This is a genomic window from Salinibacter ruber DSM 13855 (assembly GCF_000013045.1).
GTDB classification, from domain to species: Bacteria; Bacteroidota; Rhodothermia; order Rhodothermales; family Salinibacteraceae; genus Salinibacter; species Salinibacter ruber.
This window is the reverse complement of sequence record NC_007677.1, coordinates 2009428-2067098: the sequence shown is the minus strand read 5'-3', so window position 1 is coordinate 2067098 and position 57671 is coordinate 2009428. Positions and strand designations below refer to the sequence as shown.

Annotated in this window: 49 protein-coding genes and 1 tRNA gene; 29 read left to right on the top strand and 21 right to left on the bottom strand. The window is 66.6% G+C overall.

Translation table 11 applies throughout. The features are described 5' to 3' along the window. Positions 1-32: 32 nt before the first annotated feature. Together SRU_RS08785 and trpE are read right to left on the bottom strand one after the other, a co-directional pair. Complete coding sequence (locus SRU_RS08785; protein WP_011404408.1) at positions 33-512, bottom strand: hypothetical protein; 480 nt, start codon at positions 510-512, stop codon at positions 33-35. 108 nt (positions 513-620) lie between these two features. Next, positions 621-2129, bottom strand: a complete 1509-nt coding sequence (gene trpE, locus SRU_RS08780; RefSeq protein WP_043552379.1) for an anthranilate synthase component I — start codon at positions 2127-2129, stop codon at positions 621-623. Positions 2130-2489: 360 nt separating this feature from the next. Between trpE and SRU_RS08775 the strand changes: the two genes are divergently transcribed. From SRU_RS08775 to SRU_RS08710, 14 genes are all read left to right on the top strand, one after another. Next, the gene (locus SRU_RS08775) at positions 2490-3728 is read left to right on the top strand and encodes a thioredoxin domain-containing protein (RefSeq protein ID WP_011404406.1); all 1239 of its coding nucleotides are present in this window, start codon (positions 2490-2492) and stop codon (positions 3726-3728) included. Positions 3729-4110: 382 nt separating this feature from the next. Beyond that, complete coding sequence (locus tag SRU_RS08770; RefSeq protein WP_011404405.1) at positions 4111-4956, top strand: YdcF family protein; 846 nt, start codon at positions 4111-4113, stop codon at positions 4954-4956. Between the two features lie 53 nt (positions 4957-5009). After that, positions 5010-6284 (top strand): MgtC/SapB family protein, encoded by a 1275-nt coding sequence (locus tag SRU_RS08765; RefSeq protein ID WP_011404404.1) that lies wholly within the window; start codon positions 5010-5012, stop codon positions 6282-6284. Positions 6285-6357: 73 nt separating this feature from the next. Continuing rightward, on the top strand, positions 6358-6801 hold the full coding sequence (locus tag SRU_RS08760) for a hypothetical protein (protein ID WP_112904123.1): 444 nt from the start codon (positions 6358-6360) through the stop codon (positions 6799-6801). Between the two features lie 216 nt (positions 6802-7017). Then, on the top strand, positions 7018-8619 hold the full coding sequence (locus SRU_RS08755) for a peptide chain release factor 3 (RefSeq protein ID WP_011404403.1): 1602 nt from the start codon (positions 7018-7020) through the stop codon (positions 8617-8619). A gap of 251 nt (positions 8620-8870) precedes the next feature. Continuing rightward, entirely contained in the window at positions 8871-10124 is a 1254-nt protein-coding gene (locus SRU_RS08750) for an inorganic phosphate transporter (protein ID WP_011404402.1), read from the top strand. A gap of 48 nt (positions 10125-10172) precedes the next feature. After that, complete coding sequence (locus SRU_RS08745; protein ID WP_011404401.1) at positions 10173-10775, top strand: hypothetical protein; 603 nt, start codon at positions 10173-10175, stop codon at positions 10773-10775. A gap of 573 nt (positions 10776-11348) precedes the next feature. After that, on the top strand, positions 11349-13061 hold the full coding sequence (locus SRU_RS08740; RefSeq protein WP_164923593.1) for an amidase: 1713 nt from the start codon (positions 11349-11351) through the stop codon (positions 13059-13061). 65 nt (positions 13062-13126) lie between these two features. Continuing rightward, positions 13127-14083, top strand: coding sequence for an ABC transporter substrate-binding protein (locus tag SRU_RS08735; RefSeq protein WP_011404399.1), 957 nt, complete (start codon positions 13127-13129; stop codon positions 14081-14083). Positions 14084-14248: 165 nt separating this feature from the next. Further along, positions 14249-15298, top strand: coding sequence for a tRNA preQ1(34) S-adenosylmethionine ribosyltransferase-isomerase QueA (queA, locus tag SRU_RS08730; protein ID WP_011404398.1), 1050 nt, complete (start codon positions 14249-14251; stop codon positions 15296-15298). A gap of 53 nt (positions 15299-15351) precedes the next feature. Continuing rightward, a complete protein-coding gene (gene ispD / locus SRU_RS08725) occupies positions 15352-16104 on the top strand; it encodes a 2-C-methyl-D-erythritol 4-phosphate cytidylyltransferase (protein ID WP_112904119.1) in 753 nt (250 codons plus the stop codon). 28 nt (positions 16105-16132) lie between these two features. Next, positions 16133-16606: a 2-C-methyl-D-erythritol 2,4-cyclodiphosphate synthase gene (gene ispF / locus SRU_RS08720; RefSeq protein WP_011404396.1), complete on the top strand. Its 474-nt coding sequence runs from the start codon at positions 16133-16135 to the stop codon at positions 16604-16606. Between the two features lie 38 nt (positions 16607-16644). Then, positions 16645-17304 carry a DedA family protein gene (locus SRU_RS08715; RefSeq protein WP_221231474.1) on the top strand — a complete coding sequence of 220 codons (660 nt, stop codon included), beginning with the start codon at positions 16645-16647 and terminating at the stop codon, positions 17302-17304. Positions 17305-17367: 63 nt separating this feature from the next. Next, positions 17368-17440, top strand: a tRNA-Thr gene (locus tag SRU_RS08710). Positions 17441-17531: 91 nt separating this feature from the next. Here SRU_RS08710 and SRU_RS08705 read toward each other — a convergent pair. After that, positions 17532-18590 carry an AI-2E family transporter gene (locus tag SRU_RS08705; RefSeq protein ID WP_011404394.1) on the bottom strand — a complete coding sequence of 353 codons (1059 nt, stop codon included), beginning with the start codon at positions 18588-18590 and terminating at the stop codon, positions 17532-17534. 82 nt (positions 18591-18672) lie between these two features. Between SRU_RS08705 and SRU_RS08700 the strand changes: the two genes are divergently transcribed. Beyond that, complete coding sequence (locus SRU_RS08700; RefSeq protein ID WP_112905228.1) at positions 18673-19218, top strand: gamma carbonic anhydrase family protein; 546 nt, start codon at positions 18673-18675, stop codon at positions 19216-19218. Positions 19219-19320: 102 nt separating this feature from the next. Beyond that, positions 19321-20172 carry an alpha/beta hydrolase gene (locus SRU_RS08695; RefSeq protein ID WP_112904115.1) on the top strand — a complete coding sequence of 284 codons (852 nt, stop codon included), beginning with the start codon at positions 19321-19323 and terminating at the stop codon, positions 20170-20172. A gap of 35 nt (positions 20173-20207) precedes the next feature. On the opposite strand, the gene SRU_RS08690 is transcribed toward SRU_RS08695, so the two are convergent. From SRU_RS08690 to purN, 8 genes are all read right to left on the bottom strand, one after another. Next, a complete protein-coding gene (locus SRU_RS08690) occupies positions 20208-20573 on the bottom strand; it encodes a phosphoribosylaminoimidazole carboxylase (protein WP_011404391.1) in 366 nt (121 codons plus the stop codon). Between the two features lie 21 nt (positions 20574-20594). Continuing rightward, a complete protein-coding gene (gene hslU, locus SRU_RS08685) occupies positions 20595-22040 on the bottom strand; it encodes an ATP-dependent protease ATPase subunit HslU (RefSeq protein WP_011404390.1) in 1446 nt (481 codons plus the stop codon). A gap of 59 nt (positions 22041-22099) precedes the next feature. Beyond that, positions 22100-23209: an NYN domain-containing protein gene (locus SRU_RS08680; protein WP_011404389.1), complete on the bottom strand. Its 1110-nt coding sequence runs from the start codon at positions 23207-23209 to the stop codon at positions 22100-22102. 106 nt (positions 23210-23315) lie between these two features. Continuing rightward, complete coding sequence (hslV, locus tag SRU_RS08675; protein WP_272481475.1) at positions 23316-23897, bottom strand: ATP-dependent protease subunit HslV; 582 nt, start codon at positions 23895-23897, stop codon at positions 23316-23318. 206 nt (positions 23898-24103) lie between these two features. Beyond that, positions 24104-24925 carry a rod shape-determining protein MreC gene (gene mreC, locus SRU_RS08670; protein WP_013062116.1) on the bottom strand — a complete coding sequence of 274 codons (822 nt, stop codon included), beginning with the start codon at positions 24923-24925 and terminating at the stop codon, positions 24104-24106. Positions 24926-24980: 55 nt separating this feature from the next. Continuing rightward, on the bottom strand, positions 24981-25988 hold the full coding sequence (locus SRU_RS08665; protein WP_011404386.1) for a rod shape-determining protein: 1008 nt from the start codon (positions 25986-25988) through the stop codon (positions 24981-24983). Positions 25989-26154: 166 nt separating this feature from the next. Next, complete coding sequence (gene purH / locus SRU_RS08660; protein ID WP_011404385.1) at positions 26155-27741, bottom strand: bifunctional phosphoribosylaminoimidazolecarboxamide formyltransferase/IMP cyclohydrolase; 1587 nt, start codon at positions 27739-27741, stop codon at positions 26155-26157. A gap of 19 nt (positions 27742-27760) precedes the next feature. Then, a complete protein-coding gene (gene purN, locus SRU_RS08655; RefSeq protein WP_011404384.1) occupies positions 27761-28414 on the bottom strand; it encodes a phosphoribosylglycinamide formyltransferase in 654 nt (217 codons plus the stop codon). A 678-nt stretch (positions 28415-29092) separates the two neighbouring features. Here purN and SRU_RS08650 point away from each other — a divergent pair. Further along, entirely contained in the window at positions 29093-31903 is a 2811-nt protein-coding gene (locus SRU_RS08650; protein ID WP_112904113.1) for a PAS domain-containing sensor histidine kinase, read from the top strand. 74 nt (positions 31904-31977) lie between these two features. On the opposite strand, the gene SRU_RS08645 is transcribed toward SRU_RS08650, so the two are convergent. Continuing rightward, on the bottom strand, positions 31978-32655 hold the full coding sequence (locus tag SRU_RS08645) for an HAD family hydrolase (protein ID WP_011404382.1): 678 nt from the start codon (positions 32653-32655) through the stop codon (positions 31978-31980). A 259-nt stretch (positions 32656-32914) separates the two neighbouring features. Here SRU_RS08645 and polA point away from each other — a divergent pair, with 259 nt between their 5' ends. From polA to SRU_RS08630, 3 genes are all read left to right on the top strand, one after another. Then, on the top strand, positions 32915-35695 hold the full coding sequence (gene polA / locus SRU_RS08640; protein WP_011404381.1) for a DNA polymerase I: 2781 nt from the start codon (positions 32915-32917) through the stop codon (positions 35693-35695). 122 nt (positions 35696-35817) lie between these two features. After that, positions 35818-37131, top strand: coding sequence for a M16 family metallopeptidase (locus SRU_RS08635; protein ID WP_051010815.1), 1314 nt, complete (start codon positions 35818-35820; stop codon positions 37129-37131). 82 nt (positions 37132-37213) lie between these two features. Continuing rightward, the gene (locus SRU_RS08630; protein WP_112904111.1) at positions 37214-38533 is read left to right on the top strand and encodes a M16 family metallopeptidase; all 1320 of its coding nucleotides are present in this window, start codon (positions 37214-37216) and stop codon (positions 38531-38533) included. Between the two features lie 11 nt (positions 38534-38544). Here the strand turns inward: SRU_RS08630 and SRU_RS08625 are convergent, their stop codons facing one another. Together SRU_RS08625 and SRU_RS08620 are read right to left on the bottom strand one after the other, a co-directional pair. Further along, complete coding sequence (locus SRU_RS08625; RefSeq protein WP_011404378.1) at positions 38545-39216, bottom strand: PspC domain-containing protein; 672 nt, start codon at positions 39214-39216, stop codon at positions 38545-38547. A 43-nt stretch (positions 39217-39259) separates the two neighbouring features. After that, positions 39260-39838, bottom strand: a complete 579-nt coding sequence (locus SRU_RS08620; RefSeq protein WP_237701689.1) for a 5-formyltetrahydrofolate cyclo-ligase — start codon at positions 39836-39838, stop codon at positions 39260-39262. 360 nt (positions 39839-40198) lie between these two features. Between SRU_RS08620 and ffh the strand changes: the two genes are divergently transcribed. The 8 genes from ffh (at position 40199) to tyrS (ending at position 46903) form a co-directional block, all read left to right on the top strand. Continuing rightward, positions 40199-41584, top strand: a complete 1386-nt coding sequence (gene ffh, locus SRU_RS08615) for a signal recognition particle protein (RefSeq protein WP_011404376.1) — start codon at positions 40199-40201, stop codon at positions 41582-41584. 71 nt (positions 41585-41655) lie between these two features. Then, complete coding sequence (gene rpsP, locus SRU_RS15840) at positions 41656-42273, top strand: 30S ribosomal protein S16 (RefSeq protein WP_011404375.1); 618 nt, start codon at positions 41656-41658, stop codon at positions 42271-42273. A gap of 29 nt (positions 42274-42302) precedes the next feature. After that, positions 42303-42899 (top strand): ribosome maturation factor RimM, encoded by a 597-nt coding sequence (gene rimM, locus SRU_RS08605; RefSeq protein ID WP_011404374.1) that lies wholly within the window; start codon positions 42303-42305, stop codon positions 42897-42899. 45 nt (positions 42900-42944) lie between these two features. Further along, complete coding sequence (trmD, locus tag SRU_RS08600; protein WP_011404373.1) at positions 42945-43670, top strand: tRNA (guanosine(37)-N1)-methyltransferase TrmD; 726 nt, start codon at positions 42945-42947, stop codon at positions 43668-43670. A 61-nt stretch (positions 43671-43731) separates the two neighbouring features. Continuing rightward, positions 43732-44088, top strand: a complete 357-nt coding sequence (gene rplS, locus SRU_RS08595) for a 50S ribosomal protein L19 (protein WP_011404372.1) — start codon at positions 43732-43734, stop codon at positions 44086-44088. A 66-nt stretch (positions 44089-44154) separates the two neighbouring features. After that, complete coding sequence (locus SRU_RS08590) at positions 44155-44970, top strand: MqnA/MqnD/SBP family protein (RefSeq protein WP_011404371.1); 816 nt, start codon at positions 44155-44157, stop codon at positions 44968-44970. Positions 44971-45139: 169 nt separating this feature from the next. After that, the gene (smpB, locus tag SRU_RS08585; protein ID WP_011404370.1) at positions 45140-45604 is read left to right on the top strand and encodes an SsrA-binding protein SmpB; all 465 of its coding nucleotides are present in this window, start codon (positions 45140-45142) and stop codon (positions 45602-45604) included. A gap of 60 nt (positions 45605-45664) precedes the next feature. Next, a complete protein-coding gene (gene tyrS / locus SRU_RS08580; RefSeq protein ID WP_011404369.1) occupies positions 45665-46903 on the top strand; it encodes a tyrosine--tRNA ligase in 1239 nt (412 codons plus the stop codon). A gap of 62 nt (positions 46904-46965) precedes the next feature. On the opposite strand, the gene SRU_RS08575 is transcribed toward tyrS, so the two are convergent. The 7 genes from SRU_RS08575 to SRU_RS08545 all read right to left on the bottom strand — a co-directional run bounded on the left by SRU_RS08575 (position 46966) and on the right by SRU_RS08545 (position 57008). Next, positions 46966-49041: a trypsin-like peptidase domain-containing protein gene (locus SRU_RS08575; RefSeq protein ID WP_112904109.1), complete on the bottom strand. Its 2076-nt coding sequence runs from the start codon at positions 49039-49041 to the stop codon at positions 46966-46968. 29 nt (positions 49042-49070) lie between these two features. After that, positions 49071-49583 carry a 5-(carboxyamino)imidazole ribonucleotide mutase gene (purE, locus tag SRU_RS08570; protein ID WP_011404367.1) on the bottom strand — a complete coding sequence of 171 codons (513 nt, stop codon included), beginning with the start codon at positions 49581-49583 and terminating at the stop codon, positions 49071-49073. 138 nt (positions 49584-49721) lie between these two features. Beyond that, positions 49722-50861 (bottom strand): 5-(carboxyamino)imidazole ribonucleotide synthase, encoded by a 1140-nt coding sequence (locus tag SRU_RS08565; protein ID WP_011404366.1) that lies wholly within the window; start codon positions 50859-50861, stop codon positions 49722-49724. Between the two features lie 72 nt (positions 50862-50933). Beyond that, a complete protein-coding gene (locus SRU_RS08560; protein ID WP_237701688.1) occupies positions 50934-53678 on the bottom strand; it encodes a DNA translocase FtsK 4TM domain-containing protein in 2745 nt (914 codons plus the stop codon). Between the two features lie 175 nt (positions 53679-53853). Next, positions 53854-54591: a 2-phosphosulfolactate phosphatase gene (locus SRU_RS08555; protein ID WP_013062096.1), complete on the bottom strand. Its 738-nt coding sequence runs from the start codon at positions 54589-54591 to the stop codon at positions 53854-53856. Between the two features lie 53 nt (positions 54592-54644). Continuing rightward, positions 54645-55769 carry a glycine cleavage system aminomethyltransferase GcvT gene (gcvT, locus tag SRU_RS08550; RefSeq protein ID WP_011404363.1) on the bottom strand — a complete coding sequence of 375 codons (1125 nt, stop codon included), beginning with the start codon at positions 55767-55769 and terminating at the stop codon, positions 54645-54647. Positions 55770-55895: 126 nt separating this feature from the next. Further along, positions 55896-57008 carry a prephenate dehydrogenase gene (locus SRU_RS08545; protein ID WP_103017275.1) on the bottom strand — a complete coding sequence of 371 codons (1113 nt, stop codon included), beginning with the start codon at positions 57006-57008 and terminating at the stop codon, positions 55896-55898. Between the two features lie 358 nt (positions 57009-57366). On the opposite strand from SRU_RS08545, the gene SRU_RS08540 reads away from it, so the two are divergent. After that, the gene (locus SRU_RS08540; RefSeq protein ID WP_112904105.1) at positions 57367-57666 is read left to right on the top strand and encodes an isoamylase early set domain-containing protein; all 300 of its coding nucleotides are present in this window, start codon (positions 57367-57369) and stop codon (positions 57664-57666) included. Positions 57667-57671: the final 5 nt, after the last annotated feature.

Here is a 57671-nt window from a genome sequence, read left to right as displayed (position 1 = left end):
AGGGCGTGGAGGGACAATGCGTCGGGGGCGTGCTACGCCGCGTCGCCGATGCGTCGTTGGAGGGCGTCGAGGGCGTCGAGGCGGTCCTGGCTGTTGCTCCGGATTGCCTGGAGCACGCCGCGGGTTCGCATCTGGTGCTCGAGGTCGAGCTCCTCCCCGAGGGCGTCGTTGAACGCCGTCTCGAGATCGCGGAGCTCCTCGAAGAGATTGCTCAGCGACCCCTTCAGCGTAAAGTCCTCGGGGGACAGGTCCGTGCCGTTGTACGGCGTGCCGCCGCAGCTCAGAACGGTCTCGGACAGCTTGCCCACGTCGGTACGGGCGGTCTTCTGAAGGCGCTCCAGCACGTCCACGACGCGCTCGTCGTCGCAGTGGCGGATGGCGGCGCCGTAGTGGTGGTTCAGCTCAATGTGCTGCCGGATGAGCGGGTCGATGCGGTCGACCGTCTCGGACCGGCTGAGCGTCTGGCCGGCCCAGCCGCGGTTGAGAAGGGCCTCTTTGATGGGGTTCGGCATAACCGGGAAGAAGGATTGGAAGACAGAGCTTGGTTGGTACCGTCGTCCGGGGGGGAAGTTTGCGGGCGGGGCGGTGCGAGGGGCGACCGGTGGGGCGTGGCCACGCGGTTACAGCAGCCCCTCCGAGGCTACCCGAAGGGCCTGCCGGAGGGCGGCGGCCTTGTCCCGGGTTTCCTCGTACTCGCGGGCAGGGTCGCTGTCCGCGACGATGCCCGCACCGGCCTGCACGTACGCCGTCTCGTCGGCCACGACCATGGTGCGGATGGTGATGCAGGTATCGAGGGTTCCGGAGAAGTCGACGTAGCCGACGGCCCCGGCGTAGACCCCGCGCCGGGAGGGCTCCAGGTCGTCGATGATCTCCATCGCCCGCACCTTGGGCGCGCCACTGACCGTCCCGGCCGGGAAGCAGGCCGCCAGGGCATCCATGGAGCTCTGGTCGGGGGCGAGCGCGCCCTTGACCGACGACACGATGTGCATGACGTGGGAGTACCGTTCGACGTAGGCGTACCGGTCCACCTCCACGGTGGCGTACTGGCAGACGCGGCCCAGGTCGTTGCGGCCCAGGTCGACGAGCATCAAGTGCTCGGCGCGCTCCTTGGTGTCGTCGAGCAGCTCCTCGGCGAGGGCCTCGTCTTCCTCCTCGTCCTCACCCCGCGGCCGCGTGCCTGCGATCGGCAGCACCTCGGCCGTGCCGTCCTCGGCCCGCACCAGCACCTCCGGCGACGAGCCCACGAGCGCGAGGTCGTCGAGGTCGAGGTAAAAGAGGTAGGGCGAGGGGTTGACCTGGCGCAGGGCGCGGTACAGGTTGAAGCGGTCCCCCTCGAAGGCGGTCGCGAAGCGCTGCGACAGGACGACTTGAAAGATGTCGCCCTTCTGGATGTGATCCTTGGCCGTCCGGACGGCGTCCTCGAAGGCAGGCTGCTCGATGTTGGACGTGAGCTCCGCCTGCGTCCACTCGACGGGGGCTGGGGGATCGGAGGAGCGCTTGAGGTCCGCCTCCAGGTCGGCGAGGCGGGCCTGGGCGTGTTCGAACGCGGCGCGCAGGTCGGTCTCCTCGTCGACGAACACGTTTGCCATCAGCACGAGCTGGTGGCGGACGTGGTCGAAGGCGGCGACGGTGTCGTAGAAGCACCACACCGCGTCGGGGAGGCCGAGGTCGTCCGGGGGGGCGTCCGGGAGGTCCTCCACGAGACGCACGGCGTCGTATCCGAGGTAGCCCACGGCCCCGCCCCTCAGCCGGGGCAGGTCCGGCAGTTCGACCTCCTCGTATCGGTCCAGGTACGCATCCAGCACGTCGAAGATGGAGCCGGTGGGGGTGGGCAGGCCGGCCTCCGGCGAGGGCGTGCGGCGCTCGTCCACCTCGACCGTGGCCCCAAACGCCTGGCCCGTTAGAATGCGGTACGGGTCGCGCCCCAGAAAGGAGTAGCGGGCCAACTTTTCCCCCCCTTCCACGCTCTCGAAGAGAAAGCTGAATGGAGAGTCCTCCCGGAGGGCGAGGTACGCCGAGACCGGGGTGAGGAGATCGGCACTCCGACGGGCGTGTACGGGCACCACGAGACGGGACAGGCCGTTGGCCCGGGCAGTCTCGACACGTGTGCGAAAGTCGTCGTAGGTCATGTGTGGAGAAGACAAGGGGCAAAACAAAAACCCGCTACCAATTGGCAGCGGGTCCAGAGCCATTCAGTACGAGGGGCAGTGCACAGCAATCAGGCACGCATAGGGCTCTCGACCCGTAGAGAAGGCCGCCAGAGCCACCAGCCGAAGGATGTGATGCCGCTTTTGTCAATCATACAACTGTAGGGTACCACCCAGAATCATCATTCGCAACGGGAACGGTTTGAAATTCAATTGGAGGATCTGCGGAGGAAGGCGGAGGCCCTGCCCGGCCAGGATCCGTTGCGCGGGGAGGGAGGAACCTGCAGTTGGCTCAGGTTTTGGTTCTACGGAGCCTCAATCCCGACCCCAATCCAAGCGGCCATGCCTCTGGTGCAGACTCTTCGCGAACGGCTGCGGGGATACCGTCCGCGCCTGGAGGCTGTGGTGTTTGGGCTTTCCCTGTTGGGGGTTCTCGACGTCGTGCACCTCTTGATCCAGCAGGCCAGGACCTTCGAGAATGGATGCCTCGGGGGCTCCGCGCTCGGGGGCGGTTCGTCCATCTTCGACTGCGCGGCGGTGACCGCCGGGGCGGGAAGCAAACTCCTGGGGGTGCCCAACACAACTTGGGGGCTCGGGTTTTATGGAATGGTCGGCGTGCTCACCGTCGCCGTCTTCTGGGTGGTGCCGAAGGTGCGAGCGTGGATCCACGGGGCCCGAATCGGTCTGCTCACGGGCGGGATTGCGTACTCGGCGTACCTCACGTATCTCCAGATCGGTCCCCTGGGGACCCTGTGCCTTCTGTGTTTGGGATCGGCCCTGATCACGACCCTCCTGTTTGCAGGACAGGTTGCCCTGCTTGCTTCCTCACCAACATCCCCTCCTGATTCCATGTCGTCTCGACTCGTAAAACGGCAGGTCGCCCTCTTCGTCTACTGCGCCGCCGCCGCGGCCGTCCTCGTCGGGATGGATCTTGTCTACTTCGACGAGACGAGTGCAGCGGCCCCGCAGCCCCGCTCCGCGTCTGAGTCGGCCGCCCCGGCCCAGTGCGAGCTCGACGACTCGAAGACGCCGTTGCAGGACCAGGGGGCCTCACTCGTCGGCTTTCAGGACATCACTGCGGGCAGCAACGAAGCCGGGGTGACGGTCATCGAGTACTTTGATCCAAACTGTCCCCACTGCAAAGACTTTCACCAGGTCATGAAGCAGGTGGTGGAGGCCCACCGCGACGAGGTGCGGTTTGTCTACAAGCCGTTCCCGCTCCGTCGCTCGTCGCTGCCGGAGATCCAGGCCCTGTACGTGGCGGCCCAGTCCGACAAGTTTAACGAGATGCTGGAGGCGCAGTACGCGCGTCAGGGACCAGGCGGCATTGGGATGCAGGACCTCCGGGCCATCGCGGAAGAGATTGACCTCGACCCCAGCGTGCTGAGCGAACGGGTGGAGCAGAACGAATATCGGGATCAGGTCCTTCAGCAGCGAAAGCGGGCCGTGAAGGTTGGGGTTGACAGCACCCCGACGGTGCTGATCAATGGGCACTTCGTAGAGTCTCGCACCCAGAAGTGCCTGAACACCTTCATCGAACAGGCCAAATCCGGAACCCTCGGCGGCACGGCGTCCGGATGAGGGGCCTCACTCGGATGGGGGCGGCCGCGACCGCGACGCCCACACGGACCGCCTCGGGCGTGAGCATTCCCGATGCTCTCGTCGACGCACTCCGGCCCCCACTGTACAGGCCCACTGGTTTGCCGACGACAGCACGTTTCCCAACACGACAGCAGGTTTCCCAACAACGAACCCCTTCCGGCGCCGGTCGTGCGGAAGGGAGTTCGGGACGACGTTGAGCGGGGCCTGGCGCAACAGAATCTACGCGGCGGATGGCCCGCTACTCGACCGTTGGGGCGCCGAGTCATGGGGACATTTCTCCGCGGTCTGCCCGCCCCCACGGCCGGCCCGCGTCCGGTGGACGTAGAGGAACACTGGCCCCTCCCGTAGACGCCACCTCTCCGTGTCGCTCTTCGTCACCAAACTTCTAAGCCTCTTCGTTCACCCCCTGTCCCTCGGCATGCTGCTCGTGGGCACAGGGATCGTGGTGGGGAACTGGTGGAGGCGAAGCGGGATGGCGTTGTTGGTCGGGGGCGTGCTGGTCTTGTGGGTGGCTTCGGCACCGCTCGTGTCGGATTGGTTGCGAGGGCGTCTGGAAGGGCAGCACCCACCGACGCGTGTCGATTCCCTGCCGTCGGCGGAGGCGGCCGTGGTGCTTGGCGGCGGCGTGAGTCCGCCTCGCCCCCCTCGCATCCACCCGGACCTGAATGACGCTGCCGACCGGGTGTGGCACGCGGCGCGCCTCTACCACGCCGGCAAGGTGCCCCTCGTCATCGCCAGTGGGGGCACCCAGCCCTGGAAGCGCCCGGACGCCCGGGAGGCGCCCGCCACGAACGTGCTCCTACAGGATTGGGGGGTTCCGGGTGACGCCATCCTCCTCGAGTCGAAAAGCGCAAACACGTACGAAAACGCCACGCGAACGGCAGAGCTACTGGATCGGCGGGGGCTCAACTGTGTGCTCCTGGTGACCTCCGCCCTGCACATGCCCCGGGCCCTCGCGGTCTTTCGGAGTGCGGGCATAAAGGCCGTGCCGGCGCCGACGGACGTTCAGGTGGGCGACCGAAATTACACCGTGCTCGACGTGCTCCCCGACGCCGGGGCCCTCGCCGGATCCACCGCCGCCATCCGTGAATATGTAGGGTATCTCGTATACGACTGGCGCGGCTGGATCGACGGGCCCGCCGGATCCCCGAACGCGAGAGATGCGACGGCCCGCTGTTCACCCTCTGCCTCGGCCCCCGTCCGTTGATGGCGTGCGGGCGGCCTCCTCGACGATGCCTCCTTCCGACTGGGCACCGCACCATGCCGTCTGACACGCTGACGTTGTTCTACCGCTTTGGGGTGGCCCTCGTCCTTGGGCTCTTCATGGGGCTGCAGCGCGAGTACGCGTACCGCGACCGGGCGGACGGGGAGGGGGAACTGATTGCCGGCGCGCGAACCTTTCCCATCATTGCGCTCCTGGGGGCGGCGTCGGCCCTGAGCGCCACCGAACTCGAGAGTGCGTGGCCGTTCGCAGTAACCGTTATTGCAGTGGGAGTGTTGCTTGCCGTCGGGCATTTCCTGCAGGCCCGAGCGCGGGACACCGGCCTCACCACCGAGATGGCGGCGCTGGTGGTCTTCTTCACCGGGGGGCTCTGCTACTGGGGGGACCTCCGCCTGGCGGCGGCCCTCGGGGTTGGGACGGCGGTGCTCCTGTCGCTGAAGGTGCAAACCCACGCCCTCGCCCGCACGCTCAATCAGGAGGACGTGATCGCGACCCTCAAGTTTGCCGTCATCACGGTTATTGTGCTGCCCCTGCTGCCGCAGCAGGGCTACGGCCCGTCGCCGTTCGACGTGCTGGTCCCGTACAACGTCTGGCTCATGGTCGTGCTGATTTCTGGGATCAGCTTCCTGGGGTACGTGCTCATCAAGGTTGTGGGCCCGCGTCGCGGCGTGGGACTGACCGGGATTCTCGGGGGCCTCGCGTCGAGCACGGCCGTCACGCTGAGCGTCGCGGAGCGGAGCCGAGACTCGGCGGGGCTGGACCGGCCCTTCGCGCTGGCCGTGCTCCTGGCCTGGGCCATCATGTTTGTGCGGGTCATCGTGGAGGTGGCGGTCATCAACCCGCCCCTGCTCCTGACCGTCTGGGCGCCCATTCTGGGGGTTTTCGTCGTGATCCTCGCCTACTGCGGGTACCTGTACGGCGTGCAGCCGGTCGAGAAGCACGACGAACCCCAGACCGTTAAAAATCCGTTTCGCCTCGGTCCGGCAGTCACATTTGGGGTGCTGTACGCTGTCATTCTCGTTGTGTCGAACGGGGCCCAAACCTACTTTGGCGACGCCGGCGTGTACCTGTCGAGTGTCGTGGCGGGGCTGGCGGACGTGGACGCCATCACCCTCTCGATGGCTCGTCTCCACGAAAGTGGGGACGTAGGGGCGGTGCCTGCCACCCGGGCCATCGTGATTGCGGCGGCCGCCAATACGGTGCTCAAGGGCGGCATCGTGGCGCTCACCGGCACGTCGGGCTTGCGGCGGGCGGTGGTGCCGGGCCTCCTCCTCATCGTCGGGGCGTCCGGCGTGGCCCTGCTCTTCATTTGAAGCTGAGAGGAGGCAACGGGACGGTCGGGGCCCGTGCGCAGTGCAACGGCGGTACAACCGGAAGTCATTGGCCATGCAGGTCTCTCATCGCTACATCATCGGGGTGTTGGTTCTGGGGCTCCTGCCCGTGTCGGCGGGGTGGGCGCAGAAGGGGGGCGTGGCCGGCGACACGAGCGCGGCCTGGCACGCAGACGCCTGGACGCCAATCATCGAGAAGAAGGGGCTTCGGATTTCCTACATCTACTATCCGGACGCCAACGACGAGCACGACGGGATCGTGCTGCGTCTCATCAACGAGAACGAGGTGCCCGTGCGGTACGAATTTACGCTCGTCTTTCGGGCGCCCGCGGCGGACACCACGACTGCGGTCCGGGGCCGCCTGAATCCCGGCGCGATGAAGACCGGGGACGCCGCCGGCCTCTTCTGGGTGCCGTTCCGGGAGGACGATCGGAGCCTGGGGGAGATCGGGCTCCGGGGCCTGTCCGTGGCTCAGCTCCGGCCGTCCCCCCCGGACTGATTATCTATACCTGCGAGGCCGGCAGGGTGAATGCTTCTTGGAGACTGTCTCGGGGCCGAAGGCGCCCAAAACCGTCTGATGTCCGCCTCGTAACGGTATGGTGGATGCTTTCCTGTCCGCGATTTACACGTTGTCGTTCTGAAAACCCACCGTTCCCCTGCCGTGAGCACCACCGATGCCCTGTCGCCGGAGGAGGCCACCGCCCCGACGAATGACGTGGATCCAGTCCTCAAGGACGAGATCGAAAAGCGCCGGACGTTCGCCATTATCAGCCACCCGGACGCGGGCAAGACGACCCTCACCGAGAAACTCCTCCTGAAGGGGGGCGCCATCCACGAGGCGGGTGAGATCAAGGCCCGCAAGGCCGACCGCTTTGCGATGAGCGACTGGATGACGATGGAGAAGGAGCGGGGCATCAGCGTCACCTCCTCGGTGATGAAATTCCCCTACCGGGGCTACGAGCTGAATCTGCTCGATACCCCGGGCCACCGCGACTTTTCGGAGGATACATACCGCGTCCTGACTGCGGCCGACAGCGTGATCATGGTGCTCGACAACGCGAGCGGCGTGGAGCAGCAGACGGAGAAGCTGATGGAGGTGTGCCGGATGCAGGACACCCCCATCATCACCTTCGTCAACAAGATGGACCGGCACGGCCTGCCGCCGCTCGACATCCTGGAGGACATCGAGGACACGCTCGATCTGGACACCGTGCCGCTCTCCTGGCCCATCGGGATGGGCAACCGCTTCCGCGGCACCTACAACCTGTACCGGGACGAACTGCACCTCTTCTCCCACGCCGATATGGACGGGGAGCACGAGCGCCTGCCGATTGATGACCTGGACGATCCCCAGCTCGACGAGGTGCTCGGCGATCAGGCCGACGACCTTCGGTTCGACGTGGAGCTGGTCCGCGAGGCGGGCGACGAGCTGGACCTGCAGGCCTACCTCGGCGGCAAACAGACGCCGGTCTTCTTCGGCAGTGCGCTCAGCAACTTTGGGGTGGGCGACATGTTCGACACCTTCGTCGAGATCGCCCCGCCGCCCCAACCCCGTCCCACGGTGACCCGGGACGTCTCGCCCTACGAGGACGACTTCACGGGCGTCGCCTTCAAGATCCAGGCGAACATGGACCCGAAGCACCACGACCGCATGGCGTTTGTGCGCGTCTGCTCCGGGAAATTCGAGAAGGGCATGGAGGTGATCCACCACCGCACCGGGCAGACGATGCGCCTCAATAACGCCACCACGTTCATGGCGCAGGACCGGGAGGGGGTGGACACGGCCTACCCGGGCGACATCATCGGCATCATGAGCCACGGGCGCGTCAAGATTGGGGACAGCTTTTCGACGGCCGAGCCCCTTCACTTTACCGGGGTGCCCAGCTTTGCGCCGGAGCACTTCCGCAAGGTGCGCCTCGACGACCCGTTCCGGTCGAAACACCTAAGCAAGGGCCTGCAGCAGCTGAGCGAGGAGGGCACCATACAGGCGTTCCGTCCGCTCCGCGGCAACGATTACATCCTCGGGGCCGTCGGCGAGCTGCAGTTCGACGTGACCCTGGACCGGCTGGAGGACGAATACAATGTGGACGCCCACCTCACGGGCGTGCGCTATGCTTGCTGCCGCTGGATCGACGGACCGGCGGAGGACCTGGAGGACTTCGAGGCCGAAAACATGGACAGTCTCTTCCGCGACGCCGGCGGGGACCTGGCGTACCTCGCGCTCAGTGACTTTCGGCTGGAGCGCACGATGGAAAATTGGCCCCGCATCAGCTTCAACTCCACGAAGCAGCACACGGCGGAAGAGGAGCGCAGCTAGTCTTATTGGGGACATGCCGGCCCCGGTGGGTCGTCCTCGCGAGTGCCTTGCGTCGTGGCTCGGTGCGCGTGCCCCGGAGACGGCTTCGTCCGGGAAGGGCTTCATCTGGTGGCGACGGCCTGCTGCCCCAGATCCAACGCAGACGGCATTTTACGCCCGCGGAGGGGCTTCGGAAGGGGGATCTTCCCGGAAAACCAGTTTGTTTTAGTACGCCTCTGAGACCCTACAGCACCACGTTCTGACTCTTGACGGTGGGCGATCCGTTTCTCATCGGTGGCGTCATCATTGCGTGCTTCGTCGCGTTCAACATCGGCGGCGCGACGACCGGGCCGGCCTTCGGGCCGGCGGTGGGGGCGAACGTCCTATCGAAGACCACCGCGGGGGCGCTCATGGCGGTGGCCTTCTTCGGCGGGGCCTACACGATTGGGCGTCGCGTCGTGGACACGCTGGGCACGGAGCTGGTCCACGACCCGTCCGTCTTCACGCTCGAAGCCAGCATCATCGTGCTGTTCTTCATTGGCGGGGCGCTGCTCGTGGGCAACCTTTCGGGGGCCCCGGCATCCACGTCGATGACGGCGGTGGGGGCCATCATTGGCCTCGGCCTTGCGAGCGGGGAGCTCAACTTTGCCGTCGTGGGAGAAATTCTCGCCTGGTGGATCCTGTCCCCCATCATTGGCTTTTGGCTCGCCGTCATGGTGGGGCGCTACGGGTACGAGGCGCTCGACCGGCGCGTCGCCATCGAGCAGAGTGACGGCCCGCTGCTGGCGTTCGAGCGTGTAGAGCTGGGGAGGTGGCCTGTGGTCCGTCTCCGCGAGTCCCCCGTCGTGCGGATGGAGCGCATCAGCCCGAAGCTGTGGCCGGCCCTTGGGCCCAACACGTCGTGGCGCGAGGCGGTGGGCACGGCCGTGCTGGTGAGCATCGGGTTTTTGATGGCGTTTAGCTCGGGCACCAGCAACATTGCCAACGCCATCGCGCCGCTGGTGGGAAGCGGCGCCCTGGCCATGAACCCCGGCATCCTCATCGGGTGTGGGGCCGTGGCGGTGGGGGCCCTCACGATTGCCCGCCGGACCATGGAGACGCTCGGCAATGACATCACCGACCTGCCGCTGACGGCCGCGATCGTGGTGGCGCTCCTCAGCTCGCTCATCATCATCGCGCTGTCGGCCCTCGGCATCCCGGCGAGCTTCGTCGTGGTCGCCACCCTCTGCATCATCGGCCTCGGGTGGGGGCGCTCCACCCAGGCCGTATCGGTGGCCGAGGCCGTGCGCGGAGACGTATCCCCCCAGGTGTCGGTGGGGGCCCTGGCGCGCGGGGACGACGCGACGGTCGGGACCGTGCGCTCGCAGTCCGCGCCACAGGGGGCGTCGCGGCGCACCGCCCCGGTCCGGTCGGACCTCTTCGACCCCGGGACGAGCGTGCGGGTCGTGCTGATGCAGAACGTGGTGCCCCTGCTGGCGACGGGCGGGTCGTACCTCACCTTCTGGCTGCTCCCTGTAGGGGGATGAGCCCTCGACGCCTATCCGAAAAATTGCAACCAAACGCGCGAGCATCACATGCAGCTACGTGGGCGCCAAACGCAGTTTTACATTGACCTGATCTACGGCCTCGGGTTTGCCGTGGGGTTCGGCTACCTGCTGTTCGTCGGGATGAATCCGCTGGTGGCGGCCTTCCAGAGCGGCCTCGTGCTGGGCTATTTCCTGCGCGTGTGGGAGAACATGAGCGTCTACGAGCGCATCCTGCACGAGGAGGTGGCGGCCGAGGCCGAAGAGGTGGTGGCCGACGAGATCGAAGACACGATGCCGGGCGAAGTGGAGGAGGCCGTGGCCGAAGAGATCAAGGACACCATGCCGGACGAGGTGGAAGAAGCGGTGGCCGAGAAGGTTGAGGGCGCCGTGGCCGAGGAGGCCGAGGACGCGGTCCCCGAAGAGGTCACCGCGGAGGTTGAGAAGCAGGTGGCCGAAGAGATGACCGATGAAATCAAGCAGCGAGTGGGGGAGGAGATGGAGGAGCGTCTCCAACAAGTGGGGGAGCGCGTGCCCGAGCACGTCAAGCAAAACCGGGGCGACCGAACGTCTGAGCCCGAGAAGGACGACGCGGCCGCAGGGGAGACTTCGTCGGCGCCTGGGCGGGGTGACGGCGCCTCGTCCGGGGCGTAGGGACGGGACGCACCAGGGCGATCTCGTTGCGGGCACCGTCGCGCCAGGCCCAGGGGCTTTTCTTTTTGGGACGTGGGGGCGGTCCCAAATCGACGCAGTGGGCCGGGCCTCTCGTCCAGAACTGAATGGTGGGTGGGACCGGCTGGCTTCCCAGTCCACTGCGCTTGAGGATGCCGTCTGCGGCTCCCCCCGAGGAGAAACGGGGAAAGACGTTCCGCAGGACTGCAGGACGCGCTGACGGGAGGACCAGGACCCTCCGGGGGCCGAGACTGGGGAGGCCGAGCCACGGACGGTGATCGACGAGGCCGGCGGCCGCTTGGACCGATAGGCCCCGTCGCCGTACACCTCAATCCGGATCATGGGCCCGTCACCGGCGCTCGTGCTGTCGTCTGTCTGCTTTCCCGTTTACGTGACGGGTGGATGAGAGAAAAGTGATGAAAGGCTTGTATCTTGTTCCCGCTGCGGATGGAGATTCGACCTGCGGGTGGTTACCGTATGGGTGGCCTGCCCGCTGAGAGGATGGGCTGGTTGGGTGAATCCCGTTCACGATCTGTCATCTGCTTCAGACACGCCATGTCTATCGATCGACGCCAGTTTTTGGACGCCTGCACGGCGGTCGGGCTGAGCGGCCTTTTTCCCGGTGCCCTGTACGCGCAGGTGGCCGAGCAGGAGGACGATGCCCCCATCACGACCGAACACGTGGCGGCCGCGGAATCGATTGCCGGGCTCTCCCTCACCGGCGAGGAGCGGGAGCTGCTGGTTGAGAACCTGAATGAGAACCTCGAGCAGTACGAGGCGATGCGGGCACAGGACCTGCCCAACGCACGAGCCCCGGCGACGACCTTCGACCCGCGCCGCGGCGGGGCGGAACTTCCGGAGGTCCCGCCGTCGGCCGACGGGGCGGAGGTCCCCCTTCCTCCGATCGACCGACCTTCTTCCAATGAGGAGCTGGCCTTCGCCTCCATCTCGGAACTGGCCCACCTGCTCCGTGCCCGCAAGGTGACCAGTGTGGAGCTGACCGAGCTGGCCCTGCAGCGCCTGCGTCGGTACGACGACCGGCTGCACGCGGTCATTTCGTACACCGAAGAGCGGGCCCTGGCGGCGGCCCGCCGGGCCGACGACGAGCTGGACGCGGGCACGTGGCGCGGTCCCCTGCACGGCGTGCCGTACGGGGCCAAGGACCTGCTGGCCGTGCAGGGCACGAAGACAACATGGGGGGCAGAGCCGTACAAGACCCAGACAATCGACGAGACGGCAACTGTCATCGAGCGGCTCGACGACGCCGGGGCCGTCCTCGTGGCCAAGCTGTCGCTGGGCGCCCTGGCCTGGGGGGATGTCTGGTACGACGCCACCACCAAAAACCCCTGGAACCTCGACCAGGGCTCCAGCGGCTCGTCGGCGGGGCCGGCCGCGGCGGTGTCGGCGGGCTGCGTGCCCTTCGCCATTGGGTCCGAGACGCTTGGCTCCATCGTCTCGCCGTCCACCCGATGCGGCGTGACGGGCCACCGCCCAACCTTCGGAGCGGTGGGGCGGGGCGGGGCCATGGCGCTCTCGTGGACCATGGACAAGCTCGGCCCCATCGCCCGTTCGGCGCTCGACTGCGCACACGTCTACGACGCGATCCGCGGGGCCGACCCGAAAGATCCCGCCTCGGTGGACGTGCCGTTTCCGTTCGACGCGGAACGCTCCGCCGTCTCCTTGCGGGTGGGATACCTGCAGGAGGCCTTCGAGGGGGACTACGACAACCAGTCCGCCGACCAGAAGACGCTCGATGTCCTGCGTGGGCTCGGCGTGGACCTGGAGCCGGTGTCGTGGGACGTCGACGTCCCGGTGGGGGCGCTCCTGAATACGCTCGACGTGGAGGCCGCCGCGGCGTTCGACGAGCTGACCCGCACGGACGGCGTCGACGAGCTGGTTCGGCAGGGCGAGAACACGTGGCCGAATGTCTTTCGCACCGCCCGCTTCGTCCCGGCGGTGGAGCACGTCCAGATGGATCGGCTGCGGGTGGACCTCATGGAACGGGCCCACGCGGTCATGCAAGACCTTGACGTGCTGGTGAGCCCCAGCTTCGGCGGGGGCACCCTCGGCATCACGAACCTGACGGGGCATCCGTGCGTGTGTCTTCCCAACGCCCTGCGCCCCGTGGAGGAAGGGCCGGATGCGCGCCGCCAGCCGGGCAGCATCAGTTTCGTGGCGCCCCTGTACAGGGACCAGCACGCGCTCACGCTGGCCCACGCCGTGCAGCAGGCGACCGACATCCACCGCCGCCGCCCGCCGATCCAGTAGACGACCAGGGGCGCCCCGAGGCCCCAGTTGCCGCGCACTTTCTCGCACAGTTCCCACGCCCCGCCATGCGCATCGTCTCGCTACTGCCGGCCGCCACCGAGTGGATCTGCGTCTTCGGAGGGGAGGACCAGCTCGTCGGGCGCTCCCACGAATGCGAGTACCCGGAGCAGGTGCAGGACGTGCCCGCCGTGACGGCCCCGACCTACGCGTCGGACGGCGACTCCGCCGCCATCGACGACGCGGTGCAGGGGCAACTGCAGGACGGGCTCAGTCTCTACGACGTGGACCTGGAGCGATTGCGGGCGCTGGAGCCCGACCTGATCGTGACGCAGGACCAGTGTGAAGTCTGTGCGGTGAGCCTGCCGGAGCTGGAGGTGCAGCTTGGGGAGTGGGCCGGCAAACGCCCCGAGGTTGTCTCGATGCAGCCGCAGACGCTCAAGGAGGTGCTCGACGAGGCGCTCCGCCTTGCCCGTGCTATGGAGGCCCTCGATACAGCCATGGAGGTCATTGCCAATCTTGAAACGGGCCTTCGGGTCCTTCGCGACCAGATTGGGGTGGACCGCTCCACCAACCCGCAATCGCTTCCCTCCGTGGCCTGTGTCGAGTGGCTGGAGCCGCTCATGGTGGCGGGGCACTGGATGCCCGACGTGGTGGAGATGGCGGGGGGGCGTCCCCTCATCGGCACCGCCGGGACACCCACCGCGCCGATCGAGTGGGACGAGCTTCGAGCGGCGGACCCGGACGCCCTGGCCCTGATGCCCTGCGGCTTCACCATCGACGAGACGCGGCGCGACCTGCACTACCTGACCAACCGGCCCGGTTGGGACGCCCTGTCTGCGGTCGAGGACCAGCGTGTCGCCCTGCTCGACGGCAATGCGTATTTCAACCGCCCGGGCCCGCGCCTCTACCGCGCCATTGAGGTGCTCGCCTCGGTGCTCCATCCCGAGGCCCTCCGCCCGGAGCCGCCCATTGCGGCCTGGGAGCGTCAGTGGCTGCACGCGTCCGACCCCACACCCGCATAACCCCACGCCCGCATAAAAAGCCCGCGTGGAGCGGGATCAACTCGGCCCGAAGGAGAGTGTAGTAGGGTCGGCACGCAAATCACACCTGCCGTGGCTCGCCTGCGACCATCGCCCGTGGGCCCCCGCGTCTGTTCAACTCACCCGTTGCCCGACTGACGACCGTATATGAAACGCTCGGAATTCAGCTACGACGTCCCCGAAGAACTCGTCGCAGAATATCCGGCCGACCCCCCCGACTCCTCCCGGATGATGGTGCTGGATCGGGAGTCCCACGACATCAACCACGACAAGCACTTCCACGACCTTCCTGAGTACTTCTCGGAGGGGGACGTGCTCGTCGTGAACGACACGAAAGTCTATCCGGCGCGCCTCTACGGCCAAAAGAAAAAGACCGGCGCCGACATCCAGGTTTTTCTCCTTCGCGAGCTGAACCCGGAAAGCCGGCTCTGGGACGTGGTGGTCGACCCGGCCCGGAAAATTCGCATCGGCAACAAGCTCTACTTCGACGACGACCTGATCGCGGAGGTCATCGACAACACCACCTCACGCGGCCGAACAATCCGCTTTTCGTTCGACGACGTGAACGAGGCGCTGTACCAGAAAATCCGGGACATCGGGGAGACCCCGCTGCCGCCCTACATCGATCGCGAGGTGGAAGAGGAGGACCGAGACCGGTACCAGACCATCTTCGCCGAGAATCGTGGGGCCGTGGCCGCTCCGAAGTCGACCCTTCATTTTACCGAGGACGTGCTGGAGCGCCTGAAGGAGAAGGGCGTCCACGTGGTCCCCATTACCCTCCACATCGGGCGGGGCAAGTCCAAGCCGGTGGACGTGGAGGACCTCTCCAAGCACCGGACGGATTCGGAGGAGTACGACATCCCGGAGGAGACCGCCGAGGCCGTCAACCGCGCCCTGGCGTCCGACGAGAATACCGTCACGGCCTGCGGCACGACCGTCGCGCGGGCCCTCGAGTCGAGCCTCTCGGCCGATGAGACGGTGAAGCCGGACCATAGCTGGACGGACCTCTTTGTGTACCCGGAGTACGAGTTTAAAATCGTGGAGCGGATGATTACGAACTTTCACCGCCCCGAGAGCATGCTCATGATGATGGGGGCGGCGTTTGCGGGGTACGACTTCCTGTTTGAGGCCTACGAGGAGGCCTTCGAGGAGGAGTACCGGCTCTTCGCGTTTGGGGACGCGATCTTCATCAAGTAGCCGTCCGGAAGCCTGAAGTGCCCACTGCCCGTTGCACGCGGCCCCGGATTCGCATGGATGATGCTGATGCTCGTGCCCGCTCGGACGAAGTGGCCGTCCTCATTCCGGCGGCCGGAGGAGGGCGCCGGCTGGGGGGACGGCCCAAGCAGTTCCGGGCCCTCGGCGAGCACCCGGTACTGGTGCAGGTCCTTCTCTCGTTTGAACGACACCCGGCCGTGGGCCACGCCGTGGTGGCGGCCCCCGAGTCCCGCGTGACCGATGTCACCGACCGTTTGCAGGCGGAGGGCCTCAGCGTGCTGACGGCCGTCGTGGGGGGCGGCGCCGATCGGCAGTCCTCCGTGCAACACGCCCTCCGAGCGGTGCCCGACCCCGTGAACACGGTGCTGGTGCACGATGCGGCCCGCCCCTTCGTCGCGGCGGCGCAGGTGCAGGCCGTCGTCCAGGCCGTCCGCACCGGCGGGGCGGCGTCGCTGGTCGTCCCCGTGGCCGACACGCTCCGCCGGGGCGACGCCGACAGGCTGGGGGAGACGGTCTCGCGGGACGGCCTCTACCGGATGCAGACGCCCCAGGGCTTCCGCCGCGAGTGGCTCGAGCACGCGCATCGTCGCGCATCGGCCGAAGACCTGGCGGCGACCGACGACGTGGCCCTCGTGCAGCACCTGGACCACGACGTGGCTCCGGTGCCGGGGAGCCGGCGCAACTTCAAAATCACGACGCCGGACGACTGGGCGCTCGCCCAGGCGCTGTGGCCGACATGGAGAGACGCCCCCGAACGGTTTGACCTGTCATCGTCGGCGTCGTCGTAGTGTTGCTTTCCGTAGCTGAGAACATCCCATGCGCATTGGTTTTGGGTACGACGTGCACCGCCTGGTCGAGGGGCGGCCTCTGATCCTGGGCGGCGTACAGGTGCCGCACGACCGGGGCCTCGCGGGCCATTCGGACGCGGATGTCCTCCTGCACGCGGTGGCCGATGCCCTGCTCGGGGCCGCCGCGCTCGGGGACCTCGGGGCCCACTTTCCCGATACCGACGCCAAATGGAAGGACGCCGACAGTCAGGCCCTGCTCCGACGGGTCGTGGAGAGGGTTCAGCACGCCGGTTATGCCCCCCACAATGTCGACGCGACCGTGCTGCTGGAGCGCCCCAAGCTGCGCCCCCACGTCGACGAGATGCGGACCAACATTGCACGTGCGCTTTCTTTTCCGCGCGACGCAGTGTCCGTAAAGGCGACCACGACGGAAGGAATTGGATTCGTGGGACGGGAGGAGGGGGTGGCGGCACAGGCGGCCTGCACGATTCAATCCGCGTGACGAGAGGGTTTTGTCCCCGACTTGGCCCCAGTTCGAGTATGCTCGACGGATTCTCCAACTTCTTTGCCTGGATGGAGGCGCTTTCCCCGATCTGGGCGTACGTCACCCTGCTCGTCATCGCGTACGGCGAGAACGTGCTGCCCCCGATCCCGGGCGACATGGTCGTGGTCTTTGGGGGGTACATGGCGGGCCTCGGGCAATTGCACCTCGGCGTCGTGATTCTTCTCTCCACGGTCGGGGGCGCACTCGGCTTCATGACGATGTATGCCGTCGGGTACAAGCTGGGCCGTTCGGTCCTGAACCCCGATCGCCTGCAGTGGCTGCCCCGTGAGGGCTTCGACCGCGCGCAGCGCTGGATTCACCAGTACGGCTACGGCGTCATCGCGGCCAATCGCTTTTTAAGTGGGGCCCGGTCGGTGATTTCGTTGACGGCGGGCATGTTTCGGATGGAGACGGCCCGTACGGCCTGGTGGTGCACGGTGAGCGCGCTGGTCTGGACGGGGCTTATCAGCTACGCGGGGTACGCCGTCGGGGAAAACTGGGACCTCGTCGTGACGTACCTCCGGGCCTACGGCCGCATCGTCTTGACGATACTGGTTCTGGGTGCGGTCGGGCTGGGGGCACGGTGGTACTGGCGGCGCCAGCGGAGGACGGCGACTGGGGGCGACGACGGCGGCCCCCCCTCTGAACCCCGCTGACCGGTCGAAACTCGGCACGATGCGAATAGTTGATCCGGGTGGCTGGTCGCCTCGGCCCCGTTTGCTGACGTAGCTCAACTGGTAGAGCAGCGCACTTGTAATGCGCAGGCTGGCGGTTCGAGTCCGCCCGTCAGCTCTACAGAAAATTGCCCCTTGGACGCCAGGTGCGTCCGAGGGTTTTGTGTTTGAATCCTGAGCCGTGCCCACGTCGAGGGGCTGGGCCGCGCTCAGTGTTCGCCCAGAAGCGAGACCTCATCGCCCAGCACGTCCTCCACGTAAAGCGTCTGCACGAGCACGATCACGACGATGGCGAAGGGGGTGGCCAGGAGCACGCCCCCGGCCCCGGCACTCACGCCCCCGATGAACTGGGCCGTAATGACGGTGGCGGGCGGGATGTGGACGGCCTGCTGCTGCACGAGCGGAGAGATGAGGTAGCTTTCCAGCAACTGCACCGCCCCGTAGACCAGAATGACGTAGAGCACCTCCGTGGGCCCAATCAGGGAGGCCACGAGCAGGGCCGGCAGCACGGACAGGACGGGCCCCAGGTACGGCACGAAGGAAAAGAGAGCGGCGAGGAGCCCGAGGGCGATGGGGGACGGAATGCCGACCACCTTCAACCCGACGGCCGTCAGCACCCCGACGATCAGCATGAGAATCAGCCGGCCGGTGAGCCACCAGCGCAGGGCCCGCCCAAGCGCGGAGAGGACGTCTCGGGCCCGGGGGCGCGAGGAGGGGGGGACCAGCTGAACCACACCATCGAGGTACGACTGCGGGGCCGCCCCGCCGTAGATCCCGATAAAAAGGATGATGAACCCGTTGACGAGAAGGTTGAGGGTGTCCCGAAATACATTCGTCACGCGGCCCAGCACACTGGAGACCGGCGGCAAGAGCTGACTGGGGTCCACGTACCGCTGCATCCAACCGTACCGTTGAACGGTCGTGCGGATGCGGGAGGCGAGACGCTCGGCCGCGTCCGGAAGCAGGGTGGCCAGGGCACTCGCCTGCTCGGAAATGTCGGGCCCGGCCAGTGCCCAGAGGCCTACGAGCACGCCCCCTAGTCCAATCAGCGTGAGGGCGACAGCGAGAGGGCGGGGCAGGCGGGTGTCCTCGGTCAACTCCTGGGTCACCCCCGCGAGAAAGACGGCCAGCAGAATGCCGGCGAAAACGGTAAACAGTACCTCGACCAACTGCGTTGCGACGACGAGGACGAGTACCCCCGCCACGGTCAGCCCCATCGTCACGTAGGGGCGGCGTGAGATGTACGAGTCGGGGGACGACGCAGCCATAAACGAAAGACCGTGGAAGGGCGCAGAATACATCGAGATGGGTCGCCAAAACGTATCGCCAAATATCCTCCTCAGCCGCACCATGATCAAGCCTTTTCTGGGCGTCGAGCCCACGCACGACGACACGAACTACATCGCGGAGACGGCCGCCCTCGTCGGAGACGTCATTCTGGGGCGCGACGCAAGCATCTGGCACCACTGCACCCTGCGAGGGGACGTGAACTGGATCCGCGTGGGGCCCGAGACCAACGTACAGGACCACACGGTCGTCCACGTCACGCACGGCACGGCGCCGGCCGACATTGGCGCGCGGGTCACAATTGGACACGGGGCCATCGTGCACGGGTGCACCGTGGAGGACGAGGTGCTGGTGGGCATGGGGGCGACGATCCTGGACCACGCCGTGATTGGTCGCCACAGCATCGTGGGGGCGCAGGCGCTGGTGACGAAGGGCACCCGGGTGCCGCCCCGGTCGCTCGTCCTCGGCCAGCCCGCCGAGGTGGTGCGGACGGTGACGGACGAAGAGGTGGCGGGGATTCGGGACGGCGCGGACAACTACCTGCGCTACGCCGACGTGCACGCCGGGACGGAGAGGCCGGCCGAGAATCCGTGGTACGATCCGGTGTAGCCGGGAAAGCGTTACGGTGGGGTTGCATCGTGGGGGACCCACGTCGGTGGCTTGCCATTCGCCGCACCGCTGCCTGTTCTTCCGCATCACGTCCTCCAGTTTATGCGCACCACCGTTCTCCTGCTGGCCCTGTCGGTCGTACTCGCGGGATGCTCCACAATCACGATCGACGAGGAAACGGTCTTTCAGCCGAAGCCGTCGGTGACGCCCGAGACGTTCTCCGTTGACGACGTCGACCTTTCGGTCCGCAACATTCCGGTTGCGGACAGTGCCTCGGTCAACGGCTGGCACCTCACGCAGGCCGACGCCGAGACGACCGTCCTCTTCTTCGGGGGCAACGGGTTTTATCTCGTCCAGTCGAAGGGGTACTTGCGTGCCCTGACGCGCCCCCCGGTGAACGCGTTTCTTTGGGACTACCGCGGATACGGACGGAGCGACGGCGCGCCCAGTGCCGCGAACGTCCGCGACGATGCGCTTGCGGTGTACGACTCCCTGGTCGCGCGTCCGGGGGTCTCGCCGGACGAACTTCTGGTCTGGGGGCATTCGCTGGGCAGCTTCCTCGCCACGCACGTCGCGTCCGAACGCACAGTGGGTGGGGTCGTGCTCGAAAACCCCGCCACCAACGTTAACGACTGGAAGAGCTACCTCTTCCCGTGGTACGTCCGGCTCTTCCTCGGCGTCGAGGTGGATCCGGCCCTGCAGCAGGACGACAACCTGGAGCGGGTTCGGTCCCTGGAGGTGCCCCTACTCGTGGTGGGGGGTAGTGAGGACCAGGTCACGAACCCGGCCATGGCCCGGCGCCTGCACGCCGAGGCGGCGAGCGAGAACCGTCGGCTCGTCATCGTGGACGGAGGGGGCCACAATGACCTCTACGAAGACCCGGAGGTGCGGGCGGCGTATCGCGCCCTGATCGACGAGATCACCACGGAGGCCTCGGCCCAGTCGTCCCGGTAGGCCACCGTGCCGCGGCCGAGGGCCGTGCGGACCCGTCAGGAGTCGCCGTCGCGGGACGAAGACGGCGGCGGCCCCTCCGATGGGGAGCGCCAGCCCGTGTTGAGCCCGCTGAGGGCGAGTATGCCGCCGCCCACGGCCGTGCCGGCCACCGGAAGGGGAATGCCCACCGTGATTCCGGCCAGGAGGCCCTTCAGAACAGCGACGCCCATCCCGTCCGCCCCGTAGCGGCGCTGAACAATGCCGGTACCGAGGCCCGCCACGACGAGCCCAATGATCGCAACGAAAGGCGTCGAGAGCCCGAGCGTAACCGCGTTCTCCGAAAACAGGAGCCAGTCGAGTCCCAGGATGAGCGCCCCGCTGGCGGGGTGGAGACGGAGTGCAGAGTGATCGGGGTCCGACATGGTGGGGGCGACGGCCGCACGCTATAGGATGTACTGACTGAGGTCGCGGCTCGACGCGATTGAACTCAGGCGATCCCGCACCATGTCGGCGTCGATGGTGATCTTGGAGCCGGGCGGGATTTCCTCGGGGACGTCGAACAGAAGGTCCTCCAGGAGCGTCGTCAGCACCGTGTGGAGGCGTCGCGCGCCGATGTTCTCCACGTCGGCGTTCACCTCGGCGGCGATCCGTGCGAGCTCGCTAACCCCTTCCTTCTCGAACTCAATCGTGACGTCCTCGGATCGGAAGAGGGCGCGGTACTGCTTGACGAGCGCATTCTTGGGCTTCGTGAGGATCTCGTAGAAGTCGTCCTCGTCGAGGTTGTTGAGCTCCACCCGGATGGGAAAGCGGCCCTGCAGCTCGGGAATGAGGTCGCTGGGCTTGGAGGCGTGGAAGGCCCCGCTGGCGACGAAGAGAATGTGGTCGGTCTCCACCATGCCGTGCTTGGTGGTGACGGTGGAGCCCTCCACGATGGGGAGGAGGTCCCGCTGCACGCCCTGCCGGGACACGCCGGCGCCCTGTCCGCCCTCGTCGCGGGTGCGGGTGCCGGAGGCCACCTTGTCGATCTCGTCGACGAACACGATGCCGGCCTGCTGAACCCGCTCCAGCGCGTCCTCCTTCACCTGATCCATGTCGATCAGCTTCTGCGCCTCCTCCTGCGTGAGGATCTCGCGGGCCTCCTCCACGGTCACGCGCCGCGTCTTGCGCTTCTGGCCGCCCCCGAGGTTGCCGAAGAGCTCCTCCAGGTTGACGCCCATTTCCTCCATGCCCATGGGGCCGAACATCTGCATCATCGACTGCGAGTCGGACGTGACCTCAATCTCAATCTCCCGGTCGTCGAGGTCGCCCCGCTCCAGCTTGTCCCGAAACTTCTCGCGGGTGCGGGCCCGGAGGCTCGTCTGCTCGCCCTCCGCCTCGGCGTCGTCCGTGTCGCTCACCGTGAAGCCCGGCTCGTCGGAGGCCCCGTCGCCGGCCTGAGACTGCGTGTCGTCGTCGGGGGGGATGAGAATGTCCAGGATGCGCTCCTCGGCCAGCTCCCGCGCCCGGTCCTGCACCTCCTCTCTGTGCTCCTTCTCCACCATGTTGACCGCGATGTCCGTGAGGTCGCGGATCATGCTGTCCACGTCGCGCCCCACGTAGCCGACCTCCGTAAACTTGGAGGCCTCCACCTTGATGAAGGGGGCCCGGGCGAGGCGGGCCAGGCGGCGGGCGATCTCGGTCTTGCCCACGCCGGTGGGGCCGATCATGATGATGTTGTTCGGCACGATCTCGTCCCGCATGTCCTTCGGCGCGTTCTGGCGGCGCCATCGGTTGCGGAGGGCAATTGCCACGTTCTTCTTGGCGTCCTCCTGCCCGATGATGTACTTGTCGAGCTCGTCGACGATCTGGCGGGGGGTAAGGTCTTCAACGTGCTGGGTGACGTCAGGCATACAGGGGCGGACTCAGGGGTAATCGGAAGGATGCTTGGAAGGGAGGGACGCCGGTCGGTTTACTCCTCGGTGTCCGTACGGGGGGACGTTTCGCCCCCGGTTTCGCTCGTGACGGTAGAGGCCGAGGCGGTCGGCGACGGGACGGCTCCGTCCATGTCGTGTGCGTCGGCGGACCTCTTTTCGTCGTCGTTGCGGCCCGAATCGGGGCTGGAGTCGGGGGATTCGCTGCCGGCGTCGCCGCCCGAGGACGCGTCCGTGGTCGACGAGGAACGGCCGAGCGTCTCGTGGAGGTCCTGGACGTCGGGGTGCTCGTCGTTGACGATGAGGACCGTGTAGTTGTACGGATAGCCGTTCCGTTTCTCCAGGCGGGCGGCCCCAGCGGCCTCCAGTTCGCTCACGAGCGATTTGGGGTCCTCGTCCGGGCCCATAAGGTCGGAGAGCTTGCGGAGCAGGGGCGTCAGGTACACCTCGTCGTACTGCCCGAAGTGCTCCTCCGTAATTTTGATGGCCCGTCGTGCCCCGGGGTTGTCGAGCGACTGAAACTGCTGAGGGGGCGGGGCGTCGGGCGACTGGGCGCGGGTGTACGCGGACCCACTGGTGGGGGCGTTCGCCAACAGGTCCTCCCGCGACTCTTCGCTGAGGAGGTTGCGGGCGTCGAGGTACCGACTGTCCTCGGCGAACGAGGGCGTATCCGCCGTCTGTGGGGGATTGACGGCGGCCACGAGGGGGCGGCAGCCCTGCTCCCGAATCCAGCGGACGAGCGGAAGATAGGGGCGATTCCCCGTGATAATGACAACCGTCTGCAGGTCCGAGCGGCGCGTCAGGGCCTGGGTCACGTCGAGCGTGAGCCGGACCTCGGAGGTATTGTCCTGCATCCCCGCGGGCACGTGAATTGGGTTGATGCCCTCCCGGTGCAGGGCGGAGGGGACCGGCGCGTCGTTCTCGTCGAGCAGCGTGTCGAAGGTGCCGTAGGCGCGGCCGTAAATGGTGGGGGTGTCGTCGCCCTCTTCAAGGTAGCGGCGAACCTCCTCGAAAATCTCCTCCGCGTACGCGCTGGTCGATCGGTCCCGCCCGCTTTGGGACTTGAGGATGGAATAAAGATTGTCGTAGTCGACAAACATGGCGGCCTGTCGTGGCGGGACGCCGTCGGTTGGAGCATCGTAGGACATAAACAGGTGTGCCCTTGGTTTCGGAAAATATAATGTCGAGGCCTCGGGGCCGGTCGCTTGTCATGAATGGAGCCCCCGAAGGCCGCACAGCAGTTGACGTTCGCCGCTAGTCCGACTCGGCCTCAATGTCGCGGATGGTTCGGTTATGATTCGTGTAGATGCAAATGTCCGCGGCGATTGAGAGGCCGTTTTCGACGATGTCACGAGCGGTAAGCCCCTGCGCGTTTTGAAGGAGGGCGCGGCTTGCGGCGAGGGCGAACGAGCCCCCGGACCCAATCGCGATGATGTCGTCGTCGGGCTCGATGACGTCGCCCGCCCCGCTGATCAGAAGCAGCTCCCCGGGGGAGGCCACCGCCAAAAGGGCTTCTAGGCGGCGGAGATACTTGTCGGTGCGCCACTCCTTCGCCAGTTCCACGGCCGCCCGGGCCACGTTGCCGCCGTACTCCTGGAGCTTCTCTTCGAAGCGTTCGAACAGGGTGAAGGCGTCGGCGGTGGACCCGGCAAATCCGGCCAGAATGTCCCCGTCGTACAGCGACCGAACCTTCTCGGCCTTGTGCTTGACGACCGTCTCGTTCATGGTGGCCTGGCCGTCCGACCCAAGGGCAATCTGCCCGTTGTGGCGGACGCCGAGGACGGTCGTGGCGTGGGGGGAGTCGGTGTCGGCGGTCATGTACGAAGAAGGAAACATCGCAGTGGGAGAGAGCGCGTCCTGCAGGGGCGTTCCACAAGCAGGAATCTTACACCCCACATGTACGACTCACGCGAGGGGCGGTTCGAGACTGACCGGCCAGACCGTCACACGCCGCGTTTTTTGCCAAACTTTAGCCGGGGCGCCTGGTGGATCGTGCTCCGACCCTCACACGTCGACGAATGGCGGTGCCGCACAGGGGCGGGCTACCGGGAGGGCGGTTCTTCGAGGGCCTGTTGCGCCGGGGCAGGCTCCCGCAAAATAACGACCGCGTGGCTAATCTCGTAGAGCGGAACGGCGGGCCGGAGGAAAATGTCGAGCTCGCTTCGTCCGGCGGGGGCGGCCACGGAGTCGATGGTCCCAATGCGGCGCCCCGGGGGGAAGACATTGCTGTGGCCACTGGTCACCACGCGCTGGCCCGTCTCCACGGGTTCGGTTTCCACGACGTGGTCGAGCTGGAGCCGGTCGAGGCGCTCGCCATCCCAGCGGACAATGCCTTCGGCCCGGAGCGGGAGGACCGTGCCCGGCACCCGGAAGTCCGTGTTGAGGAAGGGCATGACCCGGGCGTAGTGCTCGTTGGTCAGGACGACGGTGCCGACAATGCCCCGTTCATGCACGACCGGCATCCCCTCCGCCACGCTGTCGGCGGTGCCGACATCGAGGATGAGGAAGTTGTCCTTCTGGAAGATGTCTTTTGTGACAATGCGGGCCGGACGGAGGCGGGCGTCGGTCGTGTCCGTGAGGCCGAGCAGGCGCCGCAGCTCGTCGTTGCGCTGGCGCACGTCGCGGGTGCGGGCGACCTGGCTGGAGAGTTGAATGTTTTCACGCCGTAGCTCGTCGTTGCGTTCGAGGACGCGGAGGTAGCGGCCCATCCACGCGAAGGTGCTCTCGACCTGGGCGGTCCACCCCAGGGCCTGGGCCCGCAGGGAGCGCACCAGCGGCTGGTTTTGGGTCAGCATCAGGGTCGCCGCCACCAGAAGAACGGCGCCCAGAAGAAGCCAGTCGGTGGGGCGGGTCTGAGACGCCATGGGTGGAAGGGGACATCCGGTCCGAAAGGGCACCGACAGGGCGCATCGTGCCGTTTCAGGTGAGGACGCGCTCGTAGTTTTCCAGGTTCTCCAAGACCTCGCCGGTGCCGCGCACGACGGCCTTCAGGGGGTCCTCGGCCACGTACACCGGGAGCTCCACGCGGTCGCGGAGCATCTGGTCGATGCCTTCGAGGAGGGCCCCACCCCCGGTCATCATGATGCCCCGCTCCAGCACGTCCGCCCCCAGCTCCGGGGGGGTGCGCTCGAGCGTGCGCAGGACGGCGGCGCTGATCTGTTCGAGGTTGTCGTGGAGGGCCTCGCGCACATTGACCGACGAGATCGTGCGCACCTTGGGGATCCCGCTCACGAGGTCGCGTCCTTTTACGGACAGGTCCAGCTCTGTGTCGAGCTCGATGGCGCTGCCCACCTCACATTTGATGCGCTCGGCGGTCCGGGAGCCGATGAGCAGATTGTGATTGCGCTTGAAATACTGCACGATTGCCTTGTCGAGTTCGGCCCCTCCGACCCGGAGCGACTCGTCCAGCACGATGCCGGAGAGGGCAATCACGGCAATTTCGGTCGTCCCGCCGCCAATGTCCACGACCATGTTGCCTACGGCCTCCTGGATGTCGAGGCCAATGCCGATGGCCGCCGCCATCGGTTCGGACACGAGGTTGACCTTCCGGGCCCCAGCGTGCTCGGCGGAGTCCCGCACGGCGCGCTTTTCGACCTCCGTGATGCCGCTCGGGACGCACACGACCATGCTCCGGATGGAGGTGAGCCAGTTGTTCTTGACCTTCCGGAGCAGGCCCTGGATCATCTCCTCGGCGACCTTGAAATCGGCGATGACGCCGTCCCGCAACGGCCAGATCGTCTCGATGTCCTGGTGGGTGCGCTCGTGCATCTGGAGGGCCTCGTGGCCAATCTCCCGCACTTCGTTCGTGTCGGAATCGACCACGACGATGCTCGGCTCGTTAAGGACAATGCCCTCACCGCGGATGTACACGAGGGTGTTCGCCGTCCCGAGGTCAATGGCAACGTCCTGAGAGAGGTTGAAAAACATCGATTGTTCTGTACGGATGAGGGCCGGAGGAGGAGAACGGGGGTGTGGCTGAGCCGGCCGGTGGAGCAGAGACGGTGGGGGCGGCGGTTCAGAAATGGCCTGCGCCCGGAAGGGGGCGCGAGCACGGCGGCCCTTCCGAGCGTGGAGGGCGCTCCCCGGCGTGCGCTCAGTGCCGGAAATGCCGCTGACCGGTGAGAATCATGGCCACGTCGTGGGCGTCGGCGGCCTCGATGACGTCGTCGTCGCGGATGGACCCACCGGGCTGAATGGCCGCGCGAGCCCCTTCGTTGGCCGCGGCTTCCAGGCCGTCGGCAAACGGGAAAAATGCGTCGGACGCTACCACGGAGCCGGTGAGGTCAAGTTCCGACTTTTCGGCCTTGAACACCGCCAGCTCGGAGGCGTCGATGCGGCTCATCTGCCCGGCCCCGACGCCGAGGGTGGCCTGATCGCGGGCGTACACGATCGCGTTGCTCTTCACGTGCTTGGCCACGCGCCAGGCAAAGTCGAGGTCGGCGCGCTCGTCGTCGGAGGGGGCGCGGGCGGTCGGGACCTCCCAGCCGTCCCGGGCGGTGGCGGCGGGGGGCAGCGCCGGGTCGCGCGTCTGCACCAGCAGCCCGCCCAGCACGGAGCGGACGTCCAGCCGGTCGGTGCCCCGAGCCGGCTGTTTGGCCCGGACGACCCGGCGCCGGTCCTGCTCCGTGAGGAACTCGAGCACGCCGGGTTCAAACTCGGGCGCAATGACGATCTCGGTAAAGATCTCGTCGATGGCCTCCGCGGTGGCCTGGTCGAGGGCCTGGTTTACGACGACGATGCCGCCGTAGGGAGACTGGGTGTCGGTGGCAAAGGCCTGGTGCCACGCCTCCTCCAGGGTGTCGGCGGTGGCGACGCCGCTGGGGTTGGTGTGTTTGAGGATCGCACAGGTCGGCCCCGCGTCGCGAAACTCGTCGATGAGCGCGAGGGCGCTGCTCGTGTCGAGCAGGTTGTTGTAGGAGAGGGCCCTGCCGTGCAGCTTGTCGTAGAACGGGGACGGATCGCCGTAGAGGGCGCCCTCCTGGTGCGGGTTCTCGCCGTACCGAAGGGACTGCGCCTGGGGCAACGCGACGTTGTAGGTGGGCTGGAGGTCGCCATCGCCGTCCGCATCGGCCCCGGAGGCGCGAGACAGGTGCGCGTCGATGTCCTGGTCGTAGGCGGCCGTGTGGGCGAAGGCCGCCTCGGCGAGGCGCCGGCGTGTGGGGGCGGAGAGGTGTCCGTCGTTCTGCTCCAGCTCATCGGCGGCGGCGGCGTACTGGTCGGGGGCCGAGACCACGCCGACGTCAAAGTGGTTCTTGGCCGCGGCGCGCAGCATCGTCGGGCCGCCGATGTCGACGTACTCCATGACCGTCTCCGGGTCGGCGTCGGGATCCTGGACCGCTTCGGAGAAGGGGTAGAGGTTGCCAACGACGAGGTCGATGGGGGCGTAGTCGTGTTCGTCCAGTGCCGCCATGTCGTCCTCGCGCGAGCGGCGGGCGAGGATGCCGGCGTGGAGGGCCGGGTGGAGGGTCTTGACGCGTCCCTCCAGCACCTCGGGCACGCCCGTCACGTCGGCCACGTCGGTGACGTCGATGCCGGCGTCGCGGAGCGTGTCGGCGGTTCCGCCGGTGGAGATGAGTTCTACGTCGAGCGATCGGAGCCGCCGTGCGAAGTCGGCGATGCCGGTCTTGTCGTAGACGGAGAGAAGGGCGCGGCGAACGGGCGAGGGGGCGTCGGGGGGCATGCGGAGGGGGGAGAGGGAGTTATTCTGAATCAGTGGGGGAGCGACGGGGATGGTCGGGGGCGTCGATCCGGATGCAGCGGTCGTCCTGGTGCACCCGACCCGCAGCGAAGAGGCGGAGGGCCTCCGGGTAGAGGCGGTGTTCCACCTCGCGGACCCGGTTGGCGAGGGCCTCGGGGGTGTCGTCGGCGTAGACGGGGACTGGTTCCTGCAGCACGATGGGGCCGTGGTCGTACTCCTCGTCCACCAGGTGCACGGTGGCCCCGGTCCAGTGGACGCCGTAGTCGATCACGGCGCGGTGGACGTGCATCCCGTACATGCCCTGGCCGCCGAAGGCCGGGAGGAGCGCGGGGTGGATGTTCGTCATGGAGCCCCGGTAGGCGTCGACCACGTTCGGCGGAATTTTCTGCATGTAGCCTGCGAGCGCGACGAAGGTCACGTCGTGTGCGGCTAGGCCATCAAGGAGTGCGTGCCCGAAGGCCTCGGGACTCTCGAACGACGCGGGCGGGATCACCTCCGTCGGCACGTCGTGTTGATCCGCCCGCTTGAGCGCTCCGGCGTCCTTGGTGTTGCTGATGCAACACGCCACCTCGGCCGGGAGGCGGTCACCGCCGACCGCGTCGAGAATGGCCTGGAAGTTGGTGCCTTCCCCGGAAGCAAAGACAGCGAGACGCATTGACCGGCCGGCGGTTGGGCAGTAGGACGGGACGTACGCTACTCGTTTCCCCAAGATGCGGGTGGGGAACAGTAAATGCTAGCACCTCGCCGGCAAATTTGCTGTGAGATCGTACACGTCCGGACGCCGCCTTCTCCTGCGCAGTGCGGAGCAACACACGGCCCCTCGACGTTCTCGGGGTGATCGTTCCGGGACGCCTCGGCGATCCACTCCGCCAGGGGAAAATGCTTTGCCCCCGGGCACATCGGGGGCCTGACGTGCCGATAATCGAAAGACACAGCGTACTGTACGCACCCGATGGGTCCTTGAACGCATTCCCCAATGGGAAATGGACGAGCCCCGAACTCATTATTACAATGGTAGTGAAAGGCAACCGGTCGTGGTCAACTACCGTGTCACATAGGCGACCCGGAAGAAAAACAGCCATCAGACGGTTGGTTGGGTTCGGTCATTTTCAGCGAAAAGAAAATAGATGGGTTCTGCTCGTTGGGGGAGAGGTGCGACAGTCAAACGGAGAAGTGCATCCGACGCAGCCCCCAATTTCGTGAATAAATTCTTCTTACATTTAAGTTTTATCCAAAAGAGGAGATAAACTGTATAGGCGGTGCTTTTTGCATTCCATCGGCAAAAGGCACGACCATTCCCTCTGGAGGCGTCATCTCCTCAGCCGAGAATAACATGGTTCGCATGGTCTTGACCGTTTCCTCGCTGCTTCGTCCCGACGACGAAGCGCTCTCGTCCGATGAGGAGGACCGCATCCAGCTCTATCGCCTGATGAGCCTCCTCGGGGCGTTCTTGATTACGTCCCTCAGCATCCTCTATCGGCTGTCCGGGCTTGAGTCGGTGAGTCCCATGTGGGCGTACCTGGGCCTGTCGGGCCTGTTCGGGGGCCTCTTCCTGCTGTCCTACGTCTCCAGGTGGATCCGGCGTCACTACGTGCCGCTGATGTGGGGGATCATGTATCTCCAGATGATCTGGATTGTGGCCGTCGCCACGGCAAATGAGTTCAGAAGTGAGTACGGGCTCGCCCTGTTGCTAGTATACGCGTCCATCGGGGTGGTCATCGAACTCGGCGCCCAGTCATTTCGGCCCGTCCTTTGGTTCCTCGGGTTCGGGGGCCTGGTGACGGCTGGGGGGCTGTTCTTGACCCCCGCCCCGAAACTGCAGCCCCCCGTCGTGCTAGCAATCATGGTCGTCGTGGGACTCACGGTCAGTGTTTCCCTCCGCGGCCGAATGACGATTCGACGGCAGCGCGATTTGCTCGACCGCCTCGTTGAAACCAGCCCCGGGGCGATCGTTCGCCTCGATCAGGAGGGCACCTTTGTCCAGGCGAACGGGCGGGTGGCGGAGGTGCTCAGGAGCAGTGAAGACGACATCTGTGGTCGAACGTACGCGGAGGTGGAATGGACCCTGACGCCATTCGGGGCGGACACGATGCCGGAGGAGGCGGTTCCTTTCAACCACGTGTTGGAGACGGGCGCGTCGGTGCGTGACGCGGAACTCTCGGTCCAGTGGCCGGACGGGACCCAACGGGTGCTTTCGGTGAGCGGGGCGCCCCTCCAGGCGGAGGGAAAAGGCCCAGGGGCTGTGTTTCACCTGCGCGACATCACGGACCGGGTGCGGCGGGAGCAGACGCTCCGGAGGGTAAAGGAACGGTACCAGACGCTGGTTGATAATTTCCCGGACGGAGGGGTCTTTCTGTTCGGCGAGGACCTGCGGTTCCGGCTTGCGGGGGGGCAGCGGCTGGAGAGCGCCGGACTCCCCCCGTCGAACGTGGAGGGCAAGACCCCGCACGATCTGTTTCCGGACGAGATTGCGCGAGAACACGTCACGTATTTTCGCCGTGCCCTGGACGGGGAGAAGCACGTCTACGAACAGGAATACCAGGGGCAGCACTACCGCGTGCAGACGCTCCCAATCCGGGGGAAGGCAGGCGACGTCATCTCCGGGCTCGCGGTGTCTCAAGACATCACCGAGCGGAAGGAGCGAGAACGGCGCCTTCGACAGTCCGAGACGCTCTTCCAAAACGCCCAGGATGCCCTTTTCCTCCTCGATGTGGAGGGCGAGGCGGACGGGCGGACGTTCCGGTACCGGCGTGTGAATCCCGTCTACGAAGAGCAGTTCGGGCATGCCGAGGCGGAGATCCGGGGACGCTCCCCACGAGAGGTGTTTGGGGGCGACGCACGGCGGCTGATGATGGAGAAGTGCCGGCGGTGCGTGCAACACCGAGAGGCCCGTCTGTACGAGGAGACCATCTCGCTGGAGGGGAGGGAAACGTACTGGAAAACCCGCATCGCCCCCGTGGTCGTGGAGGGGCGTGTTCGCCAGATCGTGGGCATCACCCGGGACGTGACCGAACAACATCGGCGCCAGGAGGCCCTGGAGCGACAGAACGACCTCTTCGACCGTGCGCAGGAGATTGCCAGCGTTGGGGCCTGGGAGTACGACGCCAGGGCCGACGCCAGCAACTGGACGAAGAAGGCATACGAGATTCTCGGCTACCCGCCCGACGCCGACCCGAATCCGAGCACGGCGGTGGGATATTACCACCCGGAGGACCAGCCCCGGGTGCAGAAGGCGCTTCGGGACGCCCTTCAGGAGGGGAAGCCCTCCGACCTGGAAGTGCGCGTCGCGGCCGGCGACGAGGTTCGGTGGGCGCGCATCCGGGGCGAGCCCCAGTGGGAGGACGGCGAGGTGGTGCGGGTTCGAGGGACGATCCAGGACATCACGGAGCGGAAGCAGCGGGAGCGCGCCCTCCGTGAGGCCAAGCAGGAGGCGGAGGAGGCCAGTCAGCTCAAATCCTCCCTGCTCGCAAACATGAGCCACGAGATCCGCACGCCGCTGACCTCGATCATCGGGTTTGCGGAAGCGACCAATGCCGAAGCGAAGGAGCTCGACCTGCCGGACGACAGTCCGCTGCCGAACTACGCCGAACTGATCGAGCAGAGTGGGCGGCGCCTGCTCGAGACGCTGGAGGGAGTGCTGAACCTGTCGAAGCTGGAAGCCGGCGAGATGGAGCTGGAGGCCCGTCCGGTCGATTTGGTGGAGGAGGCGGAGGCCGTCGCCGAAGAGCTTCGGCCGCGGGCCGAGGAGAAGGAGGTGTTACTTCAGCTGGAGACGGAGGCGGCATGGGCCGAGGCCGACAAGGGCGGCGTGCAAATCCTCGCGCGGAATCTGCTCTCCAATGCCGTTAAATACACGGAGGCGGGCGGGCGCGTCCGCCTCCGAACGTACCGCGAGGAGGGGGCCGTTGCCTTCGAGGTCGAAGACACGGGAATTGGCATGGACCCCGAAACCGCCGAGGGCCTTTTTGAGCCCTTCCGGCAGGCCTCCGAGGGGTTTTCGCGAGAGTATCAGGGCACGGGCATCGGGCTCGCGGTAACGAAGGAGACCACGAAGCAGATGGAGGGGAGCATTGACGTGGAGACCGAGAAGGGAGAGGGAACACGGATCACGGTCTGGCTCCCCAAGGCCCACGACGACGAGTGAAACGGCCGGCCGGCGAGGGGGGGGGCACGGGCCGAACCGAAGAGCGCGTCGGCGACGGGGCCTTTGCGCCGAGTCTAGAGGGCCTGCTGCACGAACGCGGAGGGGTCCCCGAGGGAGTCGAACAGCAGGTCGGGATCGTGTTGTGACAAGTCGTCCCGTCCGTAGCGGCCGGTGCAGACGGCCACGGCCTGCGCGCCGACGGCCCGCGCACACTCGATGTCGTGAGCCGTGTCGCCGACGACGACGGCGTGCTCGTGGGGACGGAAGGCACGGCCCGTGTGGTCGGCCGCCCGCCGGGTGGCCAGCTCCGGCAATCGGTTCCGCTCCGCGTGGTCGCTGCCGAAGGCCCCAACGGGAAAGTACTCGTCCAGGCCGTGTGCGGACAGCTTCTCGTAGGCGATGGGCTCGACGTTTCCCGTCACCAGGCCCAGGTGTATCTCCGGGTGGGCGTCCAACCTGGCCAGCAGGTCCGAGACCCCCGGTAGGACCTCCACGTCCGCCGGCGTCAGCACGTCCCGCATGGTGTCCACGTACGTCGTGATCACGTCCTCAATCAGGGCGTCGGTCGCGGGCAGGTCGTTGTGCGCCAGCACCGCCTTGACGATGGCCGGGTCCGTGCGGCCGGAAAACGTCACGCCGTCCGCCGAAATCGGCTGGTCCATGAGCGAGGACAAGGCGGCGTTCACGGCCTCGCGGCCGCGGCCGTTCACCCGAACGAGGGTGCCGTCGATGTCGAAGAGAAGAAGCCTCATTGTACACAAGGGAATCCGGGGGAGGAGAGGACGCGGGGCGCATCACCGAGTGTACCACCCTCGGCCGTCGGGAGATCCCGCCGGGCACCGGCTTGGAAGAATTCAGCAACAACGAGAAACGCGCAGTCGTCACGGGGGCAGACGTGAACCTCGTCCTCTCGTCGGGCATTAGATGGGGCGGTTGTCGCCGTTGGCCGCATCACAGCGTGACGGCCCGGCCCTGTTGCATCGTTTCTCCCGCCAGCCCGCCCCGCCTCGCATGTCTCCCCCCGACGCCGCCCCCGATGACAGTGCCCTGTACCTCATCGACGCGATGTCGTTGGCCTATCGGGCGCACTACATCTTCATCAGTCGGCCCCTGATCAACTCCAAGGGCCAGAATACCTCCGCGGCGTACGGGTTCACCAACTCCCTGCTCAAGTTGATCGAGGACCACGACATCGAGCACGCCGCGGTGGTGTTCGACGAGGGCGAAGAGGACACCTTTCGGAAGGAGATGTACGACGACTACAAGGCCAACCGGGACCCGCCGCCGGAGGAGCTGCTGGAAAACATTCCCTACATCAAGGAGATCGTAGAGGGGCTCGACATTCCGGTGCTGGAGGTGCCGGGCGTGGAGGCCGACGACGTCATTGGGGCGCTCGCGAAGCAGGCCGAGGCGGATGACGCCGACGTGGTGATCGTCTCGCCCGACAAGGACTTCAAGCAGCTGCTCAGCGACAAGGTCTCGATCTACAAGCCCGCCAAGGGGGACCAGGACTTTGAGATCAAGACGGGAGACACCTTCCGGGACGAGTATGGCCTGGACCCGGCCCAATTCGTCGACATGCTGGCCCTGATGGGCGACAGCAGCGACAACGTGCCCGGCGTCTACGGCATCGGGGAGAAGACCGCCCAGAAGCTCCTGCGGGAGTACCACTCCGTGGAAAACCTGATCGACCACGCCGACGACCTGAGCGGCAAGCGGGCCCGGGAGGGCATGCAGGAGCACGCCGAGGAGGCGCGTCTCAGCAAACGGCTCGTCCGCATCCGCACCGAACTGGACGTGGGCCTCGACTGGCACGAGCTCCAGCGGCGCGAGCTGGACGAGGAGAAGCTTACGGCCGTCTTCCAGGAGCTGGAGTTCGACTCCTTCGGCGACCGCCTCGGTATCGAGGGGGGCGAGGGGTCCGAAGAGGAGACGGACGAGGACGACCCGGACCTGCAGTTCGACTTCGGCCCCTACGAGAAGGTGCAGGAGCTCGACCCGGAGGCCGTCGATTACGAGGTCGTCCGGACGGAGGAGGAGCTCCACGCCTTTGCCGACCGGCTCGGCGAGGAGGCCCGCTACGCGTTCGACGCGGAGGCGACCTCCCGAGACCCGATGACGGCGGACCTCGTGGGCCTGTCGTTCAGCTCCGAGGCGGAGAGGGCCACCTACGTCCCGACCCCGCTTCCCGACGACACCCCGACCGACGCGGTCCTCGACGTGCTGGGGCCGGTGCTGGCGCGGGACACCGAGAAGCTGGGGCACAATCTGAAGTACGACCTGCTCCTGTTGAAGCAGCACGGCGTCGAGGTGGGCGGGACGCTGTTCGATACGATGGTGGCCCACTACCTCGTGGCCCCGGAGGAAAATCACAACCTGGACGACGTGGCGCGGTCGGTGCTCAACTACAAGATGGTCCCCATTGCGGACCTGATTGGGGACGAGACCGACCGGGACTCGATGCGGGAGGTGGAGGTGGAGACGGCCGCCCCCTACGCCTGCGAGGACGCCGACATTTCGTACCGCCTGGCGGACGAGCTGGAGGCGCAACTGGAGGACGGAAACGTGCTCGACGTGGCCCACGACATCGAGTTTCCGCTCGTGCACGTGCTCGCCACGATGGAGCACACCGGGATTCGGCTCGACACGGACGTGCTCGACGAAATCCTGGCCGGGCTGGAGGAGCGCCTCAGCGGCATCGAGGAGGAGGTGTTCGAGCTGGCCGGGGAAGAATTCAACATCAACTCGACCCAGCAGCTCGGCGAAATTCTGTTCGAGAAGCTCGACCTTCCGGTCGTCTCCAAGACGCCGACCGGGAAGCCGTCCACCAAGGAGAGTGTGCTTCAGGAGCTCTCCACCGAGCACGAAATTCCGGGGCTCGTCCTGGACTGGCGGTCGACCTACAAGCTCAAGAGCACCTACCTCGACAGCCTCGGCGAGCTCGTCCACCCCGAGACGGGGCGCCTGCACACCAGCTTCAATCAGACCCGCACGGCCACCGGGCGGCTCTCGTCGAGCGACCCGAACCTCCAAAACATTCCCATCCGCACCGAGATGGGCCGGCAAATCCGGCGCGCCTTCGTCCCGAAGGACGGATGGGCCCTGCTCTCGGCCGACTACGCGCAGATCGAGCTGCGCATCCTCGCCGCCATGAGCGGGGACGACGCCATGCGGGCGACCTTTCAGGAGGGGGGCGACATCCACACCGACGCCGCCGCGCGGGTCTACGGCATCGACCCCGAAGACGTGACGCCGGAGCAGCGCAGCAAGGCGAAGGAGGTCAACTACGGCATTCCGTACGGCATCTCGCCGTGGGGGCTCGCCCAGCGGATGCGGATGCCGGTCGACGAGGCGCAGGACATCATCAAGCAGTACCGGAAGTCGTACCCCGGGGTCTCGCAGCTCCTGAACGAGCTGGTGGAGAAGGCCCAGGACAAGGGCTACGCGGAGACGCTCCTGGGGCGCCGGCGCTACCTCCCCGACATCGACAGCTCGAACAGCAACGCGCGCAGCGCTGCCGAGCGGGTGGCCGTCAACATGCCCATTCAGGGCACGCAGGCGGACATGATTAAGATTGCGATGAACCGCATCCACGACCGGCTCGCCGGCGACGACTGGGCGACGCAGATGCTGCTGCAGGTGCACGATGAACTCGTGTTTGAGGTGCCCCCGGACGAGCTGGACGCCGCACAGACCATGATCGACGACGAGATGCGCGACGCCCTGCCGCTCGACGATGTGCCCGTAACCGTCGACATGGACACCGGCGACAACTGGCTCGAAGCCCACTGAGCGTGATGCGTGAAGGGGGATACGTGAGTACAGGCCAAGGTGTGCAATTCACGCATCACGGCCTCACGCATCACTCTTCTCCCCAATCAACGGCATTCCTTTTTCGATCTCAGTATTTCCGTATGACCGAGACCGTCCCCGCTCCGCCCCGCGACCTCCCCGCCGCCGTCGACTTTCAGGAGGCGTCGGACGGGATCGAGTGCTACCGCCTCGTCGACAACGACCTCCGCATTCTGCTGCTGCCCCAGGACGGGGCGCCGGTGGCAACCTCGATGGTGACCTACCACGTGGGGAGCCGCAACGAGCGCACGGGCCACACCGGGGCGACCCATATGCTGGAGCACCTCATGTTTAAGGGGACCGAGCGCTACCACAAGCGCAAGGGCACCTCGATCTTCGAGACGCTCCAGTCCGTGGGGGCGAAGGTGAACGCGTCCACCTGGCTCGACCGCACCAACTACTACGAAATGCTTCCCACCGAGCACCTGCCGCTCGCCCTCGACATTGAGGCCGACCGGATGCGAGGGGCGCTGATCGACGCCGAGGACGTGGAGGACGAGCGCACCGTCATTCTGAACGAGCGGGACCGGAACCAGAATGACCCGGTATCGCGCCTGTTCGACGAGGTGTGGGGGGCGGCGTTCGTGGCGCACCCTTACCACCACCCCACAATCGGGTGGAAGAGCGACATCGAGCGCATCACGCCGGACGGGCTGCGCGAGTACTACGACACGTTCTACTGGCCCAACAACGCGACGCTCTCGATCGTCGGCCGGTTTGACCGCGGGGAGACGCTGGCCGAGGTGGCCGAGCACTTCGGGGACATCGGGCCGGCCCCGCGCGACATTCCGCAGGTCACCACCGAGGAGCCGGAGCAGTCCGGTCCCCGCCGCGTGACGGTCCGACAGGACGGCCAGCTCGGGGCGGTCCTGATGGGGTTCAAGTCGCCCCCGGCGCTGGAGGCCGACTCCGACGTGCTCGACGTGCTGGCGCGCATTTTGGCGTCGGGGAAGGGCAGTCGCCTCTTTCAGCGGTGCACCGATCAGGGCCTCACCAGTGACGTCTTCGGCATCAACTTCCGGCTCCGCGACCCCGGGCTCTTCTCGGTGTTTGCGTACCTCGCCCCCGATCAGGACCACCAGACGGTCGAGGACGCCATCCACGAGACGATCGCGGACGTGCAGGAGAACGGCGTCACGCAGGAGGAGCTCGACCGGGCGCGCAGCCAGCTCCGTGCCCAAATTGCGTTCGACCGCGACGGGCCGATGCGCGTGGCCTCGCAGCTCAACGAATCGCTTGCGGCGGGCGACTGGAAGCTGTACACCCAATACCTCGACCGCCTGGACGACGTCACCGCGGAGGATGTCCAGCGTGTCGCCCAGACGTACCTGACCAGGGATGGCGTCACCATCGGCCGGTACGTCCCCACCTCCTGACGCCCGCTCCCCCCATTCCGGCTCCCCATCCGGGACGCCGTCCTGTCTCCGTGCCCACTGCCTTCCACCGACCGCTCCGTTCATGTCCGATTCCGCCGCCACGCGCCCCCACTCCGATCCAGCCCTCGCCCCCCGCATTCAGGACCGCACGGCCGGTCCCGGGCGGCTTCTGACGCTCCGCACGTCGGTCAACGACGTGGTCTCCTTCCGGGGGTCGTTCGTGACGAATCCGGACCTCGCCGCGGGGGATGCGCTCCGCCAGCAGCTCACGGTGTCCCTGCTCGACAAGGGCACGGAGCACCGCGACCGCTTTGCGCTGGCCCGCGTGCTGGAAGCGTGTGGCGCGAAGCTGGACCTGTCGAGCGACGGCCTGTTCGTGGAGATGTCCGGCCGGGCGCTGGTGGACGACCTGCCGCGGGTCCTGGAGGTTGCGGCCGAGATGCTGCGGGCCCCGGCGTTCGACCCCGAAGAATTTCGGAAGGCCCGGGCGCAGGTGGCCGCCGATCTGCAGCGCCGCATGGAGAAGACGTCGGCGCAGGCCTCCACGGCCCTGTCGCAGCGCCTTTTTCCCGAGGGGCACCCGAACTATTCTCCGGCCCCGGAAACGGTGCTGGAGTGGCTGCAGGGCCTCACGGTGCAGGACGTGCGGGACTACCACGAGGCCCACTTCGGGGCCAACGAGTGGACCCTCGCCGTGGTCGGGGACCTTCAGCACGACGCGGTGGCCTCGGTCGTGGACGAGACGTTCGCCGGGTGGGCACCGCACGACGCCCCGGCCACCCACGACACCGATGCGGTCTCTACGGAGGTCGGCCGCACCACCGTCCCGATGCCGGACAAGTCGAACGTGGATGTGCGCCTGGGCCACGCGGTCCCCATCCGACGGGACCACGACGACTACCCCGCGTTCTACGTCGGCAACTACATCCTCGGCGGCAACTTTGCGGCGCGCCTCATGTCCACCGTCCGCGACGAGATGGGGCTCACCTACAGCATCCGGTCGAGCCTATCCGGGGTGAGCACCCGGTACGTCGGGTCGTGGCAGACGAGCGTCACCCTCAGCCACGACGCCGTGGACGAGGGCATCGCGGCGACGACGGACGTCATCCGCGAGTTCGTGGCGGAGGGGGCCACGGCGGAGGAGCTCGACGCGAAGAAGACGACGATCACCGGCTCGTACTCCGTCGGCCTGGCCACCACCGACCGCCTGGCCCAGTCCATCTTGACCAACGCCGAGCGGGGCTTCGACGTCGCCTACCTCGACGACTTTCCCGAAGAAATTCGGGCGCTTACGCTGGACGAGGTGAACGCCGCGATTCAAGACTACCTCGATCCGGCGTCGATGCAGGAGGCCCTTGCGGGGACCCGGCCCCGCGCTGCTGAGGCAACGGCGGGGGCGTGAGCGGGCTGGGTCTACGACTCGTCCACCTCGTCCCGGATGATCGAGAGCCGTTCCTCGGGGGTGAGGGGGGGCTCCTTCGGCATGATGAAGGCCAGGGCGAAGTAGCCGAGCACGAACGGCCCCCCGGACCCGATCACCCCGACGACGAACGCGATGCGGACGAGGGTGGGGTCGAGGTTCAGGTATTCTGCGATCCCACCGCACACGCCAAACAGCTTTTTGTCGGTGCGGGAACGGGTCAGCTGCTTGTTGTCTGACTTTTTCGGCTCCTCCACCACCTTCGTCTGGCCGGTCTCCGCCTCCACGGCCTTTTTGGTCGTCGTGGACTCGGGGTCGTCTTTGGCCGACGAGCGCCACGTGAGAAGGCCGAACCCGAGCAGGATGACCCCGACGCCCACCAGCCAGGGAAGGATGAGACCGGAAAAGGCCAGGCCGGTCCAGGCCCCGAGTTCGCTCAGGAGGTAAATGGTGCCGGCCAGGATCAGCGTCAGTCCGGTCACGGTGGGCAGGTTGAAGAGGCCGGACGTGTCCGTGTCGTCGCTGAAGTACAGGGTGTCCAGCTCTTCCTCGGAGATGTCGTCCAGGTCGAGCGTGGTCTCGCCCACCTCGAAGGCCGACGGCTGCTCGAAGGACTCGTCGGTTGTCTCTGAGGACCGTTGAGACCGGGAGCGCGGAGAAGACATGTCGGAGAGGGGCGGTTGTGAGGGAGAGCCCGCGGGGGGGAGCCTACGGGGCGAGAACCTGTTGTTCGGTAACGATCGTGGTCACCGGCACGTCGTGGGAGGCATTTGGCAGGGAGGGAACCAGGCAGGCCTCGTACGTCAGCGCAACGCGTAGACAGGCGACCGACTGGAGGAACGCGTCGTAGTATCCCGACCCATGGCCGATTCGGTGTCCGTCTTGGCCGACGCCCAAGGCCGGCACGAACACCACGTCAATCGCGCCGGGCGGGACCCGCTCTGTGTGCTTGGGCTCTCGGATGTCCCAACGATTGGCCGTCAGCGACCCCGGGCCGTCGTACCGGCGATGTTCCAGGGTGGGCGTCTCCGCCTCAAAACTCGTAACGACCGGCAGGACGACCTCCACGTCTCGGGCCCGAAGCAGCGCGATGAGCGGGCGCGTGTCGACCTCGCGCTGGGCCGTGATCGGCCAGTACACGTGCACGACCTGTGCCGGGGCCACGGGGGGGGCGCCCAGGGCCCGGTGCACAATCAGGCTGCTGCGGGCGCGACACGATCGGGCCGATAACGAACGACGATAGGACCGAAACCGGCGGCGCCACGAGGTTTTGGCTTGAGAGCCCATTGAGCCCATTCACGGTGAAAAAGGCTGGTGATCGATTGGGCCAAGAATCCTAACAGAATTACGCGTCATTGTCCAAAAACGATCCCTGCCGGGGATGTGCCATAGCGGACGCCGTGGGGGGATTGTTACGGAGGCTTCCGCGTCCCGAGGGCGGGGTGGCGAATTATGGATGAACACCCTTCCGGGAATGGATCGAATCGTGGCGTCCAATACGTATAGGGACCGGTTGAGCCAGCAATTCAGGGGAACAGTCTCTGGTGCAGATTAGCCACTGGGAGGGGCGACAGGCCGCCTCTCCGTTCTGCTGCCTGCGGCGGAGGCAGGTCCCAATATCGACGAGACGAGCCGACGCACACCATCATGTTTGAAGGATTGTCCCAAAAACTTGAGGGCGCCCTGCAGTCCGTCACGGGCCAGGGCCGCATCGACGAGGTGAACGTCGCCGAGACGATGCGGGAGATCCGCCGTGCGTTGCTGAACGCGGACGTCAACTACCAGGTTGCGAAGGAGTTTACCGCGAACGTCAAGGAGGCGGCTACGGGGGAGGATGTTCTGACCTCGGTCACCCCGGGCGAGCAGTTGACGAAGATCATGCACGACGAGCTGACCCGGGTGCTGGGCGGCGAGCACGAGGGCATCGAGATGGCGGAGACGCCGCCCACGGTGATTCTCGTCGCCGGCCTGCAGGGCTCCGGCAAGACGACCTTCTGTGCCAAGCTCGCCCGCCACTTCCGGAAGGAGGGACACGCGCCGCTTCTGGCCGCCTCGGACGTGTACCGGCCCGCCGCCGTGGACCAGCTCAAGACGCTGGCCGACCAGGTCAACGCGCCCGTCTATTCGATTGAGGACGACGGCGAGATCGTTGAGGATGCCGTGCGCGTGGCCAACGAGGCCGTTACGGAGGCCCAGAACACCGCCCGCGACATTGTCATCATCGACACGGCGGGGCGCATGCACATCGACGAGGCGATGATGCAGGAGGTGGAGGACATCAAGACGACGGTGGCGCCGAACGAAACCCTGTTCGTCGTCGACAGCATGACGGGACAGGACGCGGTAAACACCGCCAAAGAGTTCAACGAGCGCATCGACTACGACGGGGTGGTCCTGTCCAAGCTGGACGGGGATACACGCGGTGGCGCGGCGCTCTCGATCCGGACGGTGGTCAACAAGCCGATCAAGTTTGCCTCCACCGGTGAGAAGCTCGACGCGCTCACGCCGTTCTACCCGGACCGCATGGCCCAGCGCATCCTGGGCATGGGCGACGTGGTCTCGTTCGTGGAGCGTGCCCAGGAGCAGTACGACGAACAGGAGGCCGAGCGCCTCCAGGAGAAGATTCGCTCCGAGGAGTTTGACCTTCAGGACTTCTACGATCAGCTCCAGCGCATCCAAAAGATGGGCTCGATCAAAGAGCTCATGGGCATGATTCCGGGGGTCGGCAACAAGATTAGCGACCTCGACATCGACGAGGAGGCCTTCACGCACATCGAGGCGATTATTCAGTCGATGACCCCGGAGGAGCGGGCCCACCCGGACATTCTAAACGGCACCCGTCGGCGCCGCATCGCCCGGGGGAGTGGGAACGAGGTCCGCGACGTGAACCAGCTGGTCAGCCAGTTCGAGGAGATGAAGGACATGATGAAGACAATGCAGAAGATGACGAGCAAGGGGCAGGACGTAGACATCTCGAGTCTCATGGACAAGATTACGGGGGGCGGTGGGGGCCAGAGTCGGAGTCCACGCTAGGACGAGGGCCGCCGGTAGAACTGCTTGCGCACCTTTCACGATTGTTGAACTGAACACACCCGAACGAACACGTGTCTGTTAAGCTTCGACTGCGCCGCATTGGGCGCAAAAAGATTCCGGTCTATTCGATCGTCGCTGCCGACCAGCGCAACGCGCGGGACGGCCGCTACATCGAGGACATCGGCCGCTACTTTCCGCTCCGCGAACCCGCCGAGGTGCGCCTGGAGGAAGACCGGGCCCTCTACTGGCTCGAAAACGGGGCGCAGCCGAGCGACACGGTGCGGTCCATCCTGCGCCGCCGGGGCCTCCTGCTCCATCACCACCTGAAGAAGAAGGGCGAGTCGCCGGGCGAGATCGAGTCGGCCGTCGAAGAGTTTCGAGAGCGCATGGCCGAGCAGGGCGAGGAGGTGAAGATCGCCGTTGGCACACGCGGCCAGGACCCGCTGGAGCGGGAGCGCGAGCGGGCCGAGGAGATCGACGAGGAAGCCCAGTTGCGCGCCCAGGCCACCCCGCTGTCGGCCGTTCAGGAAGAGACGGAGGCCGAAGAGGCCGAAGACGTCGAGACGGCGGACGCCGAGGACGCCGACGCCGCTTCCGAGACGGACGAGCCGGAGGCCGCCGCGGACGAGGCGGACGAGACCGACGCGTCGGCCGACGCCGACGACAACGAAGAGCCCGAAGACGAGTAGTCCCGAGCGGAGCCTTCGGCCCCTGTGCTATGCCTCCCCCGACGGCCTCCACGCCCGACGATTCGGCGGATCCGGGTCCGGACTTCGCGGACGTCCCGCCGACCGACCTCGTGAAGGTGGGGTTTATCTTCCGCCCCCACGGGCTGGACGGAGAGCTCAAAATCGACCCGTCCGCGACCGACGATCCGGCGCGTTTTGAGGTGCTGCCCACGGTGTTTGTGGGGCCGCATCCGCGTCGCGTCGTACGCCACGACATCGCATCGGTCCGCTACCAGAAGACGAAGCGCGGCATCACGGTCATTCTGGGGCTCGACGGCATCGTGGACCGGGACGACGCCGAGGCGGTCGCCAAAATGGACGTGTTTGCCACCGAGGCGGCCCTGGGCCTGGAAGACGACGAGCTGTTTGCCGACGACCTGGTGGGCTGGACCGTTGTCACCGAGGAGGGGGCGGTGCAGGGCACCGTCGCGGACTTCATGGAGATGCCGGCACAGGACCTCTTCGTGGTCCGGACCCCTGAGGACACGGAGGCGATGATCCCGGCCATCGACGACTTCATCATCGAGATCGACGAGGAAGCGGAACGGATCGTCGTGCGTCCCATCGACGGATTGATGGACGCGTAGGGCAGTGCAGCCCGTGGCACACTCAGAAGACCGTTGTTGACCGGCATGCCTGGGAGCATACGCATTGACATTGTGACGGCCCTCCCCGCCCTCGTGGAGGAGCCCCTTCAGCATAGCATTCTGCAGCGGGCACAGGAATCGGACGTGGCCACCCTCCAGGTGCACAACCTTCGGGAGTACGCGACCGACAAGCACCGACAGGTGGACGACCGCCCGTTCGGCGGGGGCGCCGGGATGGTGCTGAAGCCGGAGCCGCTGTTTCGGGCCGTGGAGGCGATCGAGGGGGCGGCCGGAGAGGCGGACGACATCATTTACCTTACGCCCGACGGTGCGCGGCTCGATCAGTCGATGGCCAACCGCCTCTCGATGGAGGGCCACCTCATTCTGATTGCGGGGCACTACAAGGGCATCGACCAGCGGGTTCGGGACCTCCTCGTCACGCGTGAAGTGTCGATTGGCGACGTGGTTCTCAGCGGCGGGGAGCTGCCGGCACTGATGCTGGTCGACGCGGTCGTTCGCCTCGTGCCGGGCGCGCTGGGCGACAGCTCGTCGGCCCTCACGGACGCGTTTCAGGACGGGCTTCTGGGCGCGCCGGTCTACACACGCCCGGCTGAGTTTCGGGGGCACGAAGTGCCGTCCGTCCTCCGCTCGGGCGACCATCAGGCCATCGCCCGCTGGCGGGATGAAAAGCGACTCGAAAAGACCCGGGACCGCCGGCCCGATCTCCTACCCGACACCAACAACGATTCGACCGAGGCGTCTTCGCAGTAGGCATACGCGCCTCCGGCGTTGACCGACCATTGTTTGTTTCACCCAACAATAGAACAGTGACATGGCTACTGACCTTATGAGCGTCGTCGAGGCGACGCAGCTTCGCGACGACGTGCCGGACTTTGACTCCGGGGACACGGTAAACGTCCACCTCCGGGTGGTTGAAGGCGAGAAGGAGCGCATCCAGCAGTTCGAGGGGGTGTGCCTTTCACGTCGTGGCTCCGGGCCGAACGAGACGATTACGGTTCGCAAGGTGTCCGAAGGCGTGGGCGTCGAGCGCATCTTCCCGGTCCACTCCCCGCGGGTGGCCCAGATCGACGTCGTTCGTCGTGGGGCCGTAAACCGGTCGAAGCTTTCGTACCTCCGTGGCCTGTCGGGCAAGGACGCCCGGATTCAGGAGCAGATTCGGGGGAACTAGGGGCGTAGCGGAGAGGGCCTGCACGCACGCCTCTGCTCGTAGACTTCGGACTCGTTTTGCGTCCCCATGGACCTCGCAATCTGGGACTATCCGCCCGCTGAGTTTCTGGCGTCGGGCTTCACGTCCGGTGCCGTCGAGAATCCGTTTCGGATCACGCGGCATCGCCCCGAGCAGTGTGCGGCGATGCTGGTGGAGGACGAGGTCGACGTGGCGCTGATGCCCACGATGCTGGCCCTGCAGGCGAGCAACGCCATCGACGTGCTTCCGAGTGTGGGGCTGGTTTCGTGGCGGTACCCGTACGCCCGGCTCGTGTGGCAGGGGGGGCTGCACGACTTCCCGGAGACCATCGCCTACGACCGGCGCGTCGCGCAGGAGCGCATCGCGACCCGGATCGTCCTGCACGAGCACTACCAGGTCGACCCCACGTTCGTCCCGTACGACGCCCGGGCCCCGCAAGCGCTGCTCGATACCGAGGAGGACGCGGCCCTGCTGGTCGGCCCCAACGTGCCTTCCCTTCAGCCCGAGCCCTTCACGATGGACATCGGGCGCGAGTGGTACGAGCTCTCCAACTACCCGATGGTGTGGGGGCTGTACGTCACCAAGCGGGACCAGTCGACGGACGAGATGATCGAGGCGCTGATCGCCTCGGGCGAGGCGGCCGACGATAACCGCGACGTATGGGTGCAGGCGCAGGAGACCACCGCCTCGCTGAACGAGTTCTACCGCGAGGACCTCCGCACCGGGCTCGACAAACTCGCCATCGCGAGCCTGACGGAGTTTCGGAAGTATCTCTTCTACTACGACGTGACGGAGGACGTCCCCGACCTCCCGCTCGTGTACCTCGACGAGGATGAAGAGGAGGAAGAGGAGGAAGAGCATTGATTCATTGGGGCACTGGGCACTGCGGTCAGCGGCGTGTGGTTTTTTGGCGGTTTCAGTTAGGCATAGGTCGCTGCAGCCCCGATTCCCAAGCTGCTCAACCTGTCCGAACGTGTGCGCCGTGGCCCCACTGCATAAATCACCGGATTCCTCACTGCATCGATGACCCGCCATGGCTGAAGGCACCGAGGTCGTTGCGCGCAATAAGAAGGCGCAGTTCGAGTACGACATTGAAGAAACCCTGGAGGCGGGGCTCGTCCTGGAGGGGTCCGAGGTCAAATCGGTGCGCCAGGGCAAGGCGAGCCTGGACGGGGCGTACTGTCAGGTCGATCGGGAGGGGGAGATGAAGATCCACGGGATGTACATCAAGCCGTACGAGGAGGCCGGCCCGTTCGGGCACGAACCGCGGCGCAACCGGAAGCTCCTGCTCCACGACCAGCAGATTGGCAAGTGGGGCCAGATGGCCGAGCAGGAGGGCTACACGATTGTCCCGCTGTCGCTCTACTTCCGCGACGGATGGGCAAAGCTAAAGATTGGAATCGCGAAGGGCCGCCAGAAGCACGACAAGCGCCAGGCCATCAAGGAGCGGGAGATGGAGCGCCGACTGGAACGGGAGCAGAGCGACTATAATTTTTAGGTCGAGGTCCAGGACGGGGAGATCAACACGAGTTGTATCATTGACGACGAGGACGTAGGCATGGCATTTCCGCCGGTCGACGAGCAGATGACGGTTCTCCGCCGCGGGGCGGAGGAGATTGTCCCGGAAGACGAGCTTGCCGAGAAGCTTCGCACGTCGCGGGAGACGGACACGCCCCTGACCGTGAAGCTCGGGTGCGACCCCAGTCGCCCGGACCTTCACCTCGGCCACACGGTGGTCCTCCGCAAGCTGCGGCAGTTTCAGGACTTCGGCCACCGGGCCGTCCTCATCGTGGGCGACTTCACGGGCATGATCGGCGATCCGTCCGGCCGCTCCAAGACGCGCCCCCAGCTCACGCTCGAGGAGACGCGCGAGCACGGCCAGAGCTACTACGAGCAGGCCACCCGTGTGCTCGATCCGAACAAGACGGAGATCCGGTACAACTCGGAGTGGCTCGACGAGATGCGCTTCAGTGACGTCATCGAGCTGGCGGCCCAGCAGACGGTCGCGCAGATGCTGAAGCGCGACGACTTCAACGAGCGCTACGAGGCGGGCCAGCCCATCAGCCTGCACGAATTTCTGTACCCGCTGGCGCAGGCGCGCGACTCCGTCCACATCGAGGCGGACGTGGAGCTGGGCGGCACCGATCAGCGCTTCAACCTGCTCCTGGCGCGGCGTCTGCAGGAGGCCAACGACCAGGCGGCGCAGGTCTGCATGATGCTCCCGCTCCTGGAGGGCACCGACGGCTCCGACAAGATGTCGAAGTCCCTCGACAATGCCATCGGCATCGCCGAGGCGCCGGAAGACATGTACGGCAAGACCATGTCGGTGCCCGACGACCTGATCTACCGCTACGTGGAGCTCGTCACCGACATCCCGACCGAGCAGCTCCCGAAGGTCAAGCAGTTTGCCGAGAGCAACCCGCGGGCGGCGAAGGCCCAACTGGCCCGCCGCATCGTGGAGATGTACCATGGGGAAGAGGCCGCGGATCGGGCCGAGGAGCACTTCGAGCAGACCGTCGTGGAGGGGGGCGTGCCGGACGATCTGCCGGAGTACACGCCGACGCCGGAGGACGGGGCGGAGGTCGGCCTTCTGAACCTGATGCGCCACGCCGACCTCACGGACTCCAACAGCGAGGGCCGCCGCATGATTGAGCAGGGGGCCGTCACGATCGACGAGGAGAAGGTGACCGACACCGGGCGCTACATCGACGTGGCCGAGGAGGCGCCGTTCGTGCTCCAGGTGGGCAAGCGCCGGTTCGCCCGCATTCGTCCGCCCGAAAACGGGACGGACGTGTAAGGCGGGCCCAGATTCCTGAGGCGGCCTATCGCAAACGCCCAGGCGACACGGTTCAGCTCACGTCAGTTCACGACGACGATCTTGCGGGTGGTGGCGAACTGCTCCCCGACGAAACGCAGAAAGTACGGACCGCTGGAAAGAGAACGTGTGGGGATGGGCACGTTCTGCCGAAAGCCCTCCGGAACCTCTTCGTCGAGCAGGACCCGGACGCGTCGCCCGAGCAAATCATAAAGCGTGACGCGCACCTCCTGGGTGTTGTTGAGGACGAACCGGGTTTGGGAGGAGGAACCGGCCCCGGAGGCGACGCCCCCCTCATCGATTTGAATCTCCCGTACCAGCGCTACCGCACGATCGGGGGACGCCAGCGGCGATCGGTTCCCGGCGTCGTCCTCGGCGACGAGCGCAAAGTAGTAGGTGCGACCCGCCTCGAGCCCGTCCGACGACGTCACGGTGGCGGTCTCCGTCCGACCCGCGGGGGCCGGGAGGGGCGGCGCGCTCACGGACCGGGCCTGCTCGAAGTCCGCCGCGGATTCGATGCGGGTCGTGTCGTAGCGGAGCAGATACCGCTGGGCCGACCCGGTCCGCCCGTCGTCACCGGTGGCGGTCCACCGCAGTGACACGGACGGCGCACTGGTGTTTACCTCGCTGATTTGGAAGTCCCGGACGGACGCGGGCGGGGTGGTGTCGGGGCTGTCGCTCAGCGGACGCCCGCCGAGGGTTTCGGCGTCTGTATTTCGAGGATCGAGCACGTCCGCGACGGTGGTGTTGTTGTAGTCCCCGCTCTCGAAGCCCGCGGCGAGGCGGCCGTACCAATCGGGTTGGTCGTTGTCGGTGCCGTCGCCGGTACAGCCCGCAAACCCGCCCGACAAGACCCCTACGACCTTCTGGTCGGCGTCGTAGAGCGGGCCGCCCGACGAGCCGCCTTCTGTCGTGCCCAGCTCCCAGTCGCCAATGCGGAGATGGGTGCCGCCCTGATCGCTCCGGCCGAAGCCGGTAATGGAGGATGGGTCGTCGTCGAAACTGATGCGCTTCCCATGCCCCCGTGGATGGTGGATGGTGACGCTCTCGCTGGTGGCCTCGCCTTCGCGGCTCCAGCCGTTCAGGTACAGATTGTAAGAGTCCGGGATGTCGTCGTCCACCTCGACGAGGGTCAGGTCAGGCTTCCCGAAAATTGTCCTCTCCTCTCGGTGAAAGTTGCCGTATCGAGCTCGAAGGATGGCACCAGACGAGGTCTGGTCCCACCCGCCGACGGCCAGCGAGTCGTCTGGAAACGTGCCGTTCTCGTCCGAGCCTAGAGATCGGCAGTCGGCGGTCTGGAAGTTCCAGTAGAAGACCATGCTGTTTGCCTGGCCGGGACGCTGGACACAGTGCTCGGCGGTCAGGAAGAGGGGGCGGGCATCCCGGGCTGTGTTGTTGACGAGGGAGCCGGAGCAAAACAGGTTGTCCTGTCCCCGGCGCAGGGTGTACCCGCCCACGGCACGCACCTGATCACGCCAGCGGTCGGCCGCCTCACAGGCGACGTCGAGGTTGCAGGCGCCCGACTTCGAACGGGGCGTTTGGGGGCCCGTGGGCAAGGCCCGGTATCCGTGGACGACATGGCCGACCGTGAGCCCGGTGACCCGTTCCCGATTGTCCGTTTCCAGCTCCAGAACAAGTTCGTCCCCCCGAACGAGCGGCGTCCAGTGCTGCCCTTCGGTCGCGTCCGCCGCGGTGTAGGGGCCGTGGACGGCCGACGCGTCCGCGCCGTGGAGGAAGAGGGTGGCGTCGGGCGGCAGTTGAAAAGTGGAGAACCCGACGCTCAGGGAGACGGCATCCTGCGACTCGATGCGCAGACGCCACAGCCAGCGCCCGGACGGAAGCTGCTCCCACGTTCCGTGCCGTGAGGGCGACAGGTTCGCCTCGAGGGTCTGGCCGTAGCGGTACGGGCCGACGCGATCGCTTGCCGCCCGATCTTCCGCGCGGAGCGCGGCCGCGTCCACGGAGGGCAGCGATGCTTGAGCGACGTCGGCGGTCGGGCGGACCGTGGCATGCTGACGCGAAGGGAGCGCCGTCCGCTCCTGGGCGGAGGCGGGGCCTGCACCCCACGCGCACCCCACCAGTACGCCGAGTACAACGAGTGTGTATCTCCGAGGAAACATTGCGCGCGAGGACTCGGGGGAGATCGACGTTAGCGGTCGCTCGAACGGTCGGACACGCGCTCGTCCATCTCCTCCACCGTCTCCGTCAGGTCGTCCTTGTACGCGGTCATCTCGGCACGGAGGTCAGGATCCTGGACGCCGAGAATTTGGACGGCCAGCAGGGCGGCATTGTCGGCGGCGTTGATGGCGACGGACCCGACGGGCACGCCGCCCGGCATCTGCACGATGGAGAGCAGGGAGTCGACCCCGTTCATCGTGCTGGTTTTTACAGGCACGCCGATGACGGGGAGGGGGGTACTGGCGGCGAGCATGCCGGGCAGGTGGGCGGCCCCGCCGGCGCCGGCGATCATGACCTCCACGCCGCGCTCCTGCGCCGTCTCGGCGTACTCTTTCATCACGCCGGGGGTGCGATGGGCGGAGAGGACGCGCATCTCGTAGGACACGTCAAACTCGTCGAGCACCTCGGCGGCGTCCTCCATGACGGGAAGATCGGAGTCGCTGCCCATGGCGATGCCAACGGGCGGTGCAGAAGACGTAGACATGGTCGGTCGGAAGTGGATTGGGAGAGAGACGACGTAGATCCGTAGGGGCTGCTCGGGGCGTGGCGGGGCCCAAACGTCGGCCTGGATCGCGTCGGGAACGCGGCCCCCCGTGCCGTTGGGGGAGGCATGCCCGAGCGACTACAGTTCAATCGCGCTGGCGGCCATTTCGGCTCGCTTTCGCGTGTCGGCGCGGTCGGCACCGAGGGCAGTGACGTGGCCCATCTTGCGGCCGGGACGCACGTCGGGCTTGCCGTAGATGTGCGGGGTCACGCCCTCGGTGTCGAGGGCACGCGGGAGGCCGGTCGTCTGCGGGGGGGTGCCCTCGCGGCGGCCCAGCACATTTACCATTACAGCCACCGGGGTGCGCAGGGAGGGATCCCCCAGGGGCCAGTCCAGAACGGCCCGCACGTGGTTCTCGAACTGGGACGTGGCGGCGCCCTCAATCGAGTAGTGGCCGGTGTTGTGGGGGCGGGGGGCGAGCTCGTTGACGAGCACACGCCCGTCGGGCATTTCAAAAAGCTCGACGGCGATCAGGCCCACCCCCTCCACCGCGTCGACGGACTTTTGTGCGATGTGCCGGGCCTTGTCGGCGATCGCATCGTCGATGTCGGCGGGCACCTCCACGGCGTGGCACCGGTGGTCGCGCTGCTCGGTGTAGGCGACCGGATACACGACCTGGTTTCCACCCGGCCGCCGGGCCACCTGCACCGCGAGTTCGCGGGCAAAGTCCGCGAACGTTTCGACCATCGCGCCGTCCTCGGTGGCCAGGTCGGGCCAGGCCTCGCGGAGCTCGTCCTCGGCGGCGGCCGTGGCGTTGCCGTAGCCGTCGTAGGCCCCGCGATACTGCTTCAGGACCACCGGATAGCCGAACTCCTCCGCGGCGTCGAGGGCCTCGTCGAGGGTTTCGCAGCACGCAAACGCCGGCACCGGGCACCCGGCGTCGGCGAGGTGCTGTTTCTGCACGCCCTTGTCCTTGATGAGGGAAAGGGTTTGGGTGGAGGGCCAGAGGGCGGCGCCGTCCGGCAGCACCTCGGCGGCGGCGTCGGCGGGGGCCCACTCGCTCTCGACCGTCACCACGTCACAGTCGGCCGTGAAGGGGCGAAGCACGTCCGGGTCGGTCCAGTCGCCGACCCGGGCGCCCGTGTAGGGTTGCATCGGCCCGGCCTCCTTCGGGGACAACAGCCGGGCATCCACGCTCATGCGAACGGCCTCGGCCGCCATCATCTTGCCGAGCTGTCCACCGCCGAGAATGCCGATCGTCGGAAACGTTGAACTCATGCGTGAGAATTCGGTCGGGGCGAGATTGCGTACGGGTCGGGAATCAAATCGGGAGGCCCGGAGTGTGCGCCATTACGCCTCTTCCGGGTCGGCCTCGTCGGCGTCCTCGCCGTGCAGAAGGTCGTCGAGCGCCTGTTCGTCGTCGACGAGCACGTCGCGGGCCTTAGTGCCATTGAACGGGCCCACGATGCCGGCTTCCTCCAGCTGATCGACGATGCGGGCGGCGCGGGTGTAGCCGACCGCCAGCTTGCGCTGGAGGAGCGACACGGAGCCCTGCTGGCGACGCACGATGACGCGGGCGGCCTCCTCGAACTTCTCGTCGGTGTCCTCCACGCCGAGCGTCTCGTCTGGGCCGTGGCCGGCGTCCTGCAGGGAGGGCAACGTGTAGGGGGTGACGCCGGGCTGGTCGGCGACGTAGTCTACAACCTCCTCCACCTCCTCCACGCTGACGAACGGGCCCTGCAGGCGCTTCAGGTCGCTGCCGCTTAGGAAGAGCATGTCGCCGTTTCCGACGAGGTCCTCGGCGCCGCCCTGGTCCAAGATGGTGCGCGAGTCGACCCGGGAGGCCACCTCAAAAGCGATGCGGGACGGAAAGTTGGCCTTGATGACGCCGGTCACCACGTCGACCGACGGGCGTTGCGTCGCGAGGATGAGGTGAATGCCGACGGCCCGGGCCATTTGGGCAAGGCGCGAGATCGGGCCCTCCACGTCGTCGCCGGCCGCCATCATCAGGTCGGCCAGCTCGTCGACCACCACCACGAGGTAGGGCATGTGCCGGTGTCCCTCCGTGGGGTCGAGCTCCCCGGCCTGAAACTTTTCGTTGTACCCGGTGATGTTGCGCACACTGGCGTCCGAGAGGAGGTCATACCGGGTCTCCATCTCGCGCTCCACGCTCTTGAGGACCCCGGAGGCCTCGTCGATGTCGGTGATGACCGTCTGATCGATGTCCTCCGGCACCGCCACGAACTGCGTTTCGAGCGCTGTGTACTGCTGCAGCTCAATTTTCTTCGGGTCGATGATGACGAACCGCAGGTTGGCCGGATGGCAGGCGTAGATGAGGCCCGTGATGATGGAGTTCAGGCCCACGGACTTGCCGGACCCGGTGGCGCCGGCGATGAGAAGGTGGGGCATCGTCGCCAGGTCGCCCACGTGGACCTCACCCTCGATGTTTTTGCCGAGGGGAAGGGGCAGTTTGAGGTCGGTGTCCTGGAATTTTCGGGTCCCGATCACGTCGCGGAGACGGACCAGCTCCCGGTTCCGGTTGGGGATTTCGACCCCTACGGCCGACTTGCCCGGAATGGGGGCGATCATGCGGATGCCGGGCGCCGCCATCGCCATGGCCAGGTCGTCCTCGAGCGACTTGATGCGACTGACCTTGATTCCGGGAGCGGGCGTGAGTTCGTAGCGCGTGACGGTCGGGCCCACCACGGCGTTGATTTCCTCGATCTCGATGTTGTACATGTCGAGCTTGTCGAGGAGCACCCGTTTGTTCTCCTCGAGCTCTTCCCGGTTGATGGTCGGATCGGTATCGACCGACTCGTCGAGAAGGTCGAGGGAGGGGGGCTCGTATTCGAAGTCGTCGGGCAGTTCCGCGGTCCGCTCGATTTCGTCGGTCGTCTCCTCCTCGACCTGCTCCTGGATCGTCATCGAGACATCGTCGTCGGGGCCGTCGGACGCGTCCGGCGGGGGTTCGTCGGGGGCGGGTGCCGCCGGCTCATCGGAGCTGGCGTTCTCGTCGGCGGGGCGGGACGGCGGCGGAGAATCCGTTGCCGGACTCTCTTCCGCAGGCGTTGACGCGGTCGTCTCGTCGGGGATGTCCTTGGGGGCATCATCCTCGGGAGGATCGGCGTCGGACGTGCGGGCCGAGGAGTCGGGGGCCGGCTCTGGGGAGGCCGTGTTGTCGTCGGTGGCGGACGGGGCAGGGTCACGGCCCGGCCGAAAGAGGTCGTTTCGGCGAACGGACGGGGTTTGCGCTCCGGAGTCCTCGGGGCGAGTCCGGGCCGGAGGGGGAGAGGAAGTGCTCTCCTCCGCGGGGGGCGAAGACGGCGGTTCCGGAGAAGATGCAGACGGAGACCCCGAGGCGGACGCGGACGAAGATGGGTCGGACGCAGGGGAGGTTGCTTTCGGCTCGGGGGCGTGGGCTCGGGCCCGGCTCCACTGGTCGCGGATGTACGCCCCGGCGGCCGAGACGCCCGCCCCGATCCTGCGGGCCGCCCTGATGACGCGGTCCACCGTGCGCTGAATGTCATGGTCGACCACCAGCAGGAGCAGGACCGCCCCTGCCAGGAGGAGTAGGATGAAAGAGCCGACCTCCCCGAATACATTCTGCATCCAGCCGGCGGTCCCGATGCCCACGAGGCCGGCCCAGGCCCGAAGGGGGGCGTCCACCGTGTGGTGGACCCAGCCGACGACGCAGGACAGGATGAAGGCGGAGAAGGCCGTCAGGAGCGACGGGTAGAGGAGGCGGCGCAGCGAGGCGTGGCGAAAGACGGCGTAGCCCCACACCATCAGCAGGCCGCTTATCAGCAGCACACCGTAGCCGATGAAGCCGGGCACGCAGGCCTCTGCGAGCTGGGCGCCGAGCAGCCCGAGCACGTTCTGGACGGGTCCGTCGGCCTGGGCGCTCTGCGGGTTGAGGACGACCTCGGACCAGTCCGCCGACCGGAGGACGACGGCATCGTCGGGGTGGTAACTGGCAAAGGCGAGCGACACCAGCAGGGCGAACACCATCAGCACGAGCCCGAAGATCTCCACCTTCCGACGCGGAGAGATCAGGAAGGCCTCCTCCGTATTCGTATCGGAACCCGAGGCAGCCATACAGCCGAACAGGCGAGGCGGAGAAAAGGGGACGCAGCGACAGGGAGCGTGGTGTACATGTGTATCCACTGTCTAGCCGGGACACACAGGGTCGTAAGGTGAGCCCAACGCGGCACAAATGCAACGGATCGGTGCAGGCAGGACCGCCCCGCATGCGCGCAATTGAGGGGACGGACTACGCCGACACGACGTCCTCGTACAGAAGAAGTCGGTTTTCCGTGTAGTAGGGCAGAACCGGCACCGAATCAATCCGGAAGCAATAGTCCAGGTCGGCCCCGCGGTCCTGATTGGCGAGCCACTCGGCGTGGTTGGCACCGCGGAGGGCATTGCCGAGGTCGTCCCGATCGGTGTGGTAGAGCGTGTAGGCCGTGTGGGCGGAGTCCGTGACCGGGTACGGCTCGTCCCCGTCCCAGAGGCGATCGAGAAGAAGGCCCGCACAGAGGGTGTCTTCGAGGGCGAGCCGGTTCTGTCGGCCCGCGCAGACGATGGTCACGGCGTCGGCCGTTCGACGGACGAAATCGACGACGCGCTCCGCGTTCAGGAAGCAGGCCGCCACGAGGGTGTCGGCTTCCTTTGTCTGCTCCAGGGCCTGGGTCCCGTTGGAGGTGTTCAGGATGATGTCCCGTCCCTGAACGACATCGTGCGTGTATTCGTCCGGCGAGTTGCCGAGGTGGTACCCTTCGATCTTTTCTCCGTTGCGCTCGCCCCCGAGTCGGTACATGTCGGGGTCGAGGTTGCTGGCGATCTTGCCGGCCTGGGCCATGTCGGTTACGGGCATCACGGCGCGGGCGCCCCGCTCAAGGGCGGTCACGATGGTGGAGCAGGCCCGAAGCACGTCGATGACGATGACCGTCCGGTCCTGGACGTCCCCTTCCGAAACGTTCGAGTGCGTCAAGAAAACTTCAGCGTCCATCGGAACAGCGAGTCAGGTGGAAGGGAAACGGGGGGACAGGGACGGGGGCGCACTCATGTGTCCTCGTGGAACGGAGGCTCCGTCACTTCCACGTCGAACGTGCGGCGCCGGCTTGCGACCTGTAGCGCCCGGCCCGGTTCGGTGTAGGCCGGCTCGTTCGGGACGTAGCCGAGGCCAATGCCCGCGTCGAGGAGGGGCGACTGCGTGCCGCTGGTAACAACGCCGATGGCGTCGCCCCCCGCCGACTGGAGAATGTCGTCGTGGCGCGGGATGCCCCGCTCGGTGGCCACGAAGCCCACGAGTTTTCGCTCCGGCCCGTGCTCGTGAATCTGCCGCAGGGCCTCCCGCCCGATGAAGTCGCCCTTGTCGAGCTTCACCAGCCACCCCAGGCGCGCCTCGTAGGGGGTGATGTCTTCCGTGATGTCGTTGCCGTGCAGGCAGAGCCCCGCTTCGAGGCGGAGCGTGTCGCGGGCGCCGAGGCCAGCCGGCTTCAGGCCACGGTCCGCGCCCGCCTCCAACAGGGTGGTCCACACGTCTCGGGCCCGGTCGGCGGGCACGTAGAGCTCAAGCCCCGGCTCGCCGGTGTAGCCGGTACGGGAGATGAGGGCGGTCTCGCAGTCGAGGAAGGCCCCGCCGGTCCGTTCCCAGAAGTGGTAGAACGACAGGTCGTCCAGGTCGTCGTCGAGAAACGGCTGAGCGATGTCGAGGGCCTTCGGGCCCTGAAGGGCAAGAAGGGCGGTGTCGGCGGAAATGTCCCGAAGCGTGGCCCCCATGGGGTTGTGGTCGTGCATCCACGTCAGATCCCGCTCTCTGTTGGCGGCGTTGAGCACCATCAGGTACTCGTCCTCGGCGCGGCGATACACGATGCCGTCGTCGATGATGCCGCCGTCGGGGGTGCACATGACCGTGTACATCGCCCGCCCGTCGTAGAGTGTCTCGGCGTCGTTGGTCACGAGGTGCTGGACGAGGGCGAGGGCCTGATCCCCCTGAATTAGCACCTCGCCCATGTGACTTACGTCGAACAGCCCGGCGTCGTTACGGACGGCCAGGTGCTCGTCGATGATGCTGTCGTACTGCACGGGCATCTCGAATCCCCCAAACGCCATCATGCGGGCGCCACGCTCCTCGTGGGCGTCGTGGAGGGGAGTGGTGTGGAGGGATGGGGCGGAGTCGGCCATCGGAAAAGACGAGAAGCTACGAGAGAGCAGGAATTGGCGCAGGCAGAGCAGAAAACCTGCAGGCCCTTATGATACCCGACGGCGTCAGTTTAGTCAACGAAGGAGAAATGATTTTGCGGGTGATTGCTACGGGCGGCGCGCTTCGTATCCGGCCGCCGACAGCACCGCGACGGCCTCTTCGGCGTCCCCCGCGGTCTCGAATGCCAGTCGAAAGGTGCCCCCGGTCCCGTCCCGAATGGTCTGAAGCTCGATGTCCTTGATGTTGAGGTCCGCGTCGAGGAGGTGCCCCGACAGTTCGTGGATGACGCCCTCCTCGTCCGGGGCCCGGACGTAGACGTCGGACAGCGGGTGAAGGAAGCCCTTGCTGTCCTGGGGCATGGCGTCACGGGCCGTGCGGGCCTCGTCGAAGGCGTCCTCGAGGGCGTCCAGGTCCTCCTCGATGAGACGGTTGCGGAGGGTGCGCAGGCCCCGACGCAGGCGGCTCAGGGCGTCGTGGATCGCCCGCTCGTTGCCCACCAACACGTCCCGCCACACGTCGAAGGGAGAAGACGCGATGCGCGTCATGTCGCGGAACCCGCCCCCGGCGAGCTGGAGGGCAAGATCGCGGTCCGCGTCGTCTTCGGTCGTGGCCACGAGGTTGACGAGGGCCACGGACAAGAGCTGCGGCACGTGGCTGGTGGCGGCGACGAGGCGGTCGTGGCGGGGGGCGTCCAGCACGAGCGGCCGGCTGCCGGTGGCCTCGATCAGCTCGACGAGGGGGGCCAGCCCCTCGTCCAGGGCTGCCTCGTCGGTGTCCTCCGGCAGGCAGAGGCTGTAGACCGCGTTCTCGAAGAGCAACGGGTCGGCGTGGTCGATGCCGCTGTGCTCGGCGCCGGCCATCGGGTGGCCCCCCAGAAATGTGGCGTGATCGGGGAGCACGTCCGCGGCCTGATCGAGCACGGGCTCCTTCACCGAGGCCACGTCGGTTACGAAGCACCCCTCCGGAAGGGCGTCGGCAATGGTGTCGAGCAGCCGGACGGTCGTGGCGAGGGGGGTGGCCAGGACGACGAGGTCGGTGTCCGCGACGGCCGACAGGGGATCGGCCGCTTTCTCGTCGATGGCGCCCCGTTCTTCGGCCCGCTCCAACACCTCTGGCCGGTCGTGCCCGACGATCGTGATCTCGGGCTGGCGCTGGGCCCAGGCGAGCCCAAGAGAGCCGCCGATGAGGCCCGTTCCGATAACGGTAAGACGTTCGATCATGCGCGGGGGAGGCGTGGCGAAAAGACGAGACATTCCTATCGGGCCGTGCAACCGGATCCGATTCGGGACAAGAATGCACGCCGGGGCCGCAACGGATGTTCGCTAGGGACGGCGGGTGCGGTCCGAATTGCGGATTAACAGCGATCCAGGGGGCGCCGGAGGCCTCCCCACTCGTGGCATCGGCCGACGAAGAACGGGCGAAGGAAGCGCTTTTTGTTCCCACGAAATGCCACAACGGGGGCCTCCGGGCGTACGAGTCGTTGATCTTCCGCTGGCTCAGCGGAGGGCTTGCTTCCTGCTGGCGGGACCGGTCGGAAATTTCAGTTCATCCAATCACGACACGAGCCCATCCAGTTCGATGATCAAGAAAGTAAATAAGCAGTCCAGCGATCGCGTCAAGGTCACGTTCGTCCTTCCGGAGGACCATCCGTACGAGGGGGAGGTCTCGGTCGTGGGGGACTTCAACGACTGGACGTCCGGCGCGCACCGCTTCGTCCGCCGCAGCAACCAGACCTACAGCACGAATGTTCTGCTGCCCGAAGATGCACGTTATGCCTTTCGCTACTACAGCGAAGAGGACGGGTGGATCAATGAGGAGGAGGCCGACGACTTCGAGCCCAACGGCTACGGAACGACCAACTGCGTGGTGACAACGTAGCGGGC

Excerpts from the sequence above, each read along its gene's own strand:
- SRU_RS08785 (WP_011404408.1), bottom strand. The coding sequence starts at position 512 with ATGCCGAACCCCATCAAAGAGGCCCTTCTCAACCGCGGCTGGGCCGGC.
- trpE (WP_043552379.1), bottom strand. The coding sequence starts at position 2,129 with ATGACCTACGACGACTTTCGCACACGTGTCGAGACTGCCCGGGCCAAC.
- SRU_RS08775 (WP_011404406.1), top strand. The coding sequence starts at position 2,490 with ATGCCTCTGGTGCAGACTCTTCGCGAACGGCTGCGGGGATACCGTCCG.
- SRU_RS08765 (WP_011404404.1), top strand. The coding sequence starts at position 5,010 with ATGCCGTCTGACACGCTGACGTTGTTCTACCGCTTTGGGGTGGCCCTC.
- SRU_RS08760 (WP_112904123.1), top strand. The coding sequence starts at position 6,358 with ATGCAGGTCTCTCATCGCTACATCATCGGGGTGTTGGTTCTGGGGCTC.
- SRU_RS08745 (WP_011404401.1), top strand. The coding sequence starts at position 10,173 with ATGCAGCTACGTGGGCGCCAAACGCAGTTTTACATTGACCTGATCTAC.
- SRU_RS08740 (WP_164923593.1), top strand. The coding sequence starts at position 11,349 with ATGTCTATCGATCGACGCCAGTTTTTGGACGCCTGCACGGCGGTCGGG.
- SRU_RS08735 (WP_011404399.1), top strand. The coding sequence starts at position 13,127 with ATGCGCATCGTCTCGCTACTGCCGGCCGCCACCGAGTGGATCTGCGTC.
- queA (WP_011404398.1), top strand. The coding sequence starts at position 14,249 with ATGAAACGCTCGGAATTCAGCTACGACGTCCCCGAAGAACTCGTCGCA.
- ispD (WP_112904119.1), top strand. The coding sequence starts at position 15,352 with ATGGATGATGCTGATGCTCGTGCCCGCTCGGACGAAGTGGCCGTCCTC.
- ispF (WP_011404396.1), top strand. The coding sequence starts at position 16,133 with ATGCGCATTGGTTTTGGGTACGACGTGCACCGCCTGGTCGAGGGGCGG.
- SRU_RS08715 (WP_221231474.1), top strand. The coding sequence starts at position 16,645 with ATGCTCGACGGATTCTCCAACTTCTTTGCCTGGATGGAGGCGCTTTCC.
- SRU_RS08705 (WP_011404394.1), bottom strand. The coding sequence starts at position 18,590 with ATGGCTGCGTCGTCCCCCGACTCGTACATCTCACGCCGCCCCTACGTG.
- SRU_RS08700 (WP_112905228.1), top strand. The coding sequence starts at position 18,673 with ATGATCAAGCCTTTTCTGGGCGTCGAGCCCACGCACGACGACACGAAC.
- SRU_RS08695 (WP_112904115.1), top strand. The coding sequence starts at position 19,321 with ATGCGCACCACCGTTCTCCTGCTGGCCCTGTCGGTCGTACTCGCGGGA.
- SRU_RS08690 (WP_011404391.1), bottom strand. The coding sequence starts at position 20,573 with ATGTCGGACCCCGATCACTCTGCACTCCGTCTCCACCCCGCCAGCGGG.
- hslU (WP_011404390.1), bottom strand. The coding sequence starts at position 22,040 with ATGCCTGACGTCACCCAGCACGTTGAAGACCTTACCCCCCGCCAGATC.
- SRU_RS08680 (WP_011404389.1), bottom strand. The coding sequence starts at position 23,209 with ATGTCCTACGATGCTCCAACCGACGGCGTCCCGCCACGACAGGCCGCC.
- hslV (WP_272481475.1), bottom strand. The coding sequence starts at position 23,897 with ATGTTTCCTTCTTCGTACATGACCGCCGACACCGACTCCCCCCACGCC.
- mreC (WP_013062116.1), bottom strand. The coding sequence starts at position 24,925 with ATGGCGTCTCAGACCCGCCCCACCGACTGGCTTCTTCTGGGCGCCGTT.
- SRU_RS08665 (WP_011404386.1), bottom strand. The coding sequence starts at position 25,988 with ATGTTTTTCAACCTCTCTCAGGACGTTGCCATTGACCTCGGGACGGCG.
- purH (WP_011404385.1), bottom strand. The coding sequence starts at position 27,741 with ATGCCCCCCGACGCCCCCTCGCCCGTTCGCCGCGCCCTTCTCTCCGTC.
- purN (WP_011404384.1), bottom strand. The coding sequence starts at position 28,414 with ATGCGTCTCGCTGTCTTTGCTTCCGGGGAAGGCACCAACTTCCAGGCC.
- SRU_RS08650 (WP_112904113.1), top strand. The coding sequence starts at position 29,093 with ATGGTTCGCATGGTCTTGACCGTTTCCTCGCTGCTTCGTCCCGACGAC.
- SRU_RS08645 (WP_011404382.1), bottom strand. The coding sequence starts at position 32,655 with ATGAGGCTTCTTCTCTTCGACATCGACGGCACCCTCGTTCGGGTGAAC.
- polA (WP_011404381.1), top strand. The coding sequence starts at position 32,915 with ATGTCTCCCCCCGACGCCGCCCCCGATGACAGTGCCCTGTACCTCATC.
- SRU_RS08635 (WP_051010815.1), top strand. The coding sequence starts at position 35,818 with ATGACCGAGACCGTCCCCGCTCCGCCCCGCGACCTCCCCGCCGCCGTC.
- SRU_RS08630 (WP_112904111.1), top strand. The coding sequence starts at position 37,214 with ATGTCCGATTCCGCCGCCACGCGCCCCCACTCCGATCCAGCCCTCGCC.
- SRU_RS08625 (WP_011404378.1), bottom strand. The coding sequence starts at position 39,216 with ATGTCTTCTCCGCGCTCCCGGTCTCAACGGTCCTCAGAGACAACCGAC.
- SRU_RS08620 (WP_237701689.1), bottom strand. The coding sequence starts at position 39,838 with ATGGGCTCTCAAGCCAAAACCTCGTGGCGCCGCCGGTTTCGGTCCTAT.
- ffh (WP_011404376.1), top strand. The coding sequence starts at position 40,199 with ATGTTTGAAGGATTGTCCCAAAAACTTGAGGGCGCCCTGCAGTCCGTC.
- rimM (WP_011404374.1), top strand. The coding sequence starts at position 42,303 with ATGCCTCCCCCGACGGCCTCCACGCCCGACGATTCGGCGGATCCGGGT.
- trmD (WP_011404373.1), top strand. The coding sequence starts at position 42,945 with ATGCCTGGGAGCATACGCATTGACATTGTGACGGCCCTCCCCGCCCTC.
- rplS (WP_011404372.1), top strand. The coding sequence starts at position 43,732 with ATGGCTACTGACCTTATGAGCGTCGTCGAGGCGACGCAGCTTCGCGAC.
- SRU_RS08590 (WP_011404371.1), top strand. The coding sequence starts at position 44,155 with ATGGACCTCGCAATCTGGGACTATCCGCCCGCTGAGTTTCTGGCGTCG.
- smpB (WP_011404370.1), top strand. The coding sequence starts at position 45,140 with ATGGCTGAAGGCACCGAGGTCGTTGCGCGCAATAAGAAGGCGCAGTTC.
- tyrS (WP_011404369.1), top strand. The coding sequence starts at position 45,665 with ATGGCATTTCCGCCGGTCGACGAGCAGATGACGGTTCTCCGCCGCGGG.
- SRU_RS08575 (WP_112904109.1), bottom strand. The coding sequence starts at position 49,041 with ATGTTTCCTCGGAGATACACACTCGTTGTACTCGGCGTACTGGTGGGG.
- purE (WP_011404367.1), bottom strand. The coding sequence starts at position 49,583 with ATGTCTACGTCTTCTGCACCGCCCGTTGGCATCGCCATGGGCAGCGAC.
- SRU_RS08565 (WP_011404366.1), bottom strand. The coding sequence starts at position 50,861 with ATGAGTTCAACGTTTCCGACGATCGGCATTCTCGGCGGTGGACAGCTC.
- SRU_RS08560 (WP_237701688.1), bottom strand. The coding sequence starts at position 53,678 with ATGGCTGCCTCGGGTTCCGATACGAATACGGAGGAGGCCTTCCTGATC.
- SRU_RS08555 (WP_013062096.1), bottom strand. The coding sequence starts at position 54,591 with ATGGACGCTGAAGTTTTCTTGACGCACTCGAACGTTTCGGAAGGGGAC.
- gcvT (WP_011404363.1), bottom strand. The coding sequence starts at position 55,769 with ATGGCCGACTCCGCCCCATCCCTCCACACCACTCCCCTCCACGACGCC.
- SRU_RS08545 (WP_103017275.1), bottom strand. The coding sequence starts at position 57,008 with ATGATCGAACGTCTTACCGTTATCGGAACGGGCCTCATCGGCGGCTCT.
- SRU_RS08540 (WP_112904105.1), top strand. The coding sequence starts at position 57,367 with ATGATCAAGAAAGTAAATAAGCAGTCCAGCGATCGCGTCAAGGTCACG.